Annotated in this window: 53 protein-coding genes and 3 pseudogenes (1 of these 56 running past the window's edge); 9 read left to right on the forward strand and 47 right to left on the reverse strand. The window is 39.5% G+C overall.

Features of this window, described 5'->3' with window-relative positions; all coding sequences use genetic code 11:
• The 5 genes from BAZ21_RS29945 to BAZ21_RS29160 form a co-directional block, all read left to right on the forward strand.
• Nucleotides 1–1,182, forward strand: a 1,182-nt coding sequence (locus tag BAZ21_RS29945; RefSeq protein ID WP_256022405.1) for an EndoU domain-containing protein, incomplete at its 5' end; no start/stop codon positions are given.
• Nucleotides 1,183–1,201: 19 nt separating this feature from the next.
• Complete coding sequence (locus BAZ21_RS23545) at nucleotides 1,202–1,666, forward strand: hypothetical protein (protein ID WP_068505343.1); 465 nt, start codon at nucleotides 1,202–1,204, stop codon at nucleotides 1,664–1,666.
• Between the two features lie 203 nt (nucleotides 1,667–1,869).
• Nucleotides 1,870–2,289, forward strand: coding sequence for an EndoU domain-containing protein (locus BAZ21_RS23550; protein ID WP_068505344.1), 420 nt, complete (start codon nucleotides 1,870–1,872; stop codon nucleotides 2,287–2,289).
• Between the two features lie 13 nt (nucleotides 2,290–2,302).
• Complete coding sequence (locus BAZ21_RS23555; RefSeq protein WP_068505345.1) at nucleotides 2,303–2,725, forward strand: hypothetical protein; 423 nt, start codon at nucleotides 2,303–2,305, stop codon at nucleotides 2,723–2,725.
• A gap of 546 nt (nucleotides 2,726–3,271) precedes the next feature.
• Nucleotides 3,272–3,559, forward strand: coding sequence for a hypothetical protein (locus BAZ21_RS29160; protein ID WP_068505346.1), 288 nt, complete (start codon nucleotides 3,272–3,274; stop codon nucleotides 3,557–3,559).
• A gap of 196 nt (nucleotides 3,560–3,755) precedes the next feature.
• Here BAZ21_RS29160 and BAZ21_RS23570 read toward each other — a convergent pair whose 3' ends face one another.
• From BAZ21_RS23570 to hsdR, 27 genes and pseudogenes are all read right to left on the reverse strand, one after another.
• Nucleotides 3,756–5,246 carry a recombinase family protein gene (locus BAZ21_RS23570; protein ID WP_256022409.1) on the reverse strand — a complete coding sequence of 497 codons (1,491 nt, stop codon included), beginning with the start codon at nucleotides 5,244–5,246 and terminating at the stop codon, nucleotides 3,756–3,758.
• A 90-nt stretch (nucleotides 5,247–5,336) separates the two neighbouring features.
• Nucleotides 5,337–5,462, reverse strand: a complete 126-nt coding sequence (locus tag BAZ21_RS29950; RefSeq protein ID WP_256022411.1) for an SHOCT domain-containing protein — start codon at nucleotides 5,460–5,462, stop codon at nucleotides 5,337–5,339.
• A gap of 62 nt (nucleotides 5,463–5,524) precedes the next feature.
• The gene (locus BAZ21_RS23575) at nucleotides 5,525–6,388 is read right to left on the reverse strand and encodes an Ig-like domain-containing protein (protein ID WP_256022412.1); all 864 of its coding nucleotides are present in this window, start codon (nucleotides 6,386–6,388) and stop codon (nucleotides 5,525–5,527) included.
• Between the two features lie 36 nt (nucleotides 6,389–6,424).
• On the reverse strand, nucleotides 6,425–6,676 hold the full coding sequence (locus tag BAZ21_RS29955; RefSeq protein WP_256022413.1) for a hypothetical protein: 252 nt from the start codon (nucleotides 6,674–6,676) through the stop codon (nucleotides 6,425–6,427).
• Nucleotides 6,673–6,963, reverse strand: a complete 291-nt coding sequence (locus tag BAZ21_RS23580; RefSeq protein ID WP_068505347.1) for a hypothetical protein — start codon at nucleotides 6,961–6,963, stop codon at nucleotides 6,673–6,675. The genes BAZ21_RS29955 and BAZ21_RS23580 overlap by 4 nt, the downstream gene beginning before the upstream one ends.
• A complete protein-coding gene (locus BAZ21_RS23585) occupies nucleotides 6,963–7,274 on the reverse strand; it encodes a phage head-tail connector protein (protein ID WP_068505348.1) in 312 nt (103 codons plus the stop codon). The genes BAZ21_RS23580 and BAZ21_RS23585 overlap by 1 nt, the downstream gene beginning before the upstream one ends.
• The gene (locus tag BAZ21_RS23590) at nucleotides 7,267–7,485 is read right to left on the reverse strand and encodes a hypothetical protein (protein ID WP_068505349.1); all 219 of its coding nucleotides are present in this window, start codon (nucleotides 7,483–7,485) and stop codon (nucleotides 7,267–7,269) included. Before BAZ21_RS23590 ends, BAZ21_RS23585 begins: the two co-directional genes overlap by 8 nt.
• Before the next feature lie 97 nt (nucleotides 7,486–7,582).
• Nucleotides 7,583–8,412, reverse strand: a pseudogene (locus tag BAZ21_RS23595) (phage major capsid protein).
• Between the two features lie 31 nt (nucleotides 8,413–8,443).
• Nucleotides 8,444–9,058, reverse strand: a complete 615-nt coding sequence (locus BAZ21_RS23600; RefSeq protein ID WP_068505350.1) for a DUF4355 domain-containing protein — start codon at nucleotides 9,056–9,058, stop codon at nucleotides 8,444–8,446.
• Nucleotides 9,059–9,837: 779 nt separating this feature from the next.
• Entirely contained in the window at nucleotides 9,838–11,145 is a 1,308-nt protein-coding gene (locus BAZ21_RS23610) for a phage portal protein (protein ID WP_068505351.1), read from the reverse strand.
• Between the two features lie 150 nt (nucleotides 11,146–11,295).
• Nucleotides 11,296–11,836, reverse strand: a pseudogene (locus BAZ21_RS23615) (cupin domain-containing protein).
• A gap of 212 nt (nucleotides 11,837–12,048) precedes the next feature.
• The gene (gene terL, locus BAZ21_RS23620; RefSeq protein ID WP_256022416.1) at nucleotides 12,049–13,572 is read right to left on the reverse strand and encodes a phage terminase large subunit; all 1,524 of its coding nucleotides are present in this window, start codon (nucleotides 13,570–13,572) and stop codon (nucleotides 12,049–12,051) included.
• A gap of 203 nt (nucleotides 13,573–13,775) precedes the next feature.
• Entirely contained in the window at nucleotides 13,776–14,621 is an 846-nt protein-coding gene (locus BAZ21_RS23625; RefSeq protein ID WP_068505353.1) for a tyrosine-type recombinase/integrase, read from the reverse strand.
• A gap of 159 nt (nucleotides 14,622–14,780) precedes the next feature.
• Nucleotides 14,781–15,524, reverse strand: a complete 744-nt coding sequence (locus BAZ21_RS23630; RefSeq protein WP_068505354.1) for a transposase — start codon at nucleotides 15,522–15,524, stop codon at nucleotides 14,781–14,783.
• Nucleotides 15,525–15,590: 66 nt separating this feature from the next.
• Nucleotides 15,591–15,752, reverse strand: a complete 162-nt coding sequence (locus BAZ21_RS29165) for a hypothetical protein (RefSeq protein WP_218061442.1) — start codon at nucleotides 15,750–15,752, stop codon at nucleotides 15,591–15,593.
• A 258-nt stretch (nucleotides 15,753–16,010) separates the two neighbouring features.
• On the reverse strand, nucleotides 16,011–16,247 hold the full coding sequence (locus BAZ21_RS23635; RefSeq protein WP_373441575.1) for a YciI family protein: 237 nt from the start codon (nucleotides 16,245–16,247) through the stop codon (nucleotides 16,011–16,013).
• Nucleotides 16,248–16,361: 114 nt separating this feature from the next.
• Nucleotides 16,362–17,625: pseudogene (locus BAZ21_RS23640) on the reverse strand (site-specific DNA-methyltransferase).
• Between the two features lie 1,019 nt (nucleotides 17,626–18,644).
• Complete coding sequence (locus BAZ21_RS23645) at nucleotides 18,645–20,231, reverse strand: DNA/RNA helicase (protein ID WP_068505356.1); 1,587 nt, start codon at nucleotides 20,229–20,231, stop codon at nucleotides 18,645–18,647.
• Between the two features lie 35 nt (nucleotides 20,232–20,266).
• Nucleotides 20,267–20,437 (reverse strand): hypothetical protein, encoded by a 171-nt coding sequence (locus BAZ21_RS29170; RefSeq protein ID WP_176718205.1) that lies wholly within the window; start codon nucleotides 20,435–20,437, stop codon nucleotides 20,267–20,269.
• 101 nt (nucleotides 20,438–20,538) lie between these two features.
• Nucleotides 20,539–22,608, reverse strand: a complete 2,070-nt coding sequence (locus BAZ21_RS29960) for a hypothetical protein (RefSeq protein WP_256022418.1) — start codon at nucleotides 22,606–22,608, stop codon at nucleotides 20,539–20,541.
• Between the two features lie 191 nt (nucleotides 22,609–22,799).
• On the reverse strand, nucleotides 22,800–23,129 hold the full coding sequence (locus tag BAZ21_RS30340; RefSeq protein WP_373441576.1) for an RNA dependent RNA polymerase: 330 nt from the start codon (nucleotides 23,127–23,129) through the stop codon (nucleotides 22,800–22,802).
• Nucleotides 23,056–23,922 (reverse strand): hypothetical protein, encoded by an 867-nt coding sequence (locus tag BAZ21_RS29970; RefSeq protein WP_256022421.1) that lies wholly within the window; start codon nucleotides 23,920–23,922, stop codon nucleotides 23,056–23,058. Before BAZ21_RS29970 ends, BAZ21_RS30340 begins: the two co-directional genes overlap by 74 nt.
• Nucleotides 23,923–24,151: 229 nt before the next feature.
• Entirely contained in the window at nucleotides 24,152–24,871 is a 720-nt protein-coding gene (locus BAZ21_RS23655) for a hypothetical protein (RefSeq protein WP_068505357.1), read from the reverse strand.
• A gap of 140 nt (nucleotides 24,872–25,011) precedes the next feature.
• The gene (locus tag BAZ21_RS23660) at nucleotides 25,012–25,782 is read right to left on the reverse strand and encodes an ImmA/IrrE family metallo-endopeptidase (protein WP_068505358.1); all 771 of its coding nucleotides are present in this window, start codon (nucleotides 25,780–25,782) and stop codon (nucleotides 25,012–25,014) included.
• Entirely contained in the window at nucleotides 25,779–27,467 is a 1,689-nt protein-coding gene (locus BAZ21_RS23665) for a restriction endonuclease subunit S (RefSeq protein ID WP_068505359.1), read from the reverse strand. The genes BAZ21_RS23660 and BAZ21_RS23665 overlap by 4 nt, the downstream gene beginning before the upstream one ends.
• Nucleotide 27,468: 1 nt before the next feature.
• Complete coding sequence (locus tag BAZ21_RS23670; protein ID WP_068505360.1) at nucleotides 27,469–28,896, reverse strand: type I restriction-modification system subunit M; 1,428 nt, start codon at nucleotides 28,894–28,896, stop codon at nucleotides 27,469–27,471.
• A gap of 24 nt (nucleotides 28,897–28,920) precedes the next feature.
• The gene (gene hsdR / locus BAZ21_RS23675; RefSeq protein WP_068505361.1) at nucleotides 28,921–31,290 is read right to left on the reverse strand and encodes an EcoAI/FtnUII family type I restriction enzme subunit R; all 2,370 of its coding nucleotides are present in this window, start codon (nucleotides 31,288–31,290) and stop codon (nucleotides 28,921–28,923) included.
• A 794-nt stretch (nucleotides 31,291–32,084) separates the two neighbouring features.
• Here hsdR and BAZ21_RS23680 point away from each other — a divergent pair.
• From BAZ21_RS23680 to BAZ21_RS23690, 3 genes are all read left to right on the forward strand, one after another.
• A complete protein-coding gene (locus tag BAZ21_RS23680) occupies nucleotides 32,085–34,928 on the forward strand; it encodes a contractile injection system protein, VgrG/Pvc8 family (RefSeq protein ID WP_141695023.1) in 2,844 nt (947 codons plus the stop codon).
• 12 nt (nucleotides 34,929–34,940) lie between these two features.
• Nucleotides 34,941–35,273, forward strand: coding sequence for an Imm8 family immunity protein (locus BAZ21_RS23685; protein WP_068505362.1), 333 nt, complete (start codon nucleotides 34,941–34,943; stop codon nucleotides 35,271–35,273).
• Between the two features lie 201 nt (nucleotides 35,274–35,474).
• A complete protein-coding gene (locus tag BAZ21_RS23690; RefSeq protein WP_068505363.1) occupies nucleotides 35,475–35,762 on the forward strand; it encodes a hypothetical protein in 288 nt (95 codons plus the stop codon).
• A 28-nt stretch (nucleotides 35,763–35,790) separates the two neighbouring features.
• Here BAZ21_RS23690 and BAZ21_RS23695 read toward each other — a convergent pair whose 3' ends face one another.
• The 9 genes from BAZ21_RS23695 to BAZ21_RS23735 form a co-directional block, all read right to left on the reverse strand.
• Nucleotides 35,791–37,413 carry a recombinase family protein gene (locus BAZ21_RS23695; protein ID WP_068505364.1) on the reverse strand — a complete coding sequence of 541 codons (1,623 nt, stop codon included), beginning with the start codon at nucleotides 37,411–37,413 and terminating at the stop codon, nucleotides 35,791–35,793.
• A 90-nt stretch (nucleotides 37,414–37,503) separates the two neighbouring features.
• A complete protein-coding gene (locus tag BAZ21_RS30155) occupies nucleotides 37,504–37,629 on the reverse strand; it encodes an SHOCT domain-containing protein (protein WP_268794278.1) in 126 nt (41 codons plus the stop codon).
• 62 nt (nucleotides 37,630–37,691) lie between these two features.
• Nucleotides 37,692–38,843, reverse strand: a complete 1,152-nt coding sequence (locus tag BAZ21_RS23700; protein ID WP_068505365.1) for an Ig-like domain-containing protein — start codon at nucleotides 38,841–38,843, stop codon at nucleotides 37,692–37,694.
• Nucleotides 38,840–39,130, reverse strand: coding sequence for a hypothetical protein (locus BAZ21_RS23705; protein ID WP_068505366.1), 291 nt, complete (start codon nucleotides 39,128–39,130; stop codon nucleotides 38,840–38,842). The genes BAZ21_RS23700 and BAZ21_RS23705 overlap by 4 nt, the downstream gene beginning before the upstream one ends.
• Nucleotides 39,130–39,441 (reverse strand): phage head-tail connector protein, encoded by a 312-nt coding sequence (locus BAZ21_RS23710; RefSeq protein ID WP_068505367.1) that lies wholly within the window; start codon nucleotides 39,439–39,441, stop codon nucleotides 39,130–39,132. Before BAZ21_RS23710 ends, BAZ21_RS23705 begins: the two co-directional genes overlap by 1 nt.
• Nucleotides 39,434–39,652 (reverse strand): hypothetical protein, encoded by a 219-nt coding sequence (locus BAZ21_RS23715; protein ID WP_068505368.1) that lies wholly within the window; start codon nucleotides 39,650–39,652, stop codon nucleotides 39,434–39,436. The genes BAZ21_RS23710 and BAZ21_RS23715 overlap by 8 nt, the downstream gene beginning before the upstream one ends.
• 98 nt (nucleotides 39,653–39,750) lie before the next feature.
• Nucleotides 39,751–40,581, reverse strand: coding sequence for a P22 phage major capsid protein family protein (locus BAZ21_RS23720; RefSeq protein WP_068505369.1), 831 nt, complete (start codon nucleotides 40,579–40,581; stop codon nucleotides 39,751–39,753).
• A gap of 29 nt (nucleotides 40,582–40,610) precedes the next feature.
• A complete protein-coding gene (locus BAZ21_RS23725) occupies nucleotides 40,611–41,228 on the reverse strand; it encodes a DUF4355 domain-containing protein (protein WP_068505370.1) in 618 nt (205 codons plus the stop codon).
• Between the two features lie 584 nt (nucleotides 41,229–41,812).
• On the reverse strand, nucleotides 41,813–43,120 hold the full coding sequence (locus BAZ21_RS23735) for a phage portal protein (RefSeq protein WP_068505372.1): 1,308 nt from the start codon (nucleotides 43,118–43,120) through the stop codon (nucleotides 41,813–41,815).
• A 215-nt stretch (nucleotides 43,121–43,335) separates the two neighbouring features.
• On the opposite strand from BAZ21_RS23735, the gene BAZ21_RS23740 reads away from it, so the two are divergent.
• Nucleotides 43,336–44,601: an IS110 family transposase gene (locus BAZ21_RS23740; protein ID WP_068505373.1), complete on the forward strand. Its 1,266-nt coding sequence runs from the start codon at nucleotides 43,336–43,338 to the stop codon at nucleotides 44,599–44,601.
• Between the two features lie 369 nt (nucleotides 44,602–44,970).
• Here the strand turns inward: BAZ21_RS23740 and BAZ21_RS23745 are convergent, their stop codons facing one another.
• From BAZ21_RS23745 to BAZ21_RS23785, 11 genes are all read right to left on the reverse strand, one after another.
• On the reverse strand, nucleotides 44,971–45,171 hold the full coding sequence (locus BAZ21_RS23745; RefSeq protein WP_068505374.1) for a hypothetical protein: 201 nt from the start codon (nucleotides 45,169–45,171) through the stop codon (nucleotides 44,971–44,973).
• Between the two features lie 187 nt (nucleotides 45,172–45,358).
• Nucleotides 45,359–46,882 carry a phage terminase large subunit gene (gene terL / locus BAZ21_RS23750; protein WP_256022426.1) on the reverse strand — a complete coding sequence of 508 codons (1,524 nt, stop codon included), beginning with the start codon at nucleotides 46,880–46,882 and terminating at the stop codon, nucleotides 45,359–45,361.
• Nucleotides 46,883–47,084: 202 nt separating this feature from the next.
• Nucleotides 47,085–47,930 (reverse strand): tyrosine-type recombinase/integrase, encoded by an 846-nt coding sequence (locus BAZ21_RS23755; RefSeq protein ID WP_068505376.1) that lies wholly within the window; start codon nucleotides 47,928–47,930, stop codon nucleotides 47,085–47,087.
• 160 nt (nucleotides 47,931–48,090) lie between these two features.
• Complete coding sequence (locus tag BAZ21_RS23760; RefSeq protein ID WP_068505377.1) at nucleotides 48,091–48,834, reverse strand: transposase; 744 nt, start codon at nucleotides 48,832–48,834, stop codon at nucleotides 48,091–48,093.
• Between the two features lie 65 nt (nucleotides 48,835–48,899).
• Nucleotides 48,900–49,061 (reverse strand): hypothetical protein, encoded by a 162-nt coding sequence (locus BAZ21_RS29175; protein ID WP_176718206.1) that lies wholly within the window; start codon nucleotides 49,059–49,061, stop codon nucleotides 48,900–48,902.
• 259 nt (nucleotides 49,062–49,320) lie between these two features.
• The gene (locus BAZ21_RS23765) at nucleotides 49,321–49,575 is read right to left on the reverse strand and encodes a YciI family protein (protein WP_068505378.1); all 255 of its coding nucleotides are present in this window, start codon (nucleotides 49,573–49,575) and stop codon (nucleotides 49,321–49,323) included.
• Between the two features lie 98 nt (nucleotides 49,576–49,673).
• Nucleotides 49,674–50,933: a DNA modification methylase gene (locus tag BAZ21_RS23770; RefSeq protein ID WP_068505379.1), complete on the reverse strand. Its 1,260-nt coding sequence runs from the start codon at nucleotides 50,931–50,933 to the stop codon at nucleotides 49,674–49,676.
• A gap of 801 nt (nucleotides 50,934–51,734) precedes the next feature.
• Nucleotides 51,735–53,747, reverse strand: coding sequence for a hypothetical protein (locus BAZ21_RS23775; protein WP_068505380.1), 2,013 nt, complete (start codon nucleotides 53,745–53,747; stop codon nucleotides 51,735–51,737).
• 14 nt (nucleotides 53,748–53,761) lie between these two features.
• The gene (locus BAZ21_RS29180) at nucleotides 53,762–53,932 is read right to left on the reverse strand and encodes a hypothetical protein (protein WP_176718207.1); all 171 of its coding nucleotides are present in this window, start codon (nucleotides 53,930–53,932) and stop codon (nucleotides 53,762–53,764) included.
• Nucleotides 53,933–54,028: 96 nt separating this feature from the next.
• The gene (locus BAZ21_RS23780) at nucleotides 54,029–55,171 is read right to left on the reverse strand and encodes a ParB/RepB/Spo0J family partition protein (protein ID WP_068505381.1); all 1,143 of its coding nucleotides are present in this window, start codon (nucleotides 55,169–55,171) and stop codon (nucleotides 54,029–54,031) included.
• A 102-nt stretch (nucleotides 55,172–55,273) separates the two neighbouring features.
• Nucleotides 55,274–57,671: the 3' portion of an RNA dependent RNA polymerase gene (locus BAZ21_RS23785; protein WP_068505382.1), read on the reverse strand. 1,001 nt of this gene lie beyond the right edge of the window; 2,398 of the gene's 3,399 nt are visible here — the last part of the coding sequence; the start codon falls outside the window, past its right edge; it ends in the stop codon at nucleotides 55,274–55,276.

Here is a 57,671-nt window from a genome sequence, read left to right on the forward strand (position 1 = left end):
TCCGGTGGCCCATTAGAGCTGGTTAAGAACTTGCTGAAAGAGTCTAATGCCATGGCTCATGCGTATCAGCAGATCCCTGTAGATCTAAAACAACGCTGGAGAGCCAATTATGACAGCTACATGGCAGCTGAAAAAGCCAAAGTATCCTATAATTTTGATGAGTATGATAAAGAATTTATGGGTACTATGTGGGTCCTCAGTAAGAATGGAGTTACCGATCAGAAAGCTGCACAAGCTTCTCTTGCCTATAACGAAGCTATCAAAAATGGAGAAATCAAATTACATCACGAACCAGAAAATGTGGATATTTTCGTAGAACAAATTAAAGCAGCAAGAGAAGGAAAGAACTATTGGACAGGAGAAGAAATACCAAAATGGCAGGCAAATGCGATTATTATTAGTAGTGTATTTTCTGAATTTCAGATGGTTGGAAGTTTATACGGTGCTAAATTTGGCAGGAATATAAAGATACCTTCTAAATCAATTAAAGTTCCAAAGTCTACCGTTAAAACTCCGGGGACAGGAATAACAAAAGCTACGTCTTCCAAACCCGGTATGTCGCTTAAAACGGAAGGGACAGGAATAAGTAAAGTAGATCCATCTGAGCAAATAAAACAGCGAGTATTACAAAATATCGCTCAGAGCAAGGCTGCAAGGGAAGCATCCAAGTTTGGGGAATATGTAAAAAAAGAAAAGCTTACTCTTGATGCTATTAAGAACCGACAGGCGTTAGAGGGGACGGGACAAGGTGGTAAACCTGTTATAGAGAAAGAGAAATGGCTTGAGAGTCTACAGAACACAGAAAACTTCAAACAAGGGACTAAAGAAAATGGATTAAACCATATTTTTGATGGTGAAGTACTCAAGAATGGAAATGCCAATGGTTTTCATTATGAAGGAATGCCAAGTAGTAACGGTAAAATTGTCGGAAATATTGACCCACCTAATGAGTTTGGTGTCTATCAAGCTAATATTGAAATTAATGGAGTATTAAAAGGACCTAAATCCACATTTTTTCCAAAGAAATGGACACCACAACAGGTGATAGATTCAGTAAATGAAGCTTTTAATAATAAAGTAATTATAAAAAACAATAAATATATAGGAAAAACAAGCACGGGAATGGAAATAGAGTTTATTTTAAGAAATGATAAGATAATTTCAGCTTATCCAGTATATTGAATTGGAGGTTGTTTGAATAATGATAAAATATAAATATAAATTGAGGTATATGGAAGAATTTAATATAGTTATATTGGATTTTGACGAAGAAAAATCACTGGAGTTCGCCAATATGATAAGTGATCCCTTAGGATCTGATATACCTTGGAGATTTAAAGATTTGAAAATTGATATTGATAATTATATTGATTTATTAAGGGGAAATATACCCGAATATAGACATGGAGGAAATGCATCAAGCGTTATATCCTTTAGAGACTATACAATAATTGAAGATCCATTTTATGACGAGGAAGAAGATGAAATTGAACCGATCTGTAAATTAGAGACAGTTGAATTTGTGAAAATTATATTAGTATGGGCTTATGAAACTTATAAATATAAAAGCGAGAGGGGGAGGATTCCTCGAGAGGAGGCAGAAATGGTTATGAATTGGATTGAACAAAAAATGATAGAAGTTAAGAGTATAGAAAATAACGAATAAACATAACAAACACTGAGAAGCTTATTCCTATAAGAGTCATAATGAGGAATAAGTTTTTCAATATGTACACAGGTATATCAACAGTCTTTATAATATTGAAACATTACATAAATTTTGATTTGGGTAACGTAGACGGATACTGACTAAGATCGTTTTCTCCTTAGGGGACGGGTAAAGCTAGTGAATCTTACTTATCACCAGAGATGGAGCAAAAAATATTAGGGGGAGAGAGAATACCAGGTAAAAATGGACTTAGAGGGGGGCATTCGTCTAATGTGGTAAACGATGCAAATCCTAATTATGCAGTAGAAGTTCTCAGGGAGAATCCAGTTGGAACTAAATTTGTTCAATTTTATCATCAGTTTCCAGATGTAACTCTCGCAAAGCTTAAAAAAAGCACAGTATTTCCTGATTCATGGAGTGATGAGAAAATTATAGGCTCTATAAAAGAAATTAGCGATACGCCAGCAGTTGGAAGTCGTACTTCAGATGGGGTAACTACAACTTTGCATAGCCGTACTGTAGATGGTGTTGAAATAGATGTTATTAAAGAAGGCAATAACATTACTGCTGGATATCCGGTGGGAGGTAAACCAACGCCAGGATTTGAACCAATAAATTAGTGGAGGCAAATTTATGAAATATGAAGAATTTGACAAATTAATAACTGAAATGTCTGGAGAGAATGCTTCAGATGATTATTGGTATGATGTTGGAGTAAATGATGCGATGACCTTGTTGGAAAAATTTTCTGAAATAGATTGGGAATTGCTTGGAAAAAATATAATGGATAAGTCGTTAGAGTGGCAAAAAAGAGTAGTATATTGCTTTGAAGAAGAAAATGATGCAAGAGAAATTAATATAATATTATCACTTATTGAAACAACAGACAAAGAACTATTTGAAATGTGTATTGATTCTTTAAGATTTTTAATTAATGATAATAATAAAGATTGTATAATAAATAACAATGAACTTATGGAGAAATTGAGAAAAATGGCATCAATTGATAATATGTCAGGTAGAATATGTAGGGAGTTTCTTAATAAATTACAATAGAGATGATAATATATGAGTTGTTAAATTTTCATAATAATAGGCTGCAAAACTTATTATTTCTAATTGACTTATAATGATATTTATTAACACTGCTTCATATAACGAAATCATTATGAAAAGTTCAGATTTCTATAATTGTTTGAAAGAAATGTGTATAGAATTTATTGGTAGAGATCCGGAACAGAAAGACCAAGTGCATTTACTTATGGACAAGATAAAGGCTATTTTAAATTTGTTAAAATTCCACACTGAGTTGAGTAAACCAATCAATCAAAAAAATGAAAAATAGGTAGGTTTACAAAGTGACAACAAGATCATACAATACAACAAACCAAACTCTAAACCAAGCACTAAATCATTCAAATACTTGATAAACTTTCAAAAGCTCTTTCCAACTTGAACGATGAGTAGGAATGAGCTTTTTTCATGCTCAAAATCAAAGGAGGAAGAGAACAGTCCCAATCGCCTAAACTAAAACAATGACTTGCCATCCTTCCCCATCAGAGTTAACATACACACACTTCAACCACGGGAGGGAAAAATTCCATGTCAGATTGGCCAGAATGGTTTCAAGAAGCATTACGCCAACGTTTTTATCAGATAGAACTAGCCAGTGAACAACAAGCTTCATGTTCATCAGAGGACAACAATCTATTCACTCAAATGGATCAATTCAAAATGAATCAAAACGAGGATATCCAACGCCTGTTATCTGAGTGGGAAGAAGCCATTGGCTATCAGCTAAGTCAGGACAAACAATCTATCTATATGGAAGGAGTTAAAGACGGGATTCGATTGATCCTTCCCGTCATACACTCCACAAATATTCGTTAGCCCATTGATCGTTTTAGCCTATAGTTTATCTAAACCCCTAAATTCATTTAACAATGATCTATTAATCTTCTATAATTTCATCTATGCTCATTCCATTTTTCAAGGTAAAAACAAAATGCGCTGGTGAGAGAATCGTGATCTTCTCCACCAACGCATTAAATAGGCTATCATCAAATTGTTCCAATATATCCTGCCGCTAGTTTAAAAGTTGTATGATTTCATCGACACGTTCCTTGATCCTCTCATTCTGATCCTCTTCCTGCTCCAGTTTCAGCATCTGTTGCCGTAGCTCGTTTAGCTCACTGGAAAGTCTGTTCGTTTCTTCATCATAAACCGTCTCGTCAATCTGATTCCGTAGCTTGAGATTTACTAATTCCTTCAAGTCGGATTTCGATTGTTGCATCTTTCTTTCAATGTCCAATAGCTGTTCTTGCCCTACTTTGCTGGAAAGTACCGATTCAATATTTCCTTTCAGCGTTTTAATCAATCTTTCCTTGTTCTCATACATCCGGTTGAACAATCGTACAAACGCGGAATGTAAAACTTGTTCATCGACTGATTTGGCATCACATGCTGCTTTCTCTTCATTGACATACGTTTTGCATTGCCATACCACTTTTTTGGATGGATTATTGCTGTTCCAGGTTCGGCGTTTAAAAATAGCTCCGCAGCATTCACAATACACTTTGCTGCTTAGTACATATTTACTGGAGTATCTTTTACTCTCCCCCATCACACTCCCTTTCAGCTTGGCTCTTCGTTCCTTCTCTTTTTGCACCGCTTCGAATATTTCCTTCGAGACAATCGGTTCATGGTTGTCCTCAATTAAATATTGCTGTTCCTGTCCTTTATTCCTTATTCGTTTGTGGGTTAGAAAATCTACCGTTACCGTCTTTTGCTGAAGCAAAGCTTCGTAATATTTCTCATTGGTCAAAATTAAGGTAATAGAGGAATCCCACCACGTATCGCCACCCGTGACTGTTTTAATGTGATCTCGCATCAATCCTCTGGCTATCGCTTGATAGCTTTTCCCATCCAAATACTCCTCGTATATGCGCCGCACAATCTCGGCTTCCTTCTCATTAATGACCAGTTCACCATGTTCATCCTTATCATAGCCAAGGAAGCGATTCGTGTTGCAGAAGACTTTGCCGTTTTGGAAGCCACGTAATATGCCCCATCGACTGTTTTCAGAAATATTTCGGCTCTCGTCTTGGGCAAGAGAACTCAGGATGGTCAGCAATACTTCACCTGTTGTATCCAGTGTATTAATGTTCTCTCGTTCAAAGAACACAGCAACTCCTAGACTTTTGAGTTCCCGTACATATTTCAATAAATCCAGTGTGTTTCTGGCAAACCTCGAAATAGACTTGACCAGAATTAGATCCAGTTTACCATTTCGGGCATCCTGTATCATCCGATTAAAGTGCGTTCTATTTTTGGTACTGGTTCCAGTGATTCCTTCATCGGCATAGATATCCGCCATTTCCCATTCCAAGTTGTTTTGAATGTGTTGAGTATAGTGGTTTACCTGATTGGTATAGCTCTCCTTTTGCTCCTCGGAATCTGTGCTGACTCGGCAATAGGCAGCGACTTTCTTCTTTTGAATAGATTGAATTCCTTCTACGATGTCCATCGTTTTAATGGGAACGATGACAACTTTTTTTGCGGTTGCGGCTTGGGCCATAAGTGTTTCTCCCTTCGATATCTTCTTTATACGGTCACATGGTATAATGCTTGCGGCACATCATCAAGTCCATTTCTGCCCATGTTATAGCTACTTGAAAAACTTTTTATTCAGCTCATCAATCGCTATGAACTCTTCTTCTGTAATGACATGTTGTGATCTTAATTGCTTCAATAGACTCAGACTGAGCAAGTAATCAATAGATTTTCGTTGCATATGTATGTGCTCCTTTAAAATAAAAATGGCTCACCTCTAGGGCAAGCCGATAGATATAAAGCTTAGAATAAATTCTTAAGGCTAATGGTCTTTTCTATTGTCATGCTAGGATCGCTTACTAAGGTGGCAGTCAGTACAAGGGCTTTATTGTTCGCCCCACTACTGCTTCCGGCTTTCACCGTCACACTATTTCCTGTGCTGGCTGTTATGCTCCCCATGATAGGAGTTGAATCATCTTGATTCCGTAGGCTCCACTCTACCGACTGGTCAAACACTTCTGTTCCATGATCATAGATATGGCTGACGTATGAGGAGCTTTGGCCTGTTTTGGGAATGGGATTGCCGGTAATGGCTATCGAATAGATATGCGTTCCTGTTTCGACGACTCTCATTTCAATGTTGCTCAGCACTGTCGGATGATACGTTAGTTTTGCAGTAATACTTGCTTGTCCCAAAGCAATGCCCATAACCTGTCCTTGCTGATCTACACTAACCACATTCGGATCACTAGATATATAGGTAATCGCCGGATTCGCTATCTCATTCCCATTATCCGTAGCAGTTACATTCAACGTTATTGTTTCGTTAAGCAGCACATGGGCCATCGTTCTCTGATTGATATGTAATGCGTATGTATGAGCAATCTCGTACTTCCATCGGTCTGCAATATTAATTTCCACGTCATCATAAGCTGTATTTATGCTATCCAATGTGCAGCTTAACTGGATGATGCCATTCATCGTGCGGTCAATTCCAACTATTTTAAACGGCTGATGAGTCATATAAAATCGTTGGCTTAATGTAATGCCTCTCGTGTCTGCATTGTATTGTACGATAACCAGGATGTTTCCCTCCGGTATTGAAATAACCTTACCTGTTTCCGTTGAAAGCGTTCTGGCTTCTACCACAGCATCAAACCATTTCACCTGCCCACTCCAGTTTAAAGCCACCCGTTGATTACACTATCTCATTCGGCCTCGACAGGACTTGTCATTTTGATCCACCTGACTAGTGATCAGATAACGTTCATAACGATAATCCACGATATCTCCTGTGTGTAGAGGTGTTGCTGCTCGAATGATTTTTTCATCGGTCATTCGAATGGTATCTGTCGCATCCCGGATCAGAGCAAACTGCTTTACACTATTGATATGTACAAGTTCGCCTTTCTCTCGTAGAAAGAAATCCAGCATGGTTTCTAAGCTCCTTGTCACTCCTCCACCTCCAATGCAAAATCCGGCTTGCAGCGATACAGATACAACTCCACGTAATCACTCCATCCCTTCATATCCAAAATAATAAAGACATCCTTACCAATTTGGACATAGCAATTCGACTGCAATAAGGATTCCACCAGTGGACAGAAAGCTCGATATGTTGTCTCTAGTATGTAACCATCTTCAAATGAAAAGCTTTTGCGATAAGGTTGTACATCTGCCATCACTGACCGAATAGGTATAAATTCAGCATCTAAAATTTCCAACTTTGTATCGTAAAACATTAATCTGTCCCTACCTTGATTTTAGGTAGAGGAAGAGCCAATCGAATACTTGTTGGAATCCCTGTTTCATACGTAGCTGAGCGTTCACCTTCTTGCTTAGTTATAAGTCCAACCGAATCCCTATTTTTATAGAGATACACAGCATAATCGACCATAACATCATCATATTCCACTGGCAGTGTTGAGACATTACAATAACCTAGAATATTACCCTTAGCTTTATTTAAGTAGTGGATCAGGATATCGTCCTTGGATATATCTGTTGGCTCTATGCCTAATAATCGTTTTATCAAATCGATTGGTTCACTCATGTACTGGCTCCTGTTCCTCCTTTGCCTGTGCCTTTTCGGTACGTTTCAAATTCTTTGCAGTTTGAGCTTTCGTTACAGGTTCATCTTCTGCATTCTCATCTGGTTGAGGTTCTTCCATTTGCTCATAATGCCCACTGGTCTGTAACCTCAGCATTAACTCCTGATCTGTGACTTCCCATGTGCAGCCTGTTTCTTGATTCAAAAACCACATCTTATCACCCTCCAAAAAAATAAAATAGGGCATCCAAAACGGACACCCCGAACGTGTTTCTTCTATTATAATGTGTTCTCATATCATCTACTTTCAATTAAGACTTATTCGCTGTAAGTACAGTGATGGCTTCGGGCTTAATACATTTGGCTCCGAATACTTGCAACCCTTTCACTGCATCCGAAAATTGTTTCTCTGGTCTGAAAGCTTCCACCGAATCCACTTGACCCGCAAACGAAATAGCACTTTTATGACCTGCAATAATTTTGTACTTGGCTCCTGCGGTATTCGGCACATTGTTGGATTTGTAAACGGTCATTCCATCAATATCCCCTACATAACCTGTGCGGATGATATTTGGGTCTTTGGTGAAACGAGCATCTTTCAGTAGCAAGCCATAGTACCATGCAGGAACCACCACAAATCGTTCCGTTTCAGGCACATTATTTTCGTCTAGCAGCACACCTAGATCAATCAGCAAATCATAAGCTGTATCTTTCGTGGGAATTATTGGCGCTGTATCATTGCCAATTGTATTCTCAGCTTTGACCTCTGTGTAGAATCCAGCAAGATACTGATCCCCACATTAGCAAGCCCATACGAAGCTTCTACGATCCCACCATCCAACAGATTCACATTCGCTTGGGCAGCATCTACATCATCCACTTGAAAGTTGAAATACTTCGCTTGATCAACCACCAGTGTTTTTTGCGTAGCATCCAGTTCCTGTGGATTCCCAATTCCAGCTACTTTGTCATAATTGCCAATCGTCACCGCTCCAATCGAATTGATTTTTACTGTGGAGCCTTGACCTTGAATCTCACCTTCATAATCAGTGTTGACCACATTGCCATACACCAAATTCTTCTTCAAACTTTCATTTAAACGTGCGCTCCAAATTGTAGGAATAAAATTTTGTACTGACATATCTAATCACCCTGTCCTTTTCTATTGATTATTATTTGTTTTGTAATGCTTGTTTGACTTGATCCCAATGCTGATTAATCTCGTTTGGCGACATGCCTTTAATCGCTTCTAATGTAAATGTGTTACCTGTTGAACCAGCCGGAGGGGTATATCCTTCCCCTTTAAGCCGTTGCTCAACTTGATGTTGGATAGCCACTTGTAGCGATTGTTCCAACATAGCCAAATTCGCTGTCGTGGCTTCTTCATCGGCACCAATAAAAAAATCCACTAACGGAAGTGGAAGTTTCTTTTCGGATGCAATTTTAATTGCTTGACTGGTTAACCGTTCACGCTGCTTCTCCAGCTTCATATTTTCGACTTCAGCACGTAGCTTCTCGACCTCGATATCTTTCTCATCCTTCGTAGGGAATCTCTTTTTGATTTCAGCATTCAGTAAATCCTCGAGATGATTTGCTTTCCACGTTTCCAGTGATTTAGCGGATCGTTTGTCCACCGTGCTATCGAACCAACTTTTTGCTTCCTTGTTGGATTGGATATATCGCTCTATCCCTTCTACGTTATACGGATTCAAATCCTGAAGATACGCTTGCCATTCCTCATTCGTTTGGTTCTCTTCAATGAACTGCTTCACTTGTTCCAATTTCATTTTCGTTAATCTCCTTTATCGCCCATTCGACTCTGTAGAACCGAACACGCTTATGTATGTATGGAGCCTTTTAATGTCATGCTCAGGACAGCAATGTAACGCTTTAGAAATCACAAAAACGAGGAAAAGGTACAAACATACCCACTCCCCACTTTTACCTATTTTTCATCCTTTGTTTATACGGCTTTTTGACAGCCTAAAGCGTTACATCAAGCCTGTTGTTTGCCTAAACTTCAGAAACGTATATGTATGCTGAAACTGTATAATATTGAGTATCATGCTCAAGACAATCATGTAACGCATTAGAAAACGCAAAAGTGACGAAAAGGTACAAGCATGCCAACTCCTCATTTTTGTCTATTTTTAACCCTTTATTTATAGGGCTTTTCCCACCTCTAAAGCGTTACATCGAGCCGTCTTTTTGTCTGAACTTCCGGACACGTATCCTAATATTTTCTTTTCTCGCTTTACCTTTACACTTCTCACAATATTTCTGTCGATTCGAATTTGCCGAAAATGTTCCTCCACAACGTGTACAGTTCACCCTCGGCTTCACTGTCTTAGGCTCAGTCTCTACATTACGTTCAGACTGATATTCTCGCTCCAGCTTCTCGTCTATTGGCAACACTCCATTTTCAAAATAGGTACAACGGGGCAAAGAATCATCTTGAGCGAAGAATGCACATGAGCCATCCTGTAAGCAGCAATAGTTTGGGATGCCATGCTTCGTTCCGAGATAACAAGCACAGCTATTCTTAACCAACCGCTTGATACTATTTTTATTCTGCATTCGATTTCTCCTTACTCACATCTGTTAATCGTTGCTGCTCCGAATGAAATTTATTGAATTCCAGCTTTGGATTCTCAACAAACGGAAGCAACGTGAGCAACGTCTCCTGAGATACGACTTGCTGCAATTTAACAATCACATCAGCCATCCCAACCAAATCTGTTGGCAAGTTTCTTGTGAATTTTACGGCGATATCCCGGTAATCGTATTGAACGCCTTCTTTAATGTGCAGAAAGGTGAAGAAGTTACGCAGACGTTGCTTGATTGCCTTTTCCATTAAGGCTTCACGCATTGCTACTCGATTCTCTAAATTCAGCAGCTTATTTCGCAGCGCCAAGGAGGACGTATTGCTGGCCCAGTTTTCATTAAAGTTGACCTGATCCATCATGTCGAAGATTTTGCGTTCAATGTTATCCAACTCGTTTTTCACAAAAGAATCGTTAATTTCCTTTGTGAGCCAACTTACCTTTCCTCCGGCCGGAACCTGAATAATGCCCATCTTCTTCATATTCAATAAATCTTCAGCTTCCAGCTTTGCATTCTCAATCACAAGATAGGCGTTGCGATGATCTGCAATTTCATTGACCAAATCGGAATTCAGCGCATTATAGGCATCAAATAAAGAAATCACATCATGGAAGCCACTTTTTCTCTCCGTATTGGCTGGACAGGAGATAAGTGGGACTCTTCCAAAGATGTGATTATGTTTGCCGATATATTTTAATTCAGGTGCTTGGTTCTGCCTACTCCGATTGTGTTTATCACCGTTACCAATTGTATAATGTAGAATTTCATGGTCGGTATACACGTCAAGGTACACTTGCTTATCAAGTCGTCTTGTAAATTTATGTAGTCCTAATAGCACATTTCTTTCTGCTGTTCCGTCCTCCAATACATACGCATTCAAAGGGGATAGCACCGTCGCTGAAAATTGGCCTTCCGAATCAATATAGTTCAATTCGAAGCTTTCACCGAAGATTTCTGATTGTTTCCGAAGCTGTAGATTATGCTCTTTGTCCCAATGACTCATATGTACATCTATGTAATGTATAGCTGTATCCTGATCCGACTTGGACACATAGTTTACTGGCTTACCTAGCAGGTAACCGACTTCATTATCTACGAACTTACGAGGAAAATTGAAAATGAGCTTTTGATTGCTTCGGCTTTCTTGCATCGCATAGTTCTTGAGAATAGCATGCTGACCATTGTAGTAGTCTGAGTATTTCTGTTTGGCTATTGCAGCCGATTGGAGTTCATTTAGACATTCCAAAATAATTTGTTCGGTGATTTGCATCTCATCGAATCCTTTCAAAAATGGGCTATGTAATTGTTGCTTAAATAAATAAAAGAACCACCTTTACTAAGGCAGTTCCTTTTTGAATTAACGTTCACCGTTAGTGATTCATTCCAACCTCATTTACTTGATCCATTAATAATATTGGCTTTATTCGGCAGACATGGCATCCGCTTTTGTTACATGAACCGTACCATATGGATGCTCAGGCGGAGCATAGATGACGTATATTTTAAGCGGGGTATTCCCCGTATTGGTAACATTGTGCCATGTTCCAGCAGGTATCATAATTGCATACCCACCACAGGCCATTGATTGAAAATTCAAATTTTCTTTACTTTCACCCATCTGAACAAGTCCCTGACCTTCTTCAATACGTATGAATTGGTCTGTTGTAGGATGAACTTCTAAACCAATATCATCTCCAACATTAATACTCATCAGGGTTACTTGAAGGTGTTTCCCTGTCCACAAAGCGGTGCGGTAAGTATTATTTTGCTTAGTAGCTTGGTCAATATTTACTACAAATGGTCTTTGTCCATAATCTGTTGATTTATAAGGATACCCGTTCGTGTTGACCCCATTATAATAAATGACCATTCCAATTATTACTCCAACGGCTGTTATTCCAATAGTCGTGCATTGGAGTATGAGTATGCCATTGATATGGATAGCATGAATTACGGTACAATATTCATTCTCCTCTCAGCATTTCATTGTTTATTTTCATTCTATGCACTTGCCTATATAAAGGTTTTAAAAAGGGCAAGAGCCTGAGGCCATAAACGAATGCAACACTAAATGCTAAACAATTGACATCCAACCTTTATGGTTATTGAAGGTAACTGTCCATTTGCTTAACGAGATTGGATCATAATAAAGAATGAGTATCCGGCAGAACCCTCAAAACAACAAACTGCGATCATAAAATTTCAGACTTTTCACAGACTGAATCAATTGAACAGCACCATATAAACTATCTGGCGCGTCATCATATTGGCAGTTTCGATTGTAGTCCTTCACCTGATGATTGTATCTGAGGTTATCCGAATTGAACAGAATATGTCCCTTCTTGATTTCTGGTTCCAAGCTAATAATACGTTCATGCTTCTGCCCTTTTGAATGCACACTTTCTACGGGTGTATGTATATTCGCCTTCCATAGCTCTTCTTCAAACTTTTGCTTCATGTAGCTTTGTGCCTGATTCACTTCAAAACCAAGCTTATCTACAGGATAAAGCTTCAATTTTTCAATTGCGACTTGAAACAAATCATCCGGCAGCATTTTGTAAATATTACCGTCGATCACATACATTTGCTTCGTCCTTCGGTGCTGACCAATAATTGAAATAGCCGAATAGTCGTTTTTCTTCCCTGCCTTAATCGCTGGATCAATATACATGGCAACTTCCATGTCCTCAAATTCAGGCAACCTATCCCAATACATGAGATTCTGAAATATGTATTCATCGGTTGAACGCGGATCATTTTGTAACTCTTTATAAAATGACCTTTCGCCCATCGCTTGCTTCTTGCACATCAAATAATAATAGTCCAAATACTCGCTCCACAGGATTTTCGTACCCTCCAGCATTTCCTCCTCATTCGCCATAAAAAAAGACAAGGCAGTATTGATCCTGTCCTCATCCTGCAAGTTATTATATTGTCGCTCCCACTCTGACCATAGATCATCACGCTCTGAAAATTGAAGCACGGCTGCTTTACGAACACTTCGCACACCAGGGATTTTACCTTTAAGCAGATCGGCCATAATGTCCTCTTCGTTCAAAATGGTTCCACAGATCAAAATATTCGTATCCCTTGTGCCAATAGGTAGTATGACATCTGTAAATGTATTTTTAATTTGTTCTCGTTTGGCTTCGGATCGTGCCGTATCCTCCTTGAGCAAATCATCCATTAGAACCAAGGTAGGACGGTGATGCTTATAGTGAATACCTCTCAAGCTGCCATCTATGCCACGAATCATAATGCAAGAGTCCAGTCCACCTTTACTCTTGAGCCATATTTCATTGTTGTTCCAGCGACTCCCTTTACGGATACCGAAATCTTCAATTAACATCGTATTCGTTTCCAGCTCATCTTTGATCATATCGAGGAAGGGCAATGCAATCTGCTCTGTGGCAGATATAATCAATGTAAACTGTGATTTATCATATAAAGTCGCATACAACGGAAATAAAAAGGAACTGATCGTGGACTTTCCATGCTCCCTTGGGAGGCCGAAAGCCGTAATCAGTCCTGTATGGGCAAGCATATGTCTTAATTCCGTGAATAGCTCTTTGTGAAACTTACCAAATGCTCGATCAAAGTATTTAGGAAAATAGGCTAAAGCGAAAAACTCAATATCCATCTCACCAATAAGCTTGCGGAGTTCGGAGAAAGAGAATGTTCCGATCAATTGTTTCATTTTCGCTGGTTTAAAGTGCTTCTCCATATACTGCTTAAGTAGCTCAGTCTGTCGCTGCTCTTCTTGCTTTATTGTTTCAATAGGTATGGCTCCTTCCTCATATTTACCGTAAAATCATCATAAAAATTTCTGCACCATTTGCTGGCTGTTCTGTTTCTGCATATAGAAGCCCCCCTCCCATCCACGACAAAAAGAGTGGCTCATCACCACTCGATATTTGCTAGAGCTAGCTCCATATCCTGCTGTGTTGTTAAGGTATAAATATTGGTTGTTGCTACGTGATCATGTCCAAGGATTTGCTGAATGGTCGTCAATGGAGTCGTTTTGACCAGCTTATAGCCAAGTGTATGTCTCAGCATATGGGGTGTAACCTTTACATTGACTCGATCCCCGTATTTGTTCAAGATCAAGTTGACTGCATTCCGCTCCAAGGCTCCGCGCTGCCCAATAAACAAGTGTTCCGATTCAACTTGTGGCCTGACTTCGAGATATCGGGTGATGGCTTTACGTACATCCTTATTCATGGGTATCGTTCGGAAGGAGTTCCCTTTACCAAGCACCTTCAATATCCCCTTACGGTCTGTCATTTCGATATCCTTCAACTGGATGCCAACCAATTCGCTTACTCGTATGCCAGTCCCAATCAATAATTCGATCATACAAATGTGCATCCGATTGCCCATACGGTGAATTTCATTCCGCAGCTTCCACAAATCCTTTTCCGCTAACCCTTTGTATTGGCGAACAACCTTGTTCCTGACTGCTTCGATATGTATTTTTTCCTTAATATGGCCTTGTTGGTACATCCACTGAGCAAAAACATTGATACTGGCAATCTTGCGGTTGATGGTCAGTATCGCTTGGTTGGTGCTTTGCAGAACCTTCTTGTATTCTACTCCATCAAGTTCAATACACTTGTCCAGTCCATACTCTGTTTTCCTTTGATACCAGGATATGAACTGCAATACGTCCCGAATGTAGCACGAAACTGTGTTCTCGCTTCGATCCTTGCTCCGCAAATGTGCTTCAAACCCTTGAATATACTCCATATTCTCCCCCACCTTTCGTTTGTGTGTCACATCATACCGTTGATGCGAGGGAAAGTCCACTGATTGCATAACTTATCTTATGCACTGATTCTGGCTACTTTCGGAGCAAATTTAGGGCTAAAACAGGCGTTTATCTATACAAATACTGACGACATAACGTTATGGCTGCGAATCGTCCGGCTCCACATATCCTTCCTCAATCTCTACTAATTCTTCTACAGTCTCATAGTCGGCATCCACCACATCCGCTTCAATCATATCCAAAAATAGCTGTTTCCGTTCCTGTTCTAGTGCCTTCGTATTGACCACAAGTTCACGTCGATCATTCCACTCGTTGGGTGAGCGATTCTTTAAGTAGAAGATCATCGCTGTCGGATTGGGGGGCTGATATCGTTTCACTTTCTCAATGCGCGTCTTCTTTTTTCCATTTTTATCCTCTTCAACTATTGTACGAACCTCCTCGTAGGAATACCCAGTCGCAGTTTTTAAAAGTGAATTTTCCACGTGTGAAATAGGGACAGATTTACTCCATTTGACTAGTTCAGCCAGCATCGGATGCTTATCAATATATTCGTACCAAGTCGTTTTACCTATGTCGAGTTTCCTGATGATGTCCTCTGCATTCATGCCTTCTTCGAACCATTGCTGAATCTCCGCTAATCTAGGATACACATGTGTCTCCCACTTGGTTGGACGTTCCAATGCTTCAGCAAATTTGGGATGTTTTCTACGATAATCACCTAATGTCCAAATATGAATATTTAATCGTTTGGCAATCTCCTCATCCGTTGCTCCTTCACGCACCCAAACGGGAATATCCTTCAGTCTTGGCACAACAAATTGATCATACTTGGTCAATATTTTAGGTTTATTCCTTTTTGGATTGTTACTGTTCTTGCTCATTCTGCTCACCTCCAGCACAAAAAAAGGAACAGCCAACTATTGGTCATTCCCCATATGTATTCTAGCTTACCCTTCCAATTCAGCCTCGTAAAACAATTCAATATCCTCAATTACCTTCTGAATCAGCTCATTGTCCTCCATAGCTTCCTCAGCCCCAAGCACATTTACCTTTTCGGCTTGCATGCCCTTTAGGAATCGAATCACCATATCTACTTTTGCCTTGCCCAATTCAATCACCCTTTCGGTTTAGTCAGCACATGATACCTCTGACCTTACCGACTCAGCAACAACTTCATGATAGTCATACTGCTTACCATCCCGAATCAAATATACGCCGTTATCGCTGCCAACGTTGGCAATGCTTAGCCTTCCCTCTTGCCTTAATAACCTTACCTCCAATACAAAAAGCCTATGTAAAAGGATATACATAGACATCTATATATTTTAATATCTGGCCACTCATGATCACTCTTCGCTGATGAGCATTTAACGCAACAGCCATTCCTTTATCGTCAATGTGGAAGATCCATTTTGAATGAGCGGATCTGAATTTCCAATCTTTATCGCCTCATCAAGTGATGCTGCCTTTATTAAATAGGCTCCTCCCGTTGCATCGCTGAAGGGGCCATACATTTCGAGAAGCTCCTCTTTTTTTAACTTTTCCAGATGGTCATAGTGTCCTTGGACATCATTAGAATCGAACTTGTTTGTTCGGGTTGTCATTAATAAAAAGTAGCCCACTGGTTTCCCCTCCGTATTTTCCTTGTAATAAAAGTCTAGCATTACTGATCCATAAAATGAATATTAATTGATTTATCAAACCAATATATATAACATTTATCTCAATACCTCTGACTTTGCAGACTCAGCAGCAACTTCTTGGTAGCTATATTGCTTACCTTCCCGAATCAAATATACATCGCTATCGCTACCAACGTGGGCAATATATCGCTTCACAATCACATCTACAAATTTGGGATCAAGCTCACTTGTGTAGCAAATCCGTTCCGTATCCTCACAAGCAATCAACGTTGAACCTGAACCACCAAATGGATCAAGCACGATATCGCCTAGCTTGCTCGAATTTTTAATCGGGTAGCTAATTAAGGGAATCGGCTTCATCGTGGGATGATATTCATTGCGAAATGGGCGATCAAATTGCCACAGTGTCGTTTGCTTTCGATCACTATTCCAATAGTGTCCACTTGTCGGCTTCCAACCATATAATACGGGTTCTTGCATCCAGTGATAATCTTGCCTGCCCATTACCATCACTTGCTTAGCCCATATACAGCATTGTGCTAGTTTGAATCCAGCTTCGATAAATGCCTTCCTAAAATTCAAACCTTCACTATCTGCATGGAACACATAAATACTAGCTCCATCATCAGCTACTTCATACATTCGAGTATAGGCAGCCAATAGGAAATCATAAAACTGGTCATTGCCCATTTTATCGTTCTCAATTTTCAATGCATCCTTCGTTTTACCTGTATAGTCCACATTATAAGGTGGATCGGTCACAATAAGCTGAGCCTTCTTACCGTCCATCAATGTTGCGATATCTTTCGGATTAGTCGAGTCACCGCACATGAGCCTATGCTTTCCAAGTAGCCAAATATCACCTTTATGAGTGACCGGATATTCAGGTAACGCTTCTTCTACATTAAAATTATCCTCATCATCGGCTGTATCTTCATGTAATGTATCCAGCAACTTCTCTGCTTCAGACCAATCAAAGCCTGTTAACTCAATATTATATTCTGCTTCTTTCAACTCATCTAATAATGCAGCCAATGCTTCAAACTCCCATTCCCCTGTAATTTTGTTGAGCGCTATGTTCAGGGCTTTCTCTTTTGGACTTATTCACATCGACTATGACACAATCGACTTCATCGTAACCGAGTGCCTTCAACACTTTGGCACGTTGGTGGCCTCCCACGATGGTATAATCGCTATTACAAATAATCGGTTCACAATAACCGAATTCGATTACACTATTCCTGATCTTTTCAAATTCCGGATCACCCGCTTTTAAATCCTTCCTTGGATTATATTCGGCATGTACCAGTTGATCGATCTTCAATTTCATCCATTTCATTTATAAAATTTGCTCCTTTTCTTTAAATCCATAATTCTCAATACTCCTATTTATGTAAGGTATCAGCATTTCTACGTTTTCGAATTTGCTTTCCGATCCAGCTCATTCCCCTTTCCACACTGACTTTTGAAAACTGAATCGTCCAAATCAAGCCACAAAGCATACTTACCGAAGCGAAAGCGCGTAATATTTCTACACTTATTGCTTGTAACATTAATAGCATTTATATTTCTCCTCTCTAAATGAAAAAGGAACCCTAGCTCATAGCCAGAGTTCCCGTGTTATCGTAATTGCAAACCTGCTCATTGTGTCACGTGACACATTTTACTCTTTGTAGGTTCAAGTCCTCAATTCGTGTAGCTTAAAATTTTTCCAATTCCAGTCGGTATTCAACAAGTTTAATTTCAACCTGTAAATCAAAAATTTTAAAATAAGCAGCTTGACTACAAATGAATAAATGTCTTGGGTATGAGGTAAACGTCATTTCTCCATTTCATTCTTTCAAAGTTTAGGCTATATCAATGGACTGACCCCAGTTTCCCCTATATATAGAAAAGTAGGGTCACGTCAATCCATCATGTTCAAAAAATAAAATGAAGACAGCCAACAATGTTGGATGGCTACGGAAAGAAATAATTTGTTTACAAATTTTTGTTGACGGTTTCTTTTGATCTTAACGTTTGTACCCACATAAGGGGAAACTCTCTCACCATCTCGATAAAAACCACTTCGCTACGCTTCGTAAACGGTATTCATCGACCTGCCACCGTTTCCCTCTTGCCTTCGGCAATTCACCCTTTGCGGCTTAATTTTGGTTTGTCTCATTTTTTTACTTTTTTACATTTCATAAAACGGTTGATTTCATTACCTTTTCTATCCTCTGGACAGCAAATCATGGATATATGTTATATATAGCATTACTCCACAATTTGCGGTCCAAGATTAAAAAAATCCTTATATGTACTACCTTTTTGACAGTATCGAAAATAAGAAAAATTTGATTTTTTTGTTACAACCGACTATCCGTTAAATTTGCTAACTAACCAATATCGCTTCCCTTTATAAGGATTGTTGCTTCCATCTTTTAACTTTTTTCGGTTATCTGGAAAACTACCAATCGCATATTTTAATTGATTCGATTGGAGGTAGGATCGTAATTGGCTAATATCCTTTTGTAATCTGCCTCGATAATCCTTGATATCAAATTTTTCAATGACTTGTTTTTGACCCTCTTTGTATATTCTTTTACCGACTATCGTGTCTAAATAGTTACATAATTCTTCTTGCTCAAATAGTTTCTCAATCAACGTGATTTTATTTTTATGTAATAAGTTTGAAATGTACATCATATAGGCATCGCTTTCCTTTTTTCCTCCCGTTTTTTCTCTATATTCATTCGTTTCCCTATTGCGATCCAGCATATCCTTGATCCGATCTCTCGTAGCTACAGCTTGAAGATATTTAACTCTGGACACCGTCTTCTTCGACTTATATTTGCCATCACTTGTTGCGTTGTCTTTAATGATGTAATTAGATTGCCTCGAAAATTTACCCACTAGCTTTTTCCATTCTTCAACTCCACCATGAATAAAAGCGTCTGCTTCATCCAGTTTCATTTGGACTGAATTCAAATAATTATTCAAATTCCTATTGTTTCTATTCAGCAACACCACATGAACCTTATCTTGGTCATTCTTGAATCTCTTTCGGCCAATACACTGCAACATCGTATCCACATCAAATATATCGCACACAATTAATTTAATTTGTTCATCCTTCAAATCAAAACCATTATCAAGCACAGTTGTCGTGAATAGATATTTACAGTCAAACCTATTTTGCTTGACCATGGACTCCACTTGATCATCATCTACATATTTGAGATATTTTTTATTTTTGCTGCTTTTACTACATACGAATAATGAATTGTCATATTTGAGATGAAGCTCATAAGCCTTTTGGATACTGCTTGCAAAATATATAATTTTATCGTCGGCTTTGTTGAATTTGTACTCGATTAGTTTTTCTACAGAATAAAAGTCTGTATAGAAGGATAATGATGCAATTTGATTAAATTTCCTTGGAATCGAGTAAGACCATATCTTATTTTCGGTTCGTTTGAGTTTGCGTCTGTATTGATCCTTTATGTAAGAGAATAGTACATACCCAGTTGCGGACATAAAAATCCTGATTTGAGACTGTAAACTGAGTATGGCATGTAGAGAATCATCCGAGTTGTCATTAAATCCACTGTCCGTAGTAAAGTAATGCGACTCATCACACACAATGTATGTATAGGGAGAAAAATTGTACTCCTCGTCATTGTTTAGCTGGTTCTCAATCGTTTGATATAATTCAACTTTGATTCTTGAGGTATCCTCGATAGCTTCCTTATTCTGATCGTATAAATTCTTCCGATTGACTAATAAAAGTATGTTCACATTTTGCTGATCGGCTAATTCTTCAAGCTTATTTCGGATAAAGAAGGATTTGCCCGATGCCGTGCCACTACTGATTAAAATGATATCTCCATTTTTCCATTCAGCCTCCTCCCCATTTATCTTCTCAGTTACATTTTGCTTTGGCTTATAATCATCAATTCTCATCAAATGCTCCTCACATGATTTCTAACATCTACATTTTAATGATCCGTTGCTTCCCATTCATCAATGGCTATAGATAGTTCTGGTGTTTTCAGATACATGGAAAATAAAACATTCGTCTTATAGTGTCGTGCCTTCGTTATAAACGAGAACCCCTTACTCGTCAGATAATTAAACAGATTAATATCATAACAATAAAAGTAGCTCATTCAGATTCACTCCTGTCATTGTGAAATCACACCTATACATCAGATGTCACCCAAGCGCCCGTGTTAACAGGCGCTATATCATGACAGACCTATGAATCAATTTATTCGATATGGACTATAGCCTTAAAGCTTGATTTCGTGACTTTCTCAATAGTTAAAAATTCAATTGCTGCACCATCAAAATCAAAGAAGGATAACCTTTCATCTCGGCGAATGACCTGATCTCTCGGAATGATACACTTCACTTTCCCCTGCTCATCTACAATATGAACATAGCGGTACTCGACCACCTGAATCTGTAATTTCTTGTCCAATACCTGGTCAGCAACCAACTGCGATTCTTCCTCCGACTTTTTTAAAGTGCTGAAGCCAAGCGGATAATTCCTCAATGTTCGTCTTGTACTTTTCTCGTCCAGCATAGAAGGCGTATTACTAGTTTGTACTACGGTTTCCCGTTCAGCTTCGTATCCAATAAAAAATTGTCCCATAATCTCAAATAATGAATACACACCATCCCGCACATGGAATGGAAACTCCAGATCATCTATTGTAGCCATGCCAGCTTGAACGATAAGCTCCTTGCCTTCTATATTTCGATTCGTAAGCTGGTTCACTCTTCGTACTTCCCTCTTCATTACATTTTCATGCTGCTTTAGATTTTCCAGCAGTCCATCTACAAACAGCCATGCAAAGGAGTACGTTCTGTAGTTTTGATAAGCGATCTCGACAGCAACACTGGCAAGTATCGAAGGATAAGGACAGATCTCTTCACACCGAGTTTTGTATTCCTCTCTTAACCTGGCGTATTCTGCGCTAATTGCTTTGCGGGTATCATTATCCCGTTCCCATTTTTTCAGTTCATTCAATTGCATCAAGCGATAATCGATTGGTTTTTTCTGCTCGTTGTATTCTTTATACAGCGGTTCAATACGAGCTATATGGTTCAGAAACTTCGGCTGGCTAACCTTCCTCATATCCTGTAACAGTTGTCTCGTACTCTCGATGCTGAAAATAGACTGATCCAGTTTGCCATCTTTCATGTTAAACGTTTCATCTATATACTTTTCTGCCACAACACAAAATTGATTAAACGGCGATTTCTTCGAGTACTGATAATCATCCGCTTTGCCACCATTCACAAAACGAAAGAAATACGGCATTTGGATAGCCAGACGATCCAGCACATATGGAATCTCTACTTCCAATCCATTTTTGGTCGCATCAATGATTTGACCTTGGAGAAATTTTAAAACTGAGTTTTCCAAAACGCGCGCTTGAAGGCTCCCTTCCTCCAAAGCCAGATTCTGAAAATACGTATTCACATTCGTACATTTACCCGTTAGATTATGTAGACTTTTTAACTCCATGTTGACGATACTGTCCATATTATTCGGCACAGGTGCAGCTACTTTTTTATCATCTTCGTTGATGATGGTAGGGGCATCGACCACTGCTGAGAGTATAGTAGAATCATTGGTACAAAGAGCCGTATCTCCATCCACATCTCCGAGTCCAAGTCTTGCAAGTGTTAAATCACAACAGTTCAGAACAATCACATTGTCCAAATGACACATATATCGGTTATGTACTTGTACAAAATCTAGCTTACCGACTTCATTAAATATCGTTAACGGTGATCGGAATAGAGCATGCATTCCACGTTTCCAATTCATAAAAGCCTGGTTCTTCTTTAGCACACCTGTAACTGGATATCCGCTGGCATGCTCCATAAATGCAATCGGGTCATTGGTCAAATAAAAGTAACTGCCACGAATCGGAATACGACCTTTCAACATATCCTGTACTTTCAGCATGGCTTGCTTCACGATGAATTTGCGGACGTTTCCGTCATACAGCATTAGTTCGTTCAAATCAATAGCTTGGATGATTTCATTTATAAACTCTTTCTTCTGACCCCGTTCTATTTCATCTTCCTGTTCATCGGGCTCCTCATCTACATCTTTGGGTTCATCGTCTTCTTGGACCAGCATATGTAGGAACGCTTTCGTGTAAGCAATATCTCGAAGCCACTTTCCATGGACGTCATCCTTTTGTCCATGTAATACTCGTTTGATGACATCCATTAGAGGCGTAGCTAATTGAAATAAATCGTTCAGTGTAAGATTCAGCGCATGAATATATTGGTATGTCAGTGGTGTATGGGCGTTCATCTGGTATGCTGGTTTCGCATAATTAGCTACCCAAAAGTGGTTATGATTATGTACTTTAAGTAATGCTTCATATTCCGTTATATTTTCAAACAGACACTTCGGCTTTACTTGTTCCTCACTGTATTGATGCCATGCTTTGAAGCAGGATTTGGTGAGGATGAGATCAATAGGACGACCCAGTTTGTCAATAATCAGCTGTGATTCACCGAAACATCTTTTATTTCTGTGATGCTATTTTCCTTGAACCATTTCATTAGATCGAATCGAATAAAGTTACCTTTGATATATGGAAGTCTTCCCTGAACTGCATTAGGTGAATAGGATAGGTTCAGATGTTGTCCAATACGCTCAGCAAATTGGAAGCTCATTAAACCTTGACCATCGAAAAACTGAACATTCTTATTTTCATACTGTGAATACTCTACTCGCTTAAATCCAATGGACTCTTCATTGATAGCGATGATTGGGATTTCTTCTGTTTGCTCGATGGAATAGCAAGGGTATAATAACTGAACGGGCAGGGAAAGGAATTTCTTCCAGCTTCACACGACGATTTTGTTTATGCCATACATTAAAAGTTTTGAACTCTGATTGATCAGGAACAGACTTTGTTCGACCATTCCACGGGATTGTTTTATTCGGTATACGTTCTAACTTATGTAATTGTTCCTTGGATGGCCTCAATTCTTTCTTCGCTTTGAAATATTCACGTTGCTTCGTCTTTTCATCGAATATCAACTTCTGGTGCTCCAAATCTTCAGCACACTTTTCCACTTTCCATACATCCTCAATGATCGTATCTTTTTCATAATCGGGAATGACGACAATACGAGGGATATAAGGCACTCGCTGTGCTGCTGAACGACTTACACCAAGTGCTGCTTCCCACTTATGGATGTTGGTGAGTGGTGGTATTTTGCCCAGTGTAATGCGTCGATACAGATCAGCAGCATACTTTTCCTGGATAAATTCTGTCCTCTGAGTACGTCCCATCGCAGGTGACTTGATCGAACGGACATATTTCCTTCCATTATAATAGATGCCCTCTAGCAGCATACGTTCAAACAAGGCAAGTTGGGATGGATCATCTTCGTCAATTTGATCAGCCTTGAGCATGAAGAGCACTTCGGTAACATCGGTGAAAGGATCATGTTCTGTTACGACTCGTCTGAGTTGATCGAGATAGATGCTGTTTGATACGGTGATGGTACGAGTGCTGGATTGTGGTGTACAAATTTGATTGCCTACATGAGTGATCTCATTAAAGTGGAACAGTTTGATTTGGTATTGATTTCTTGTTGGAATACTGGACAAATTTTGGCCTCCTGTTTTGTAGTTTGTACGATATGGTTGTGAACGTTCCATTCTGATGCTTCTCGTTTTCTGTAATCAATGGAAACTGATGTTCGTATATAGTGTAAGGAATATACGTTCGTATTGCAAGAGTTAAGTTCATAGAATTGCTTATATGAGGACAAGACTTTAAGGAGAACAAGAAAAACCGAGGGTATATACCCTCGGCCGTTTTGGAAATACAATTAAATTAATCCTGATTCAATTCGGTATAATCTGCGCGAAAATATACTTTGTAATCTGTAGCCTTAAACCCATATGCTTTCAGCATCTTCAGCAATATATTTCGTATGCCGTTTCCGCTCATATGTGTCTCTATATACACTTTATCAAGGATTAACTGAGGTTTCCTTATTCCTTCTTGCTTCGTTGAGATGTACTTATTTTTCTTTCCATTCATACCAGACATATGTTCAAAAGCAAGAAATTTTTCGCTATCTATTGCAAGCAACAATTCAGCAGTTTTTTTAAGCATTTCTTGCCAAGTTTTCACTTCTATTAATTGTTTCTCATTAATTCGAAAAGCAAACGGTCGCTTATGCGTAAAATTCTCATAGAGAGTATGTTCAACGTTAGAATCCACCATGTAATCAGCATAATTGGGGATTTTATTCTTTTCGGTTTCTTCATCTGTATCGTCGTCTTCATTGACTAAATCAATTGCCTCTACACTAAGAGTAGCCACAAATTGATCAATCTGCTGTTCATAATCATGAATAAATACCGCCATATCGTCATACTGCCGTCTAGCAGCAAAGTCTCTTTTAGTGAAAGCGTCGTTTGACCTATGGTTTATACTGTTCATTGTATCATTAAGTACTTCTTTTATAAGCTCCAAGCTCTCAGACAGGTCAATAGCTTTGTTCGGGAATTCTGTTTTTAAGGTATATAGTACTTGATCCAAGTTCAAAAAAGCTCAACTCCTTGAGACAAATTCAATCTATAACTCCAACCCATTCAACAAATCCCGCAACACAACAATCTCTTCCTTGGACAACGTAACACCCATACCCATTTCCTCATTCTAAGGAGCCATTCGGGAATATCCAATTACAAAAAATCTACTTTAAGAAGAGTCATAGTACTACCAGAAGATCTGTCCGTTCTTGAATATTCTTTCAAACAGATATGTGAACCTGTACGATTTTGAACAATCCATGCTTTTGGATCAATATATGTGTATGCATTCATTTGGATATTTGAAGTTAAACTTTCTTTGGCAAATGATTTGTTATGGACAGAAGCACCTAATTTCAAGAAATTAATCTTACCAACAAGACTCTTTGACATTTTAAGATGAGTGATTACACCAAATTTAGAACCAATTACAGCATAATTCCCTAAATGAAAATCTAGTATTCGAAACACGGCTACAAGCTTGGAAACCATAAATTCGTTACCGATTAACTTGATCGTATCAAAATCAAATGGTGCAGACATAGATATGAGCTTGACCATTTGTTCCGGAAGAAGATATTCTTTTGCGAATTGGTTGGCTTCAATTTCAAGTGGTTTTCTAGATGAATCTTGTATGTCGGTTCGCGAGCATTCAAATTGTTGCCCTTTGTGGTTTAACATAAAATGCCCGAGTTCATGGGCCTTTGTAAAATTAATTCGTCCAACATTCTTAATATCCGTATTAACAAGAATAATTATTTTTCCTTCAGCACGAATCAAGCTCCCCATATAATTTGGATCACCGTATTCCATCTCATCATAGATAATATTATAATGTTCAAAAATTTGATTAATTCTCAAAGCAGGTACAGTTGTAATATTGAATTCACGAAATACTTGTTGAGCCTTTTCAGCGGCTATCATTGCTGTGATTTGCCGAGTAACTCAGTAACTCTATTTTTAATTTTGGCTTTTGTTTCAAAATCAATCTCCCCATCTGAACGAGCTGCGATCTCCCAATCTTCTAGGCTATCAGAATTAACTATAGGAAACTTAACAATATTATCTTTAGTTCCGGTTACGCCAAATGCCCCCTGTAGTATGGATTGCATCAGTAATTCACTATCCTGTCTCGATTGCTCAACTGATTTCTCTAATTCGTCAAATAGAGTCATAAATTGGTCTACTTTTTCAACAATCCGTTTTTGTTCGTTTAGAGGAGGCAGTGGGATAAGTAAGCCTTTAATTTGCTCTTGTGAAACATTTTTCATTGAATCACTTGTTCCGGTAGCAATACCTGAGTAATATTTCCGAGCACTAGGGCTAAGGTTAACCAAATTTATATAGGCAGGAATAACTTCATCTGAAAATAACAGCCTTAAAATTTTGTCACTAAGCAATAATCTTTCTGGTGTTTCTTCCACTATAACACTTCTTGCAACTAATTCAGCAGTATTTGCCCTTGAGATTAAAAAATCCCCTGCTTTCACTTCAAGTTTCTCCTTTTCTTTTTTCATTTCTGGTAAATACTTATTTTCGTTTGGATTAAATCTCCCCCAAGTTACAGCACTTATTTTTAGTACTCCCCATTCTGGGTATGTTGCAGAATAATCATGGCACTTTGGGCTCCAACCTGCATCAATACCAAATATAAGCTCTCCCCATCGAACCCATCCCCAACCCTGCGGCAACTCATACGGAGTCTCATCCTCCGTAATCTCAGGCAATGGCTTAAATTTCTTGATTTTCTTTTCTTTAATCAATATCTCTTTCTCAGCCTTAATCTTCTCCAATAATACACTTGCAGGTTCATCGTTCGGGTCTTGTGGTACAAGTTTACCTTGAACGGCTTCTTGGAAGATAGATTGCCGAAGAATAGATAAAAGATTACTGCAATCATCTAGCAAGTTAATATTGTCTTCAATCTTTCTAAACATGAAAACCCTATCTATTATTTTCGAAATAAGAGTATTGGAAATATTATCCTTTCTGTAAATATTCAACTTTTCAAGTGACACATTTTCTATCAAATGTTCATCTAAAGTTTTAAATATTTCAACAACATTATCAGTAATTTCTCTGTTCGGTATTAAAATGTTAATTCTACTAAGATCAGATTTATTAAATCCACCTTGTGCACTTCTTGAATTTTCTCTTAATGGTTTTTGAATTAATGTTGAATGTAAAAGGTAGAACAAGAAGTCCCTAGATATAATATTCTTTTTTATAATTTGAATTTTCGCACATGCAACATTATAAGCACCAGTTTTCCCCGTAAGAATTTTCCCAACTGACGCACCATATCTTCCTAAAAGAATGTCCTCTTGTTTACATAATTTATTCTTTCTATCAATCGGAATATAAGTAGGAGTATCCTCAGAAGTAAAATCCCTTATCTGTAAGAATCTCAAATAACCTTCTCTAGGTTCGTAGATAAATTGACTTTTGGGTGGTTGTGTTCCTCCATTAAGATCAAATAAATCTAAAAAAACATATTCTTTAGATAATCCAGGATTTTGAGATAGTAGTTCAAGAAAAATATCGACACAGTTCTGTACTATAAAGTCTCTCAGGTTTTGATTTGGGTAAACCGATGTTAAATCTGCCATATCACATCAAACCTTCTATCTTTGATATATTACTATTTACTTCATTCAGTTTTAATTTGAGTTCATCAATTATTTCCCTAGGACTTAATAAAACAGCTTCACTCTTTTTGTTTGGATTTTTCAAATCTAAATTATAATTTCGCTTTTTGATATCTTCTATATTAATTTTCCATGAGTAGTCATTTTCAACACGATTTTCCCACCACTGCTTTTCTAGTTCAAACTCTTCATACCTAATTGGCTTAGTCTTCGAATAGTTCTTACCCCCTTCAGGATAGGGATGCTCGAAATACCAGATATCCTCCGTTGGCTTGCCTTTCTCAAAGAACAACAGATTCGTATTAATTCCTGTATATGGAGCAAACACACCATTAGGCAACCTTACAATCGTATGCAGATTAAACTCTTCAAGCAGTTTTTCCTTAATTGCCGTTTTGACACCCTCGCCAAAAAGAAATCCATCAGGCAATACAATCCCTGCACGGCCGCCATCTTTCAATAAATACATGAGCAAAACCATGAATAAGTCTGCTGTCTCTTTTGTCCTAAACTTCTCAGGAAAGTTCGTTTCTATCCCTTCCTCTTCGATACCTCCAAAAGGAGGATTTGTAACAATTACATCTACTTGTTCTATCGGTTTATAATCTCTAACATTTCTAGTTAACGAATTGTCATGCCTGATATTTGGTGTATCAATATCATGCAAGATCAGATTTGTGATCGCAAGCATATGGGGCATAGGCTTCTTCTCAATTCCCATAATCGTTTCCTGCAGCACCTGGTGGTCATCAACGTTCTTGATCTGCCCTGTATTTTTAAAGTGCTCAATCGTACTAGTTAAATATCCTCCTGTTCCACAAGCAAAATCTAACACTTTCTCACCTAGAATTGGGTTGACCATATCAACGACAAATTGTGTTACTGGACGTGGCGTGTAGTATTCTCCTGCATTCCCTGCGTTTTGAAGATCTTTAAGAATACTTTCATAGATATCATTGAATGTATGACGATCTTCCTGCGCGGAAAAGTCAATCTCATTTAACTTGTTGATCACTTGACGCATCAATGTACCTGACTTCATATAGTTATAAGAATCTTCAAATACAGCTTTCACGATAAAAGCCTTCGGATCGCTATATTCATCAAGAACCATTTCTTTCAGCTCTTTAAATAGCTTATTATTAACAAAATCAAGCAACTCATCACCAGTAATACCTTCGTCATTAGCTGCCCAATCGCGCCAACGTAATCCTTCGGGAACAACCTGAATATAATCATCTCTCATTAACTCCCATTCTTCTTCCTTCGCATCAAATACCCTTAGGAATACCATCCATACTAATTGAGAAATACGCTGTGCATCGCCATCGACACCTGCATCTTTGCGCATCGTATCTTGAACTGATTTAATAACTGATGAAACTGACATGAATCATTCTCCTTCTGAGGTTACCTATGCTGTATAAATTTCTTTTTGCAATTCTTTGATCACTGTTAAGTAGCCACTTTTCCCACCAAATATCTTAACAATCTCAATGGGTGAACCATAAGCTTGGAATTCAGGAATCTTTAACACTTCCAAATTTTCTAAATTAGCCAAACCTTCATCCGCATATTTATCCAACAGTGCCTCTAAAACTACTCTTGCGCTTTCGCTATACTTAGCAAAATAGTTCCGTTTCTTCACATTATTTGCCCGTTCTTGGCGAGTCAATGGAGGCATATCAAATGCCACATGACAGATTAGATCAAATGGGTCTAAGTCTTTTCCTACTTCATCCTGCAACTCATCAAGTAAAATACCTTGCGAGTCTAACTCTTTCAATATCGCATCTTTCTTGTCCACATTGTTCCATTTTTGCAGAAAATCATTGAGCGAGTGATATTCATTCTTCACGTTTTTCTTCGTGTAGTCAATCAACGATTCGTTTATCAGTTTACCATCTTTGTCGTAGTAGTAAACCCGATGATTCAATACTTTGACTTCCACATTGTGGACGTAATATTTAGCTGGCCGCTCGTTAATTTCTACGCCATCACCACTAGGTGGATTCCCGTATTCACCACCAGTAAAATCTTCACCTGATGATTCATTGTCCTCACCATTCATAACTGGTTCATCATCTTCAGGAGATATATCTCCTGTCGGCGTCATGATCACAACGGGATCACCATCGAACTCCTTATCAGCAAATAACTTCGTTACATTTCTAAAGTCGATAATAGTAAAATACAATTTCCCATGATCTTCTCTAATTCTCGTACCACGGCCTATGATCTGCTTGAATTCGATCATGCTGCCAATATTAGAATCAAGAATAATCAATTGGCACGTTTGTGCATCCACGCCTGTACTCATCAATTTACTTGTGGTTACTAATACAGGATAAGGTGAGTTAGGATCGATGAAATTGTCTAGTTCTGATTTTCCTTCTTCGCTGTCCCCTGTGATACGCATGACATATTTTGCGTTTTTAGCAACCATATCAGAGTTTTCATTAACTAGCGCTTGCCTCATCCGTTCGGCATGATCAATATCAACACAGAAGAATATCGCTTTTGCCATACGTGAATTATTATTCTTCATATAATCAGAAACCATCTTGGCAACAGTATTCGCTCTTTTTTCAAGAATAAGCTTTCTGTCAAAGTCCTTAATGTTATATTCTCGGTCTTCAATCTCATAACCGTATTTATCCTTCTGTCCTTTAGTAGGACGATAACCTTCAACATCTTTATCGAGTGTAACCCTTACTACCTTGTATGGAGCAAGAAATCCATCTTCTATTCCTTGATTCAAGGAATATGTATAAACAGGATCACCAAAATATGTTAGATTGGAAACATCCTTCGATTCTTTTGGAGTAGCAGTTAAACCAATTTGAGTCGCACTACTAAAATAGCTCAGTATCTCTCTCCAAGAAGAGTCTTCCTTCGCACTCCCTCGATGACACTCATCAATCACAATGAGATCAAAAAAGTCAGGTGAGAATTCTTTATATACATCTTGAAAGTCCTCAGTGCCTGTAATTCCTTGATATAGGGCCAAATAAACCTCATGAGCTTTATCAATTTTCCGATTTTTAATTTTAATCATTTTATCTCCAAAAGGAGCAAAATCATTCGCCATTGTTTGATCAACAAGAATATTACGATCTGCTAAGAATAGAATCCGCTTCTTCTTTTTAGACTTCCAAAGACGATAAATGATTTGAAAGGCAGTATATGTTTTACCAGTCCCCGTTGCCATGACAAGTAAAATTCGATCTTGTCCTTGGCTAATAGCTTCAACCGTTCTGTTAATAGCAATTCGTTGGTAATACCGAGGGCTCTTGGAACCCTGAGCAAAATAATAATCCTGTGTGATTGTTTCTTCAGCTTTTTTGTCAATACCTTTAAATTGCTTATATCGATTCCATAGGTCTTCTGGTGAAGGGAATTGGCTTAGTGAAAGTTCACGCTCAACAGCCCCTGACTGTACAGTTCGATCATGCTCTAAGAAGCCATCACCATTGGAAGAATAGACAAAAGGGATGTCTAATATTTCTCCATAATTCAGGCCTTGCTGCATACCTGATCCGAGCGAATGTTTATTGTCTTTCGCTTCAATAATAGCTATCGGAATATTCATTTTATAATAAAGGATATAATCCGCTCGTTTTCTATCTCCACGTGAAACCATCTTTTTCCGAACGATTACTCTACCATCTGTAAAAGTAACTTCCTCACGTATTTGCTTTTGTAAATCCCACCCTGATTGGATAAGCGCTGGTGTTATATATTTGGAGCATATATCGCGTTCTGACATGTCCTTTTTGTTCATTGATAAGCCCTCCCTCATTGACAAGTTCCTTGAAAGTAGTCCTTCAGACTTATTCCACAGTTCAAACTGGAAATCTCTCTATTCGACAGATTCTTCCACTAGTATACATCAAACTACCGATATCAGTCCTTTATTAAGTGTAATGATCAAAAATTCCTAGTATATATCAGTTTAATTAAAGAATAGTATTATCTTGCTTAACAAAAAACCTCCATATAAAAGGAGGTTCAATAATTCATCTTTACTGTTTAGTTGGAAACACAGTCTCTCGATATATGACTACCACGCACTCCACATGTGTCGAGACAGTAAAAGGGATATATTTCCTTTTATTATATTTTTAGCTTATTATAATAAAAAACCTTCTCCTCGCAACAACCTTAGTTTCAGAAAGACCCTCTCTTCCTCTTAATTCTATCGATCTCATGAGCTATATTTGCACTATTGTTTTCTATGTACCACCAACTGAAATTAAAACGGCATCATGACCTGACCTTTTCAGAGATTCACAGTTGCAAGTAGACTCCTCCCACACCTCTCCCTTCCAAAAATATACATTGTAAATACCGCTTCCAATGGGCCATTCTGTAAACTAAAACTCTCTTTTAACCGATAAATACATATGCTGGGTTGTTTATTAAATATCACCTCTAAACCTTTTACACCCAACAAACCCTGTGATAAATATCTATCTTGACTCACAGTTATCCCATCTGTGACTTCTATAATCTGAAGCAAATTCAAGATGACGTACTTTACTTTGAAACACGTCTAGAAAGGAGACATGAACTCCCTTGAGCGTACTGTCAGAAGCAATCGGATATGAAAGCCTACGCTTTTATGGTCCCTTTCAGCCACAGCACATCGAAAAACTTCAAATAACACGTGCCATCAATGATCATGCCTATTTACATATCAGCGGTGTGCTCTCCGAAGAACAGGGAGCAGCCTGTATCGGTCAAAATATGGAGCAGGAGCCGATTGTGATTCGTCAGTTGGATGATCAGGGACAATCGCTGAGAAGGCTGTTCCATGGGGTTGTTATACAAATGTCCGTAAATTGTGTGCGAGGCGTGTATACGTTTGAGCTGGAGGCCGCTTCCCACTCATACCAGATGGATATTAAGAGTAAAAAACGTTCCTATCAAGATATTCACCGTACTTATGATGATCTGGTCACTGCACTGGTTCGAAAATATCAGTACGGAGATGCCATTGATACCGTAACCAACTATGCCAAATTGGAGACATTTGTTTTACAATATGATGAGACCGATTGGGCGTTTTTAAAGCGTCTCGCCTCTCGCTTTGGCTCCGTACTTGTGCCAGAGATCACCGCAGCCTCGCCCAAGGTTTTCTTCGGGATGCCGGAAGGCAAACAGCACAAAGTGGAACGGGATGTGTTTTACAGGGTACGAAAAACGTTTCATGAGCTGGATGCAGAAAAGCCGGGAGAACAACGTGCTGGCTCTTATGTCACCTATATGATCGAAAGCTTGCAATACTATGCACTGGGCGACCTTATCACGTTACCCATTGGACAAGGCAAAGAGTTGGTCGTCGTTCGGGCAGTGACACGGTTAGAGGATGGCTTACTGCGTACCCGTTATGATCTTCAAGCGGAACAGGATATTCGCTATGCCCGTTATGAAAACGATCAGGCCACCGGGATTTCGCTGACAGGAACGGTGCTGAAGGTACAGCAGGATTTTGTGCAGCTTCAACTGGACATCGACCCGAAGCAAGATCCTGCCAAAGCCTGCTGGTTTCCCGTGGCGACTCGATATGTAGCCGAAGAACATAGCGGTTGGTACGATATGCCTGAGATCGGGGAACAAGTAGAACTGTATCTGCCTACACACCGCGAACAGGATGCCTATGTGACGGATTCGCTCCGACAACAACACCACACAAATGGACAGCCGAATGTGAAGGTTTGGCAACATGTGCAAGGTAGCGGCGTAGAAATGTCTGAGCAAGAATTGACCCTGTCCACCTCGGATGGATTTTCTATTACACTGCACGAGGATACGGGCATCACCATCAACAGTCCGGGGGATGTACAGATTCAGGGTGGTCATGTGAAGCTTGATGCAGGTAAGGAACTGTCGCTTGAAGCTGGAACGGCGCTGTATCTCAAAGGTGGAGCCAGCAGCATGGTGCTCGATGGTGAGACGGATACCAAAGCTCCGGTGATTTATCAGGAAGGTACAGTGAAGGCACCTGTTTTCGTGGCTGACCTCCCACCTGTGCCTGAGCCGCCACTCATGAGCATCAAAGCCTATGAAGCAGCTCAATCAGCAGCTAAGGATTCATCTAGCAGCCAAGCCTCTACCCCTAAAGCAAAAATCACCAGTCCCGCAGAGCTTAAACAGGCGAATGCCTTGATGGGTACAGTGTCCAAGCTATTAGGCTCCATTCCGGTGATGGGAAAAGTGGCTAGTGTGATGCTAAATACGGTTGGTGGACCCGCAGGTAAAGTAGCGGCAACTGTTTTGCAAGCAACTGCATCGATCCCCATTCGGAGCAAAGGAACGCCTACTGTTGGAGGTAGTAGCAAGGGAAGCGAAGTTCATCCGTTGAAATACTTGGCTGGTTTAGCCCTTGAGGGACTGATTAGTCAATATGAGCATGAGCAAGCGAGACAAGCCTATTATAGCAAGTGGATTTTAGGAAAAGCATATACAAGTGCGCGTCATATAGCGCATTCCGGTGGCCCACTGGAACTAGTTCAAAACCTACTGAAAGAGTCAAATGCCAGGGCTCATGCCCAGCAACAAATTCCTACCGATAAAGAAAAATACGATATCTCTAAGGAAAAGGGAAAGCCTAAAGCAGCCTATGACTATAGTAAATATGATAGAATGACGATAGGGCTTGACTGGTATTTTACCCAAGATGGTTATATTACTCGGGAATCAAGCAATGCTACCACGGCCTATAAGAAAGCTGTCCAAAGTGGAGAAATCAAAATAGAACAAGAACCTGTTCATGAGGATTTTAACATAAAACACATGAAAGCAGCTCAACAAGGTTATGATTCTATAACCGGAAAAAAAATAACAGAGGCACAAGCTATAACTATTGTTGTAGGCAGTGTAGTTAATAGTTTTCCAGGCGTTGGAGCTTCAATTGGTGTTAAATTAAATGGGACAAAAATACCTTCTGAGCCGATTAAAGTTCCAGAGGGAAATATTACAAAACCAGTAACAGGGGAAACTACACCTTCTAAACCGAGCGAACCATTCAAAACTGAGGGGACGGGTAAACCTAAATGGTGGCATTCTGGATACGTAGATAACTTGACTAATTCTCAAATGCTTCTTGGAGTTAAACAGTCACCAAAAGGATTATCAACTCTAGGTAGTTCTACTCGTACAGAAGCAATGAGTGCTGGTAAAGCATGGGTAGGCAAGGGTGCCAAAGATATTCTTGATAAAACAACAGGTGAAATTATTGGTTTTTCAAGTGCAGATGGAATGAGGGCTTTTAGAATTCAATTTAAGCCAGGAGAAAATATGATAAGAGCAAATTTTCAAGAAAATATCATGATTAGGACAGAACGTAACTATAATGACTATAATAAGACTTGGGCACCAAAGCAAATTAGAAATGTCCATATCGATATTTTAGATTAGGAGGGCATTTAAATGCTTGTAATAAAGGCTCTAACAAAGATATTTGAGGATTGGGGCGATGATATAGACGATTTTTATATCACTTATCATGTAGATATTGGCCCAAAGGAGATAAATGGAGCATCAGACTTATTTTCGTTTGAATTAATTAGTCCTAGAAGGTTAGAAAGGATGGTAGGTCAAGGTGATATCATTATAGGACGTGGGCATATTATAACAGGTGACTTTAATGAAAAAAAACTTGAAGAAACATTAAGGCATATTATTAATAAGTGTTCAGATGATGATATTAATAAGGCAAATCATAATCTTTCTAAATACTTTCGTTGGGAGATGGACGAGTAGCTAGAGTCTGTAAACGGAGTTTACAAGCCCAACAGCGGGGGCGTACAATAAAACCACCAAACCAACACTTAATCAACTTTCAAAGCTCATTCCTACTTGACTCATGAGTGGGGATGGGCCTTTTTACAAAACAATGACTTGCCATCCCTCCCCATCAGAGTTAACATACACACACTTCAACCACGGGAGGGAAAATGTGCTATGTCAAATTGGCCAGATTGGTTTATCGAAGCATTACGCCAACGTTTTTATGAGTTAGAACTAGCCAGCGAACAACAGACTTCATGTTCATCAGAGGAGAAAAATCTATTCACCAAAATGGATCAATTCAAAATTAACCAAAACGAGGATACTCAACGCCTGTTGTCCGATTGGGAAGAAGCCATAGGCTATCAGCTAAGTCAGCACAAACAGTCCATCTATATGGAAGGAGTAAAAGACGGGATTCGATTGATCCTTCCCGTCATACAGTCGACATTTACTCGTTAGCCTATTGATCACTTTAGTCTATGATTTTTTAGTCCAGTATTTCGTCTATGCTCATTCCACTTTTCAAGGTAAAAACAAAATGCGCTGGTGAGAGAATGGTTATCTTCTCCACCAACGCATTGAATAGGTTATCATCAAATTGTTCCAGTATATCTTGCCGCGAGTTTAAAAGTTGAATAATGTCATCGACTCGTTCCTTAATTTTCGCTTGCTGATCCTCTTCCTCCTCTAATATTCGCATCTGTTGCCGTAGCTCGTTTAGTTCACTGGAAAGTCTGTTCGTTTCTTCATCATATACGCTCTCGTCAATCTGATTCCGTAGCTTGAGATTTACTAATTCCTTCAAGTCGGATTTCAATTGTTGCATCTTTCCTTCAATGTCTAATAACGATTTTTGCTCTACTCTGCTGGAAAGTGCCGATTCAATATTGGCTTTCAGCGTTTTAATCAATCTTTCCTTGTTCTCATACATCCGGTTGAACAATCGCACAAACGCGGAATGTAAAACTTGTTCATCAACCGATTTGGCATCACAGGCTACTTTCCCTTCATTTACATACGTTTTGCATTGCCATACCACTTTTTTAGATGGATTATTGCTGTTCCAGGTTCGGCGTTTGAAAATAGCTCCGCAGCATCCACAATATACTTTGCTACTGAGTGCATATTTACTGGAGTATCTTTTACTCTCTCCCATCACGCTCCCTTTCAGCTTGGCTCTCCGTTCCTTCTCCTTTTGCACCGCTTCAAATATTTCCTTCGAGACAATCGGTTCATGGTTGTCCTCAATTAAATATTGCTGCTCCTGTCCTTTATTCCTTATTCGTTTGTGGGTTAGAAAATCTACCGTTACCGTCTTTTGCTGAAGCAAAGCTCCGTAATATTTCTCATTGGTCAGAATTAAGGTAATGGAGGAATCCCACCAAGTATCGCCACCCGTGACTGTTTTAATTTGGTCTCGCATCAAACCTCTGGCTATCGCCTGATAGCTTTTCCCATCCAAATACTCCTCGTATATGCGCCGTACAATCTCTGCTTCTGGCTCGTTAATGACCAATTCACCATGCTCATCCTTATCATAGCCGAGAAAGCGAGTGGTGTTGCAGAAGACTTTGCCGTTTTGAAAGCCTCGTAATATGCCCCATCGACTATTTTCAGAAATGTTTCGGCTCTCGTCTTGGGCAAGAGAACTCAGAATGGTCAGCAATACTTCACCTGTTGTATCCAGCGTATTAATGTTCTCTCGTTCAAAGAATACAGCCACTCCAAGACTTTTGAGTTCCCGTACATATTTCAATAAATCGAGTGTATTCCTAGCAAATCTCGAAATCGACTTAACCAGAATCAGATCCAGTTTACCGTTTCGGGCATCCTGTATCATGCGGTTAAAGTGCGTTCTATTTTTGGTACTGGTTCCGGTGATCCCTTCATCGGCATAAATATCAGCCATTTCCCATTCCAAGTTGTTTTGAATGTATTGGGTATAGTAATTCACTTGATTCGTATAGCTCTCCTTTTGCTCCTCGGAATCTGTGCTGACTCGGCAATAGGCAGCGACTTTCTTCTTTTGAATAGATTGAATTCCTTCTACGATGTCCATCGTTTTAATGGGAACGATGACAACTTTTTTTGCGGTTGCGGCTTGGGCCATAAGTGTTTCTCCCTTCGATATCTTCTTTATACGGTCACATGGTATAATGCTTGCGGCACATCATCAAGTCCATTTCTGCCCATGTTATAGCTACTTGAAAGACTTTTTATTAAGCTCATCAATCGCTATGAATTCTTCTTCTGTAATTACATTTTGTGATCTCAATTGCTTCAACAAGCTTAGACTAAGTAGATAATCAATAGATTTTCGTTGCATATGTATGTGCTCCTTTGAAATAAAAATGGCTCACCACAAAGGCAAGCCGATAGATATAAAGCTTAGAATAAATTCTTAAGGCTAATGTACTTTTCTATGGTAATACTAGGATCGCTTACTAAGGTGGCAGTCAACACAAGGACTTTGTTGTTCACTCGACTACTGCTTCCGGCTTTCACCGTCACACTATTTCCTGTGCTGGCTGTTATGCTTCCCTTAGTAGGAGTCGAATCATCTTGATTTCGTAGGCTCCACTCCACCGACTGGTCAAACACTTCCACTCCATGATCATAGATATGACTGACGTATGAGGCGCTTTGGCCTGTTTTGAGCATAGGATTACCAGTAATGGCTATCGAATAGATATGCTTTCCTGTTTCGACGACTCTCAATTCAATCGTACTTCGTACTGTTGGGTGATACGTTAATTTCGCGGTGATGCTTGCTTGTCCCAAAGCGATGCCCATAACCTGTCCATGCTGATCTACACTAACCACATTCAAATCACTGGATATATAGGTAATCGCCGGATTCGCTATCTCATTCCCATTATCCGTAGCAGTCACATTCAACGGTATTGTTTCGTTGAGCAGCACATGAGCTATCGTTCCCTGATGAATATGTAATGCGTATGTATGAGCAGTCTCGTACTTCCATCTGTCTGCAATGTTATGTTCCACGTCGTCATAAGCAGTATTTATACTATCTAATGTGCAGCTTAACTGAATGATTCCATTTAGGATGCGATCCATTCCAACTATTTTAAACGGCTGATGGGTGATATAGAATCGTTGATCTAATGTAATGCCACTTGTATCTGCATTGTCTTGTACGGTAACCAAGATGTTGCCCTCTGGCATGGAGATAACCTTACCTGTTTCCGTTGAAAATGTTCTAGCTGCTACCACAGCATCAAACCATTCTACCTGCCCGTTCCAGTTCAAAGCCAGCCGTTGATTACACTTTTTCATTCTGCCTCGACAAGACTGTTCATTTCGATCCACCTGACTGGTAATTAAATAACGTTCATAGCGATAGTCTACAATATCTCCTGTACGTAAAGGTGTTGCTGCACGGATTATCTTTTCATCAGTGTTTTGAATATGATCTGACGCATCCCGAATCAAAGCAAGCTGTCTTACACCGTTTATGTGTACAAGCTCGCCTTTCTCTCGCAGAAAGAAATCCAGCATGAGTTCTAAGCTCCGTGTCACTCCTCCACCTCCAATGTAAAATCCGGCTTGCAGCGATAAAGGTACAACTCCACGTAATCACTCCATTCCTTCATGTCCAAAACAATAAAAATATCTTCGCTAATTCGAATATAGCAGTTCGACAGCAATAAGGATTCCAGTGGACAGAAAGCTCGATATGTTGTCTCTAGTATGTAACCATCTTCAAATGAAAAGCTTTTGCGATAAGGTTGTACATCTGCCATCACTGACAGAACAGGTTTGAAATGAGTAACATCTAAAATTTCCAGCTTCGTATCATAGAACATTAATCTGTCCCGACCTTGATTTTAGGTAGAGGAAGAGCAAGTCGAATACTTGCCGGAATGCCTGTTTCATAGCTAGCTGAGCGTTCTCCCTCCTGTTTATTTGTTAGGCCAACCGAATCCCTATTTTTATATAGATACACCGCATAATCGACAATGACATCATTGTATTCCACAGGCAGTGTCGCCACATTACAATAGCCATAAATGTTACTTCTCGCTTTATTCAAATAGTGGGGCAGGATATCATCCTTAGATATGTCTGTTGGTTCCATGCCTAATAACCGTTTAAGTAAAATCAATGAATCACTCATGTGCTGGCTCCTGTTCCTCCTTTACCTGTGCCTTCTCGGTACGCTTCATATTCTTGACAGTTTGAGCTTTCGTTTGGGTTGCTTTTTGCTTAGTCTCATCTTGTTGAGGTTCCTCCACTTGCTCATAATGCCCACTGGCCTGTAACCTCAGCATTAACTCCTGATCCGTTACTTCCCATGTACAGCCTGTTTCCTGATTCAAAAACCACATCCTATCACCCTCCAAAAAATAAAAATAGGGCATCCAAAACGGATACCCCGAACGTGTTTCTTCTATTATAATGTGTTTTCATATGATCCCATTTTCAATTAAGACTTATTGGCTGTGAGTACAGCGAGAGCTTCCGGCTTGATACATTTAGCACCGAATACCTGTAGACCTTTCACCGCATCTGAAAATTGTTTCTCTGGTCTGAACGCCTCCACCGAATCCACTTGTCCGGCAAACGAAATCGTACTCTTATGACCTGCAATAATTTTATACTTGGCTCCTGCTGTGTTCGGCACATTGTTTGATTTATAAACGGTCATGCCATCAATATCTCCGACATAACCCGTGCGGATAATATTCGAATCTTTGGTAAAACGAGCATCCTTCAAAAGCAAGCCATAGTACCATGCAGGAACTACCACAAAACGCTCGCTTTCAGGCACATTGTTCTCATCCAATAGTACGCCTAAATCAATCAGCAAATCATAGGCTGTATCTTTCGTGGGAATTATCGGCGTTGCATCGTTACCCATCGTATTCTCAGCTTTTACCTCTGTGTAAAATCCAGCAAGATACTGATCCACCACATTGGCTAGTCCATAGGAAGCTTCCACGATCCCACCATCTAATAAGTTGACATTCGCTTGAGCAGCATCTACATCATCGACTTGGAAGTTGAAATATTTGGCCTGATCAATCACCAACGTCTTTTGCGTAGCATCCAGTTCCTGCGGATTCGCGATTCCAGCTACCTTGTCATAATTTCCAATCGTCACCGCTCCAATCGAATTGATTTTTACTGTGGAGCCTTGACCTTGAATCTCACCTTCATAATCGGTGTTGACCACATTACCGTACACCAAATTTTTCTTCAAACTTTCATTTAAACGTGCGCTCCAAATCGTAGGAATAAAATGTTGTACTGTCATATTCTAATCACCCTGTCCTTTTCTATTGATTATTGTTTGTTTTGTAATGCTTGTTTGACTTGATCCCAATGCTGATTAATCTCGTTGGGGGACATTCCTTTAATCGCATCCAATGTAAATGTGCTACCTGTTGAATTCGCAGGAGGTGTATACCCATCCCCTTTGAGCCGTTGTTCGACCTGCTGTTGGATAGCCATTTGCAGCGATTGTTCCAACATAGCCAAATTCGCTGTCGTCGCTTCTTCATCTGCACCAATAAAAAAATCCACTAACGGGAGTGGAAGTTTCTTTTCGGATGCAATTTTAATCGCTTGGCTGGTTAACCGTTCACGCTGCTTCTCTAGCTTCATATTTTCCACTTCGGCTCGTAGCTTCTCGACTTCAATTTCTTTTTCATCCTTAGCCGGGAATCGCTTCTTGATCTCAACATCCACTGCACTTTCCAGATGATTAGCCTTCCATGTTTCCAGCGATTTAGCGGATCGTTTGTCCACCGTGCTATCGAACCAACTTTTTGCTTGCTGATTAGATTGAATAAATTGCTCCATCCCTTCTACGCTATACGGATTCAAACCCTGAAGATATGTTTGCCATTCCTCATTGGTTTGGTTTTCCTCAATCAACTGCTTCACTTGTTGTAAATTCATTTTCGTTACTCTCCTTTATTGCCCATTCGACTCACAGAACCGAACACGCTTATGTATGTATTGAATTAAGCCGTTTAATGTCATGCTCAGGACAGCAATGTAACGCTTTAGAAATCACAAAAACTAGGAAAAGGTACAAACATACCAACACCCCACTTTTGCCTATTTTTAACCCTTTGCTTATAGGGATTTTTCCACCTCTAAAGCGTTACACCGAGCCGTCTTTTTGTCTGAACTTCCGAACACGTATCCTAATATTTTCTTTTCTCACCTTACCTCTACACTTCTCACAACATTTCTGCCGATTCGAATTTGCCGAAAATGTTCCTCCACAACGTGTACAGTTCACCCTCGGCTTCGCTGTCTTAGGCTCAGTCTCTACATTACGTTCAGACTTATACTCTTGATCCAGCTTCTCATCCATTGGCAACACTCCATTTTCAAAATAGGTACAACGGGGTAGACCATCATCTTGAGCGAAAAATACACATGGACTATCCTGTAAACAGCAGTAGTTTGAGATACCGTGTTTCGCTCCGAGATAGCATGCACAATTATTTTTAACCAACCGCTTGATGCTATTTTTATTCTGCATTTGATGCCTCCTTATCCGTAGCAATTAATCGTTGCTGCTCCCCATGAAATTTATTGAATTCCAGCTTCGGATTCTCCACGAATGGAAGCAACGTCAGCAATGTTTCCTGTGAGACCACTTGCTGCAATTTAACAATCACATCAGCCATCCCAACCAAATCTGTTGGCAAGTTACGAGTAAACTTCACGGCGATATCACGGTAATCATATTGAACGCCTTCTTTAATGTGCAGGAACGTGAAGAAATTTCGTAACCGCTGCTTGATTGCCTTTTCCATTAAGGCTTCACGCATTGCCACTCGATTCTCCAAATTCAGCAGCTTATTTCGCAGCGCTAGGGAAGACGTATTACTAGCCCAGTTTTCATTAAAATTAACCTGATCCATCATGTCGAAAATTTTGCGTTCAATGTTATTCAACTCATTTTTCACAAAAGAATCGTTAATCTCCTTCGTAAGCCAGCTTACCTTTCCTCCAGCCGGAACTTGAATAATGCCCATCTTCTTCATATTCAATAAATCGTCAGCTTCCAACTTGGCATTCTCAATCACAAGATAGGCATTGCGATGATCTGCGATTTCATTGACCAAATCAGAATTCAATGCGTTATAGGCATCAAACAAAGAAATCACATCATGGAAACCACTTTTTCTCTCCGTATTGGCTGAACAGGAGATAAGCGGGACTCTTCCAAAGATGTGATTATGCTTGCCTAGATAGTTCAATTCAGGCGCTTGGTTCTGCTTACTCTGATTAGGTTTATTATCGTTGCCGATTGTATAGTGTAGAATTTCATGGTCGGAATACACGTCCAAATATACTTGCTTATCGAATCGACGGGTAAATTTATGTAAGCCTAGTAATACATTTCGTTCTGCTGTTCCATCTTCCAACACATACGCATTCAATGGAGATAATACCGTAGCTGAAAACTGGCCATCCGAATCAATATAGTTCAACTCAAAGCTCTCACCAAAGATTTCAGATTGTTTCCGAAGCTGTAGATTATGCTCTTTATCCCAATGACTCATATGTACATCTATATTATGTATGGCTTCATCCTGATCTGACTTGGACACATAGTTTACTGGCTTACCGAGCAGATAACCCACTTCGTTATCCACAAACTTACGAGGGAAATTAAAAATGAGCTTTTGATTGCTTCGACTTTCCTGCATCGCATAGTTCTTGAGAATAGCATGCTGACCATTGTAGTAATCTGCATATTTCTGTTTGACCATTGCAGCCAATTGGAGTTCGTTTAGACATTCTATAATGATTTGTTCGGTTATTTGCAAATAAATACTTCCTTTCAAAATGGGCTATGTAATTGTTGCTTAAATAAATAAAAGAACCACCTTTAATAAGGTAGTTCCTTGTTGAATTAACGTTTCCCGTTAGAATTCCTGTAAAACGAATAATTTGCTCTTTGCATAAAAACGAGCGCCTCGGTACGATGGGGTTGCGCACGAGGTCATAGCCTCAAAAAGCCCATCCAGGAGGTCGCTCTACTATGAAGTTTAAAGCCCAGGACAAGCAAAATCAACTCATTGAAAACATTTCCTCATTACATCTAGTTGTAGGCGTAGATATTGCCCAGGAGGCTCACGTAGCTCGTGCGGTTAGCTACCGGGGAGTTGCTCTCGGATCTCCACTCGAGTTTGGCAGCCATGACGAGGGTTTTCAGTTGTTCTGCCGCTGGACTCAAGATCTGCTTAAGTTGTACAAGCTGAACAAAATCATCGTCGGTATGGAACCAACCGGCCACTACTGGCTAAGTCTGGCTCGTTGGCTTTCAGCCAAAGGAATTGAGGCTGTTCTCGTAAATCCTCATCTTGTCAAAAAGAACAAGGAAAACCGAGATAATACCCCATCCAAAAGTGACCGTAAAGATGCACTTGTCATCGCGGATATGGTCAAAAACGGATACTATTCCCCTGTACGCTTTAATCCGGAAGTCTACGAGGAACTTCGGATTCTCATGGCTAATCGCGACACGGTGGCCAAACGGCTTAACAGCGCCGTTAATCAAATTCACCGCTGGGTAGATATTGTGTTTCCAGAACTTCGTCATGTCTTTAAAATCCTTACCTGCACCAGTGCCATTGCCACGTTAAGGCTATTTCCTCTCCCGGAGGAAATTAGCCGGTTAACGACGGAACAAGTCATTGCTGGCTGGAAGCAGTATGTGAAACGTCATGCGGGCTTACAGCGTGCCGAACTGCTTATCTCGCTCGCTAAACGCAGCGTTGGCGCTAAGCAGGCTTTGCACGCCTACAAGCTGCACTTAGGTCAATTGCTCGAAGAATACGACTTGGCAAAGCGCCAGCTTGAGCAAATTGAGAGTGAACTCCAGCTCGTTCTTGAGCGTATTCCTTATGCCAAGAAGATGCTTTCCATTCGAGGGGTAAATGCTACGAGCTTGGCTGGTGTGTTAGGGGAAGCCGGTGATCTAAGTGGTTATGCCCACGGAAATGCCTTGCTTCGCCATGCAGGTCTAAACCTGGCTGAGGCCAGCTCCGGGAAATGGCGTGGGAAAATGGTCCTAAGCAAGCGAGGCCGCCCTCGTCTCCGGCGTTTCCTTTACCTCATGACGATGTGTATGGTTATGACCAATCCGGATATTAGGGCCCTGCACCACCACAATGTCGACGTGAAAAAGCTCAAAAAAATGAAATCTATTATGAAATTATGTGGTAAGGTGGCCCGAATGCTTATTAGCCTGGCCAAGAGCAGCGAAGCTTACAGTTCAGTTAAAGTATTTCCGCAAGCCGCTTAGGCGCGTTATTTCACCAGCTGATGCATTCGCAGGATGGACAAGAAGCACGGAGTATCGGGAGGCATTAAACAAAAGGGCTCGGACCCGTTCCGTTAGAATAACCGACCTCCACCCCTTAGTTAGATGTGACGAAGGAATGAAAGGGCTTGACCCGTTGAGACATGGGAGTGAAAATCGCTAGGGGCGACATGGAGACGTGCAGGATATGGAACAAATTAGGTGATATACCCTCACCTTTATTTCTACATGCCCTTTCAATTGTTCCAAGCTACTAGCTCCTCTGTTTCCTTCTTATCTGACACTTAGCTAAAGGTGAAATCCTGCGAATTCATGAGCCTGAGTGAGAAAACTAAATCATATTGAGGGAGCTTAATCACTTTTCGGTAATTGCTTGCTGGGTAACCTTTTGAAAATATCAAATAAATCCATCGCGGTTTCCTTAAAGACTTCATCTCCACCAGTTCCATTTATAGTAGTATCGAGCCTTGCGTATATGATCAGCAGTAGGCTTCTTGCTTCAGGCTCGTCTAATTGGCTAAGTCTCTCTTTTACCTTCTCAATTTCTAACAATATAAGCAACTCCTTAACTCGGTTCGGCAGGTTGCAGAAATGTCGTAGCTATCGTTTCCCATCTGCTTAATACTACCAAACAAACGCTCCACGACACAATAATCAATTAACATTATAGTTACCCGCTAAACTGCCGTTAGCTTAACGAGATTGGATCAAAATAAAGAATGAGTATCTAGCAGAACCCTCAAAACAACAAACTGCGATCATAAAATTTCAGACTTTTCACAGACTGAATTAACTGAACAGCTCCATATAAACTATCTGGCGCATCGTCGTATGTACAATTTCGATTGTAGTCCTTCACCTGATGATTGTATCTGAGGTTATCTGCATTGAACAGAATATGACCCTTCTTCACTTCCGGTTCCAAGCTCATAATGCGTTCATGCTTTTGACCCTTGGAATGAACACTTTCTACGAGTTTATGTATATTCGCCTTCCATAGCTCTTCTTCAAACTTTTGCTTCATATAGCTTTGTGCCTGATTCACCTCAAAGCCTAGCTTATCTACAGAATAAAGCTTCAATTTTTCAATAGCCACTTGAAATAAATCGTCCGGCAACAGTTTATAAATATTACCGTCGATCACGTACATCTGCTTCGTCTTCCGATGCTGACCAATAATTGAAATAGCCGAATAGTCATTTTTCTTCCCTGCTTTAATCGCTGGATCAATGTACATAGCCATTTCCATATCCTCAAATTCAGGCAACCTGTCCCAATACATGAGATTCTGAAATATGTATTCGTCTGTTGAACGTGGATCGTTTTGTAACTCTTTATAGAAACTCTTTTCACCCATCGCTTGCTTCTTGCACATCAAATAATAATAGTCCAAATACTCGCTCCACAGGATTTCCGTTCCCTTTAGCATTTCCTCCTCATGAGCCATAAAAAAAGACAAGGCAGTATTGATCCTATCTTCGTCTTGTAGATTATTATATTGTCGCTCCCACTCTGACCATAAATCGTCTCGCTCCGAAAACTGAAGCACGGCTGCTTTACGAACACTTCGCACACCTGGGATTTTACCTTTGAGCAGATCGGCCATAATATCTTCTTCATTCAAAATCGTTCCACAGATCAGAATATTCGTATCCCTTGTTCCAATAGGCAGAATGACATCTGTAAACGTATTTTTAATTTGTTCTCGTTTAGCTTCGGATCGTGCTGTATCTTCCTTGAGCAAATCATCCATCAATACCAGCGTAGGACGATGATGCTTATAGTGAATACCTCTCAAGCTACCGTCAATCCCACGAATCATAATACATGAGTCCAGTCCACCTTTACTCTTGAGCCAGATCTCATTATTGTTCCAGCGGCTCCCTTTTCGAATCCCGAAATCCTCAATCAGCATCTGATTTGTTTCTAGCTCATCTTTGATCATATCAAGGAACGGCAATGCAATCTGTTCTGTGGCAGATATAATCAATGTAAACTGTGATTTATCATATAAAGTCGCATACAGCGGAAATAAAAAAGAACTGATCGTCGACTTTCCATGCTCCCTTGGGAGGCCGAAAGCCGTAATCAGTCCTGTATTTGCAAGCATATGTCTTAATTCCGTGAATAGCTCTTTGTGAAACTTGCCGAATGCTCGATCAAAATATTTAGGGAAATAGGCCAAGGCGAAAAATTCAATGTCCATCTCACCGATAAGCTTTCTTAGTTCGGAGAAGCTGAATGTCTCGACCAGTTGTTTCATTTTGGGCGGCTTGAAATGCTTCTCCATATACTGCTTAAGCAGCTCAGCTTGGCGCTCATCTTCTTGCTTTATCGTTTCAATTGTTCTGGCTCCTTTCTCAAATTCACTATAAAATCATCACAAAAATTTCTACGCCCTTTGCTGGCGGCTCCGTTTATCTACATAGAAGCCCCCCTCCATCCACAACAAAAAGAGTGGCTTCTCACCACTCGATATTTGCCAAAGCTTCAGCCATATCCTGCTGTGTTGTTAAGGTATAGATATTGGTGGTCGCTACGTGATCATGCCCAAGGATTTGCTGGATGGTCGTCAATGGAGTCGTTTTTACCAACTTATAGCCAAGTGTATGTCTGAGCATATGGGGTGTGACTTTTACGTTGATCCGATCTCCATATTTGTTCAGGATCAGGTTGATCGCATTTCGTTCCAATGCTCCACGCTGCCCAATAAATAGATATTCTGATTCAACTTGTGGTCTGGCTTCAAGATATCGGGTAATGGCTTTTCGCACATCCTTATTTAATGGAATGGTGCGGAAGGAGTTTCCTTTGCCGAATACCTTCAATAATCCTTTGCGTTCGCTTATTTCAATATCCTTCAGCTTGATGCCAACCAATTCACTTACCCTAATTCCTGTTCCTATCAGTATTTCGATCATACAAACGTGCATGCGATTACCCATACGGTGAATTTCATTTCTCAGCTTCCACAAATCCTTTTCCTCTAACCCTTTGTATTGCCGAACCACCTTGTTCCTGACTGCTTCGATATGTATTTCTTCCTTTATATAGCCTTGTTGATGCATCCACTTTGCAAACACGTTGATACTGGCAATCTTACGATTAATGGTCAGTATCGCTTGGTTAGTGCTTTGCAGATATTTCTTGTATTCTACGCCATCCAGTTCAATCCACTTGTCCAGTCCATATTCCGTCTTGCCCCGATACCAAGCTATGAACTGTAATACGTCCCGAATATAGCAGGAAACCGTATTTTCACTCCGATCCTTGCTCCGTAAATGCGCTTCAAACCCTTGAATATACTTCATTTTCTCCCCCACCTTTTCGCTCGTGTGTCACATCATAGCGTTGATGCGAGGGAAAGTCCACTGATTACATAACTTATCTTATGCACTTAGTTTGGGCAATTTACAGGCTAATTCAGGGCTGAAACTGGCATTTATCTATACAAATACTGACGGCATAACGTTATAGCTGTGAATCATCCGACTCTACGTATCCTTTCTCCATCTCGACCGATTCCTCGATAGCTTCATAATCAGCATCCACTACATCGGCTTCGATCATATCCAAAAATAGCTGCTTCCGTTCCTGTTCCAGTGCCTTCGTATTCACCACCAGCTCACGCCGATCATTCCACTCGTTGGGTGCGCGGTTCTTTAAGTAGAAGATCATCGCTGTCGGATTGGGAGGCTGGTATCGTTTCACTTTCTCAATGCGCGTCTTCTTTTTTCCATTTTTGTCCTCTTCAATAATCGTTTTTATTTCTTCATATTCATACCCTGTAGCAGCTTTCAAAAGTGAATTTTCTACGTGTGAGATAGGGACAGATCTACTCCATTTGACTAGTTCAGCCAGCATCGGATGTTTATCTATATACTCATACCAAGTGGTTTTACCTATATCGAGTTTCCTGATAATGTCCTCCGCAATCACGCCTTCTTCAAACCACTGTTGAATCTCCGCTAACCGAGGATATACATGTGTTTCCCACTTGGTTGGACGTTCCAATGCTTCAGCAAATTTGGGATGTTTTCTACGATAGTCACCTAATGTCCAAATATGAATATTTAATCGCTTCGCAATCTCTTCATCTGTGGCTCCTTCACGTACCCAAACGGGGATATCCCTAAGCCTTGGCACAACAAATTGATCGTACTTGGTCAGTATCTTAGGCTTGTTTCTTTTGGGATTGTTATTGTTCTTGCTCATTAACTCAACTCCATCACGAAAAAAGGAACAGCCAACGATCAGCCATTCCCCATATGTATTCTAGCTTATCCTTCTAACTCAGCCTCGTAAAACAACTCGATATCCTTAATCACCTGCTGAATCAACTCGTTATCCTCTTGAGCCTCCTCAGCCCCTAGCACATTTACCTTTTCGGCTTGCATGCCCTTCAGGAATCGAATCACCATATTCACTTTTGCCTTACCCAATTCCATCATCCTTTCGGTTTAGTTAGCACATGATACCTCTGACCTTGCCGACTCAGCAACAACTTCTTGGTAGCTATACTGCTTACTATCCCGAATCAAATATACGCCGCTATTATCGCCAACGTTGGCAATGCTTAGCTTTCCCTCTGCCTTAATAAAACCTTATCTCCAATACAAAAAGCCTATGCAAGAGGATATGCATAGACGTCTGTATATTTTAATATCCGACCACTCATGATCACTCTTCACTGATGAGCATTTAACGCAACAGCCATTCCTTTATCGTCAATGTGGAAGATCCATTTTGAATGAGCGGATCTGAATTTCCAATCTTTATCGCCTCATCAAGTGATGCTGCCTTTATTAAATAGGCTCCTCCCGTTGCATCGCTAAATGGGCCATACATTTCGAGAAGCTCCTCTTTTTTTAACTTTTCCAGATGGTCATAGTGTCCTTGGATATCATTAGAATCGAACTTGTTTGTTCGGGTAGTCATTAATAAAAAATAGCTCACTGGTTTCCCCTCCGTATTTTTCTTGTAATACAAGTCTAGCATTACTGATCCATAAAATGAATATTAATTAATTTATCAAACCAATATATATATAACATCTATCTCAATATCTCTGACCTTGCCGATTCAGCAACAACTTCTGAATAGCCCATCTTCACTCCATCCCGAATCAAATATACATCACTACCGCTGCCAACGTGGGCAATATACCGCTTTACAATCACATCTACATATTTGGGATCAAGCTCACTCGTATAGCAAATCCGATCCGTTTCCTCGCAAGCAATCAACGTTGAGCCTGAGCCACCAAATGGATCAAATACGATATCACCAAGCTTACTGGAATTTTTAATTGGGTAACTAATTAAGGGAATCGGCTTCATCGTGGGATGATATTCATTCCGGAAGGGACGATCAAATTGCCATAATGTCGTTTGCTTTCGATCACTGTTCCAGTAGTGTCCACTAGTTGGCTTCCAACCGTACAATACGGGTTCATGCATCCAATGATAATCTTGTCTACCCATTACCATCGCTTGCTTTGCCCATATACAACACTGTGCTAGTTTGAACCCAGCTTCAATAAATGCCTTTCTAAAATTCAAACCTTCACTATCTGCATGGAACACATAGATACTAGCTCCGTCATCTGCTACTTCAAACATTTGAGTATAAGCAGCCAATAGGAAATCATAAAACTGGTCGTTATCCATCTTATCGTTTTCAATTTTCAAAGCATCCTTCGTTTTACCTGTGTAGTCGACATTATAAGGTGGATCAGTCACAATGAGTTGTGCCTTCTTGCCATCCATCAACGTTGCAATATCCTGCGGATTAGTCGAGTCTCCACAGATGAGCCTATGCTTACCAAGTAGCCAAATGTCACCTTTACGAGTGATCGGATGTTCAGGCAATGCTTCTTCTAAATCGAAATTATCTTCATCATCCACATTTTCTTCATGTAATATATCCAGCAACTTCTCACACTCGCTCATATCAAATCCAGTTAGAGAAAGATCATAATCAGCTAGTTTTAATTCTTCCAGTTCCTGAGCCAGCAATTCAAAATTCCAATCTGCGTACTCAGCCGTTTTGTTATCCGCTATTCTGAAGGCTTTGACCTGTTCAGGCGTTAAATCATCCACCAGTATCGTTGGAACTTGCTTTAATCCAAGCTTCTTAGCTGCTAACAGACGAGTATGACCTGCTATGATTTCATTGTTACTATCGATTAAAATTGGATTTTTAAATCCATAACTTTGAATACTTGTTGCTACATAATCTACAGCTTTCTCATTATTTCTGGCGTTTTTTATGTATGGTATCAGAATTTCTACGTTTACGAATTTGATTTCCAATCCACTTGATCCCCCTTTCTATCTTCATTTTTAAAAAGACTGCAATCCAAATCCAGATGCAAAACACAACAACTGCTGTGACAACTCGTGATATTTCTACACTTATTGCTTGTAACATTAATAGCATTCATATTTCTCCTCTCTGAATAAAAAAGGAACCCTAGCTCATAGCCAGAATTCCCGTGTAATCTAATTTATAATTGTAAATCTGCTCATTGTGTCACGTGACACCTTTTACTCTGTGTAGATTCAAGTCCTCAATTCGTGTGGTTTTAAATTTTGCAAATAGCAGCCGGTATTCAACAAGATTAATTTGAATATAAAACATGCAAATTTTATAATAAACAGCCTGACTACAAATGAATAAGTGTCTTAGGTATGAGGTAAACGTCATTTCTCCAGTTCATTCTTTCTAGGTTTAGGCTATATCAATGGACTGACCCCAGTTTCCCCTATATATAGAAAAGTAGGGTCACGTCAACTATCATGTTCAAAAAATAAAATGAAGACAGCCAACTATTGTTGGATGGCTACGGAAAGAAATAATTTGTTTACAAATTTTTGTTGACGGTTTCTTTTGATCTTAACGTTTGTACCCACATAAAGGGAAACTCTCTCACCATCTCGATAAAAACCACTTCGCTCCGCTTCGTAAACGGTATTCATCGACCTGCCGCCGTTTCCCCTCTTGCCTTCGGCAATTCACCCTTTTGCGGCTCATTTTGGACACTTTATTTGCAAATTTATCATAAGAGGAAGAAATCTTCCCTTAATATTAGGGAGAAAATCTTCCTTTCCACTCTATGATAGTTTACGATAATGCTCGCTAACTACGTGATCGGTGAATGCATCTTGATCCACCAGCATAAACAACCAATATTGTCGTCCAACTTTTGAGGTTTTTTCAAATAGCAATATATTATGATTCTTTAACTCACTCAAAATGAATTGCTTTCTATTTCCCTTCCAATTATCTCTAAACCACTGATATAGTGCTTTTCCACCTATAGCCTTAGCGGTAAGCTTGATATTCTTTTTGCCCACCATGAGCTTAACCATTTCGATCATTTTCTTAGAACAAGCTTTCTTAAATCGAAGTTCATTATGTAGTTGATGCATATGGACTCGTTCATCCGGTAATCTAAATTCCTGTTGCATCAGTGTTAACCATTCTGTCCGTTTCGAGTACATCACAATATCCACTTCTTCGGTTAAATTTACATTGCGTAGGGATGTTCTATGAATAATTTGCGAGAGATTAGCCAGCACATCTTCTATATATAGTTTTTGTATTCTCTCATCTGTAAACCAGTTCCCTTTATTTCGATTCTCATTTAAGGATATATCAATATCTACATCATACATGGCTACGGCAATTTCCCGATAATGCCTAGGAGGGCGAATGGGAATACCAAATAAGGCCATCGCATTAAAGCTAGAAAAATCATTATTACCTACCACATTGAAAAGATGTTTCCTCATATCATCATCTGACTTCTGCTTGATTGTGAAAAATTGCTTGAGCTGTTCGTCCGTAATTACACCCTCAGCGTGATAAAATACGATATCATCCTGCTTAGGTAATGCAATCATTTTGAAACTTGGACGTTTTTCTTGTAGTTTACTTTGTATCTCCAAGAAATCTCCTGCTATCGCTTCCTTGACTTCTTTTCGTTCACGGTAAGATAATGTTGTGGACGTATTTATATTTTTCCATCGAATATTCAAACGCTCAGCATATCGATGAACATTTGTCATGGGGATCAGTTCAAATCCAGAACGTTCATATATACTTTGGCTGATGTGTGCTGTCCCGTCCAAAATCAGCATATGGGTATGTAACCGACTATAGTCCAGCCACTCTGAGCAAATAATAGCTTGCTTATTCGTTCGTTCTATACATCCAATATGATCCTTTGCATACATCTTCATAAACCACGTATATCTTCTCATATCCTCAAGTTCACCTTTAGCATCAGCCAATTTAGCCAGGATTGTATTGAAGAACCGTTCTCTTTCTGAACCCTCTATAAATCGATTCAATCGTAATGTTGAATGGGAAGTTACATTGTCCTTTAATTCCAAGTTAATCAACTCACTCAGGATATCTCTAGCTTCCTTAAATTCACGATTACTTAAATGAATACGATCTGCCAAATGCTCAAACCAGTCAAATGAATTGTCTTTACTACCAATATCCCAGACACAACTGTCGTAGTAAATTGGCATCTCGTCTATGATCACCAGTCGTTTCCACTTATGTACTTCTTTAAGCTGAGCATTATCTTTCTTATTCTTAACTCGCTGCGGGTAATATAATAAATAATTATTCATGTTCTCATCATCTAACATCAAATCTCGAAGTCTTTGCTGAGGAATACATAAAATTTGATATTTTCTCATAGTATCTATCACTTTATGAATCTCATCAGAATTGACATATGCAATGGCATCTGGTATTTCATGTTGCTTGGCAAATTCAGATACATCCTTATATACATTATTCTTCATCGTGTCGTTATTATTAAACACAAGCAATAACGGATACTTTTCATGTTGATTTGAAGCATTTTTCTCTAATAGGCTCTTGCATAGAACATTTAATGCCGTACTTTTCCCTGTACCTGGAGCAGAATTGACTACCCATGATAAATAAGATTCTTCACGTTCAGTTTCATCCATATTCATTTGAAATCCCTTATGTATAAAACTTGATAATGCATGATATGTCGCCATAAATGCCTCTTCATGGAGACTTTCCATATGCGAACGAGAAATATAAGCTTCCAGATCGCTCCATTGATTCACTGCCAAATTAGATTCACTCCTTATATTTTCGGTTTCTTAATTTCCTCTAAAGCCTGTTGAAATTCTTCATTAATTGCATACAGCCAAAACTTTTGATGCTTATCAATTGTCAAAGCGCGAGTAATGTATCGAATATTTTTCTCCTGTAATTTCCTCATCATCTGACCATCGTAACAATAAAAATAGCTCACTCAGATTCACTCCTCTCATTTGTGGATCGCATCCATATACTAGATGTCACCCAAGCGCCCGTGTTAACAGGCGCTATATGTGTCACGTGACACCATTTACTCCATAGCCAGCAATTCATCCAGTATGTCATCCATTGAAACATGATTCTCTTTGGCAATATGATCTAATTGTTGCTTATAAAATTTGATTTCTTCCGTTAACATTTCCAATGATTTGTCCTCTAAAGAATCGCATTTTTTACATTTTTTCAATTCATCATGCAAGCTATGTAAATTCCATTTCTCTTCTATGTTGATATCAGAGTGAAAAAGTTCATTTCGCATCTCATCCCAAAATTTTTCAACCATCCACGGTCTGAATTCGGAATCAAAATGTTCTTTGTTTTTTTCCAAATCATAAACAACTGCAAAATCAATATCTTCTTCTGTTATGTTGGAGATATGAAGATGATTGATAATACAATTCATTTGAGCGGTTAAAGCGAATCCTCTATTTCTAGAAACAACCACAGAGCCAAGTCCCTTATAATTCAAAATTGGTGAGATGATTAAATCGTAATGCCAATCATCTACCCATCTCTTGACTTCGTTTACGGTTAGTTTTTCTTTTTTTATGTCATGCTTCTCCCAAAACGAACTATGAAATTTCCATTGATAGTTTTCAAAATGACTTTCTTCTTTCTGTGAACCGTCTTCATGAATGAATTTTGATGTCGGTTTGTTTTTTAGTAATCGGTTCAAAAACGATTCCATTTTCAGTAGTTGCTTGGCATGACCGTCCGAAATATACCCCTCTGCAATCCAATCGTGAATAAAAGGTAATAGTTTCAATAATCTCAAACGGCTTGTAACAAAAGCTCTGTTTTTGCTCACTTTTTTGGCAATTTGATCATGCGTGTATCCTTTTTGTACATACTCATAAAATGCATGAGCTTCTTCAATAGGAGTCATTTGCTCCCGTTGAATATTTTCAATGACAGATAGATGAAAAGCTTCCTCATCGTTTAATTCCTTTACTTTCACTGCAATTGTATCCAGTCCAGCCATTTGACTTGCTCGATATCTGCGTTCACCTTGAACAATTTCATATTGATTTCCCTGTGGTCTGACCAATATAGCTTCCTGTAATCCATCGCTTATAATGGATGCTGCCAGTTCCTGCAAAGACTCCTCGTTAAAATGCTTGCGTGGCTGATTCGGGTTGGTAACGATCTGGCTTAATTTTAATGTGATGTTCAAATGATGATATCTCCCTTATGTTTGGATTCGTATATAACGTTCTAGCTGTCACCCAAGCGCCCGTGTTAACAGGCGCCAGATCATGACACACTATGATTTAATTTATTCGATATGGACTATCGCCTTAAAGCTTGATTTCGTTACTTTTTCAATACTGATAAATTCAATTGCTGCAGTATCAAAATCAAAGAAGGATAACCCCTCATCTCGACGAATGACCTGATCTCTAGGAATAATACATTTCCTTTCTCCATACTCATCTATAATATGAACATAGTTATGCTCGACCACCTGAATCTGTAGTTTCTTACCCAATACTTGGTCAGCTACCGACTGCGATTCTTCCTGAGACTTTTTCAAGGTGCTGAAGCCGATCAAGTAATTCTTCAACACTCGTCGAGTGCTTTTTTCGTCCAGTAGAGAAGGCGTATTACTAGTTTGTACTACGGTTTCCCGTTCAGCTTCGAATCTAATAAAAAATTGTCCCATAATCTCAAGTAATGAATACACACCATCCCGCACATGGAATGGAAACTCCAGATCATCTATTGTAGCCATGCCAGCTTGAACGGTAAGCTCCTTACCTTCCACATTTCGATTCGTAAGCCGGTTTACCTTTCGTACTTCCCTCTTCATCACATTTTCATGCTGCTTTAAATTTTCCAGTAGTCCATCTACAAATAGCCATGCAAAGGAGTACGTTCTGTAGTTTTGATAAGCGATCTCGACGGCAACACTGGCAAGTACCGAAGAATAAGGACAGATCTCTTCACACTGAGTTTTGTATTCCTCTCTTAACCTGGCGTATTCTGCGCTAATTGTTTTCCGGGTATCATTGTCTCGTTGCCATTTTTTCAGTTCGTTAAATTGCTTTTGGCGATGATCAATTGTTTTTTTCTGCTCGTTGTATTCTGTATACAGTGGCTCAATGCGAGCTAGATAGTCCAGAAACTTAGGCTGGCTAACCTTTCTCATATCCTGTAACAGTTGTCTCGTACTTTCTATGCCTAAAATCGACTGATCCAGTTTGCCATCTTTCATGTTAAACGTGTCATCTATATACTTTTCTGCCACAACACAAAATTGATTAAACGGCGATTTCTTCGAGTACTGATAATCATCCGCTTTGCCACCATTAACAAAACGAAAGAAATATGGCATCTGGATAGCCAGACGATCCAGCACATATGGAATCTCTACTTCCAGCCCATTTTTGGTCGCATCAATGATTTGACCTTGGAGAAATTTTAAAACTGAGTTTTCCAAAACGCGTCCTTGAAGGCTCTCTTCCTCCAAAGCCAGATTCTGAAAATACGTATTCACATTCGTACATCTACCCGTTAGATTATGTAGACTTTTTAGCTCCATCTTGATGATACTGTCCATATTATTCAGTACAGGTGCAGCCACTTTTTTATCATCTTCATTGATGATTGTAGGAGCATCAATCACTGCCGTGAGTATGGTGGGATCATTGGTACAGAGAGCCGTGTCCCCATCGACATCTGCTCCTCCAAGTCTCATCAGGCTCAGATCATGACAGTTAAGCACAATCACATTATCTAAATGACGTATATATCGGTTATGTACTTGTACAAAATCTAGCTTACCGACTTCATTAAATATAGTTAACGGTGAACGGAATAGCGTATGCATTCCACGTTTCCGATTCATAAAAGCCTCGTTCTTCTTCAACACACCTGTTACTGGTTTTCCACTGGCATGCTCCATAAACGCAATTGGATCATTGGTTAGATAAAAGTAACTGCCACGAATCGGGATACGACCTTTTAACATATCCTGAACTTTCTGCATCGCTTGCTTCACGATGAATTTACGGACATTACCGTCATACAGCATCAATTCATTCAAATCGATAGCTTGGATGATTTCATTTATAAATTGTTTCTTCTGACCTCGTTCTATTTCATCTTCCTGTTCGTCGGGTTCTTCATCTACATCTTTGGGTTCATCGTCTTCTTGGACTAACATATGTAAGAATGCTTTCGTGTAAGCAATATCTCGAAGCCACTTTCCATGGGTGTCATCCTTTTGTCCATGTAGTACACGTTTGATGACATCCATTAAAGGCGTAGCTAATTGAAATAAATCGTTCAGTGTAAGATTCAGCGCATGAATATATTGGTAGGTCAGTGGTGTATAGGCTTTCATCTGGTATGCTGGCTTCGCATAATTTGCGACCCAAAAATGGTTATGGTTATGTACTTTCAGTAATTCTTCGTATTCCGCTATATTTTCAAACAAACACTTAGGCTTTGCTTCTCCCTCACTGTATTGATGCCATGCTTTGAAGCAGGATTTAGTGAGGATGAGATCAATAGGACGACCCTGTTTATCGATAATCGGCTGTGATTCATCGAAAACATCTTTTATTTCTGTCACGTTGTTTTCCTTGAACCATTTCATCAGATCGAACCGGATAAAGTTACCTTTAATATATGGAAGTCTTCCCTGAACTGCATTAGGTGAATAGGATAGG

Origin of the sequence: Paenibacillus kribbensis, from assembly GCF_001705305.1 — a bacterium.
GTDB classification, from domain to species: Bacteria; Bacillota; Bacilli; order Paenibacillales; family Paenibacillaceae; genus Paenibacillus; species Paenibacillus kribbensis_B.

Coding starts and splice junctions, on each gene's coding strand:
- BAZ21_RS23545 (WP_068505343.1), top strand. CDS start 1,202: ATGATAAAATATAAATATAAATTGAGGTATATGGAAGAATTTAATATA.
- BAZ21_RS23550 (WP_068505344.1), top strand. CDS start 1,870: ATGGAGCAAAAAATATTAGGGGGAGAGAGAATACCAGGTAAAAATGGA.
- BAZ21_RS23555 (WP_068505345.1), top strand. CDS start 2,303: ATGAAATATGAAGAATTTGACAAATTAATAACTGAAATGTCTGGAGAG.
- BAZ21_RS29160 (WP_068505346.1), top strand. CDS start 3,272: ATGTCAGATTGGCCAGAATGGTTTCAAGAAGCATTACGCCAACGTTTT.
- BAZ21_RS23570 (WP_256022409.1), bottom strand. CDS start 5,246: ATGGCCCAAGCCGCAACCGCAAAAAAAGTTGTCATCGTTCCCATTAAA.
- BAZ21_RS29950 (WP_256022411.1), bottom strand. CDS start 5,462: ATGCAACGAAAATCTATTGATTACTTGCTCAGTCTGAGTCTATTGAAG.
- BAZ21_RS23580 (WP_068505347.1), bottom strand. CDS start 6,963: ATGTTTTACGATACAAAGTTGGAAATTTTAGATGCTGAATTTATACCT.
- BAZ21_RS23585 (WP_068505348.1), bottom strand. CDS start 7,274: ATGAGTGAACCAATCGATTTGATAAAACGATTATTAGGCATAGAGCCA.
- BAZ21_RS23590 (WP_068505349.1), bottom strand. CDS start 7,485: ATGTGGTTTTTGAATCAAGAAACAGGCTGCACATGGGAAGTCACAGAT.
- BAZ21_RS23600 (WP_068505350.1), bottom strand. CDS start 9,058: ATGAAATTGGAACAAGTGAAGCAGTTCATTGAAGAGAACCAAACGAAT.
- BAZ21_RS23610 (WP_068505351.1), bottom strand. CDS start 11,145: ATGCAAATCACCGAACAAATTATTTTGGAATGTCTAAATGAACTCCAA.
- terL (WP_256022416.1), bottom strand. CDS start 13,572: ATGAAACAATTGATCGGAACATTCTCTTTCTCCGAACTCCGCAAGCTT.
- BAZ21_RS23625 (WP_068505353.1), bottom strand. CDS start 14,621: ATGGAGTATATTCAAGGGTTTGAAGCACATTTGCGGAGCAAGGATCGA.
- BAZ21_RS23630 (WP_068505354.1), bottom strand. CDS start 15,524: ATGAGCAAGAACAGTAACAATCCAAAAAGGAATAAACCTAAAATATTG.
- BAZ21_RS23635 (WP_373441575.1), bottom strand. CDS start 16,247: ATGACAACCCGAACAAACAAGTTCGATTCTAATGATGTCCAAGGACAC.
- BAZ21_RS23645 (WP_068505356.1), bottom strand. CDS start 20,231: ATGAGAATTGATGATTATAAGCCAAAGCAAAATGTAACTGAGAAGATA.
- BAZ21_RS29170 (WP_176718205.1), bottom strand. CDS start 20,437: ATGAGCTACTTTTATTGTTATGATATTAATCTGTTTAATTATCTGACG.
- BAZ21_RS29960 (WP_256022418.1), bottom strand. CDS start 22,608: ATGAACGCCCATACACCACTGACATACCAATATATTCATGCGCTGAAT.
- BAZ21_RS23660 (WP_068505358.1), bottom strand. CDS start 25,782: ATGATAGCCGCTGAAAAGGCTCAACAAGTATTTCGTGAATTCAATATT.
- BAZ21_RS23665 (WP_068505359.1), bottom strand. CDS start 27,467: ATGGCAGATTTAACATCGGTTTACCCAAATCAAAACCTGAGAGACTTT.
- BAZ21_RS23670 (WP_068505360.1), bottom strand. CDS start 28,896: ATGTCAGTTTCATCAGTTATTAAATCAGTTCAAGATACGATGCGCAAA.
- hsdR (WP_068505361.1), bottom strand. CDS start 31,290: ATGAACAAAAAGGACATGTCAGAACGCGATATATGCTCCAAATATATA.
- BAZ21_RS23685 (WP_068505362.1), top strand. CDS start 34,941: ATGCTTGTAATAAAGGCTCTAACAAAGATATTTGAGGATTGGGGCGAT.
- BAZ21_RS23690 (WP_068505363.1), top strand. CDS start 35,475: ATGTCAAATTGGCCAGATTGGTTTATCGAAGCATTACGCCAACGTTTT.
- BAZ21_RS23695 (WP_068505364.1), bottom strand. CDS start 37,413: ATGGCCCAAGCCGCAACCGCAAAAAAAGTTGTCATCGTTCCCATTAAA.
- BAZ21_RS30155 (WP_268794278.1), bottom strand. CDS start 37,629: ATGCAACGAAAATCTATTGATTATCTACTTAGTCTAAGCTTGTTGAAG.
- BAZ21_RS23705 (WP_068505366.1), bottom strand. CDS start 39,130: ATGTTCTATGATACGAAGCTGGAAATTTTAGATGTTACTCATTTCAAA.
- BAZ21_RS23710 (WP_068505367.1), bottom strand. CDS start 39,441: ATGAGTGATTCATTGATTTTACTTAAACGGTTATTAGGCATGGAACCA.
- BAZ21_RS23715 (WP_068505368.1), bottom strand. CDS start 39,652: ATGTGGTTTTTGAATCAGGAAACAGGCTGTACATGGGAAGTAACGGAT.
- BAZ21_RS23720 (WP_068505369.1), bottom strand. CDS start 40,581: ATGACAGTACAACATTTTATTCCTACGATTTGGAGCGCACGTTTAAAT.
- BAZ21_RS23725 (WP_068505370.1), bottom strand. CDS start 41,228: ATGAATTTACAACAAGTGAAGCAGTTGATTGAGGAAAACCAAACCAAT.
- BAZ21_RS23740 (WP_068505373.1), top strand. CDS start 43,336: ATGAAGTTTAAAGCCCAGGACAAGCAAAATCAACTCATTGAAAACATT.
- terL (WP_256022426.1), bottom strand. CDS start 46,882: ATGAAACAACTGGTCGAGACATTCAGCTTCTCCGAACTAAGAAAGCTT.
- BAZ21_RS23755 (WP_068505376.1), bottom strand. CDS start 47,930: ATGAAGTATATTCAAGGGTTTGAAGCGCATTTACGGAGCAAGGATCGG.
- BAZ21_RS23760 (WP_068505377.1), bottom strand. CDS start 48,834: ATGAGCAAGAACAATAACAATCCCAAAAGAAACAAGCCTAAGATACTG.